56 protein-coding genes and 1 riboswitch (2 of these 57 cut by a window edge) are annotated in these 57,671 nt (G+C 42.3%); of the genes, 30 read left to right on the top strand and 26 right to left on the bottom strand.

Annotation, left to right across the window (positions count from 1 at the left end):
- Both FSB76_RS30985 and FSB76_RS30980 read right to left on the bottom strand, forming a co-directional pair.
- Positions 1–34 carry the start of a PspC domain-containing protein gene (locus FSB76_RS30985; protein ID WP_147060461.1) on the bottom strand. Its footprint begins 188 nt before the window's first position, so the window shows 34 of its 222 coding nt (coding positions 1–34); it begins with the start codon at positions 32–34; the stop codon falls past the left edge of the window.
- Position 35: 1 nt separating this feature from the next.
- A complete protein-coding gene (locus FSB76_RS30980) occupies positions 36–1,322 on the bottom strand; it encodes a DUF2851 family protein (RefSeq protein ID WP_147060459.1) in 1,287 nt (428 codons plus the stop codon).
- 107 nt (positions 1,323–1,429) lie between these two features.
- On the opposite strand from FSB76_RS30980, the gene FSB76_RS30975 reads away from it, so the two are divergent.
- Positions 1,430–2,734, top strand: a complete 1,305-nt coding sequence (locus FSB76_RS30975) for an MFS transporter (RefSeq protein WP_147060457.1) — start codon at positions 1,430–1,432, stop codon at positions 2,732–2,734.
- Positions 2,735–2,901: 167 nt separating this feature from the next.
- Here FSB76_RS30975 and FSB76_RS30970 read toward each other — a convergent pair whose 3' ends face one another.
- Positions 2,902–3,570 carry a basic secretory protein-like protein gene (locus FSB76_RS30970; RefSeq protein ID WP_147060455.1) on the bottom strand — a complete coding sequence of 223 codons (669 nt, stop codon included), beginning with the start codon at positions 3,568–3,570 and terminating at the stop codon, positions 2,902–2,904.
- Between the two features lie 140 nt (positions 3,571–3,710).
- Between FSB76_RS30970 and FSB76_RS30965 the strand changes: the two genes are divergently transcribed.
- The gene (locus FSB76_RS30965; RefSeq protein WP_147060453.1) at positions 3,711–4,775 is read left to right on the top strand and encodes a M20 family metallo-hydrolase; all 1,065 of its coding nucleotides are present in this window, start codon (positions 3,711–3,713) and stop codon (positions 4,773–4,775) included.
- 99 nt (positions 4,776–4,874) lie between these two features.
- Here FSB76_RS30965 and FSB76_RS30960 read toward each other — a convergent pair whose 3' ends face one another.
- Complete coding sequence (locus FSB76_RS30960; protein ID WP_147060451.1) at positions 4,875–5,591, bottom strand: ZIP family metal transporter; 717 nt, start codon at positions 5,589–5,591, stop codon at positions 4,875–4,877.
- Entirely contained in the window at positions 5,591–6,154 is a 564-nt protein-coding gene (locus FSB76_RS30955) for a phosphatase PAP2 family protein (protein WP_147060449.1), read from the bottom strand. Before FSB76_RS30955 ends, FSB76_RS30960 begins: the two co-directional genes overlap by 1 nt.
- Positions 6,155–6,433: 279 nt before the next feature.
- Between FSB76_RS30955 and glmM the strand changes: the two genes are divergently transcribed.
- From glmM to FSB76_RS30935, 4 genes are all read left to right on the top strand, one after another.
- Positions 6,434–7,816, top strand: coding sequence for a phosphoglucosamine mutase (gene glmM / locus FSB76_RS30950; RefSeq protein ID WP_147060447.1), 1,383 nt, complete (start codon positions 6,434–6,436; stop codon positions 7,814–7,816).
- A 183-nt stretch (positions 7,817–7,999) separates the two neighbouring features.
- On the top strand, positions 8,000–9,136 hold the full coding sequence (locus FSB76_RS30945) for a cysteine desulfurase family protein (protein ID WP_147060445.1): 1,137 nt from the start codon (positions 8,000–8,002) through the stop codon (positions 9,134–9,136).
- Positions 9,137–9,504: 368 nt separating this feature from the next.
- Positions 9,505–9,900 (top strand): hypothetical protein, encoded by a 396-nt coding sequence (locus FSB76_RS30940; protein ID WP_147060443.1) that lies wholly within the window; start codon positions 9,505–9,507, stop codon positions 9,898–9,900.
- A gap of 295 nt (positions 9,901–10,195) precedes the next feature.
- Positions 10,196–10,414 carry a hypothetical protein gene (locus FSB76_RS30935; RefSeq protein WP_147060441.1) on the top strand — a complete coding sequence of 73 codons (219 nt, stop codon included), beginning with the start codon at positions 10,196–10,198 and terminating at the stop codon, positions 10,412–10,414.
- 98 nt (positions 10,415–10,512) lie between these two features.
- On the opposite strand, the gene FSB76_RS30930 is transcribed toward FSB76_RS30935, so the two are convergent.
- From FSB76_RS30930 to FSB76_RS30915, 4 genes are all read right to left on the bottom strand, one after another.
- Positions 10,513–11,724: a homoserine dehydrogenase gene (locus FSB76_RS30930; RefSeq protein WP_147060439.1), complete on the bottom strand. Its 1,212-nt coding sequence runs from the start codon at positions 11,722–11,724 to the stop codon at positions 10,513–10,515.
- Entirely contained in the window at positions 11,724–12,779 is a 1,056-nt protein-coding gene (locus FSB76_RS30925) for a homoserine O-acetyltransferase family protein (RefSeq protein WP_147060437.1), read from the bottom strand. Before FSB76_RS30925 ends, FSB76_RS30930 begins: the two co-directional genes overlap by 1 nt.
- An 86-nt stretch (positions 12,780–12,865) precedes the next feature.
- Positions 12,866–14,185, bottom strand: a complete 1,320-nt coding sequence (locus tag FSB76_RS30920) for an O-acetylhomoserine aminocarboxypropyltransferase/cysteine synthase family protein (RefSeq protein WP_147060435.1) — start codon at positions 14,183–14,185, stop codon at positions 12,866–12,868.
- Positions 14,186–14,432: 247 nt separating this feature from the next.
- Positions 14,433–14,543, bottom strand: a riboswitch (SAM riboswitch).
- A gap of 244 nt (positions 14,544–14,787) precedes the next feature.
- Positions 14,788–15,903, bottom strand: coding sequence for a trans-sulfuration enzyme family protein (locus FSB76_RS30915; RefSeq protein WP_147060433.1), 1,116 nt, complete (start codon positions 15,901–15,903; stop codon positions 14,788–14,790).
- 97 nt (positions 15,904–16,000) lie between these two features.
- Between FSB76_RS30915 and FSB76_RS30910 the strand changes: the two genes are divergently transcribed.
- From FSB76_RS30910 to FSB76_RS30850, 13 genes are all read left to right on the top strand, one after another.
- Positions 16,001–16,552 (top strand): hypothetical protein, encoded by a 552-nt coding sequence (locus FSB76_RS30910; protein WP_147060431.1) that lies wholly within the window; start codon positions 16,001–16,003, stop codon positions 16,550–16,552.
- 113 nt (positions 16,553–16,665) lie between these two features.
- The gene (mqnE, locus tag FSB76_RS30905) at positions 16,666–17,862 is read left to right on the top strand and encodes an aminofutalosine synthase MqnE (RefSeq protein ID WP_147060429.1); all 1,197 of its coding nucleotides are present in this window, start codon (positions 16,666–16,668) and stop codon (positions 17,860–17,862) included.
- A 100-nt stretch (positions 17,863–17,962) separates the two neighbouring features.
- Complete coding sequence (locus tag FSB76_RS30900) at positions 17,963–18,580, top strand: histidine phosphatase family protein (RefSeq protein ID WP_147060427.1); 618 nt, start codon at positions 17,963–17,965, stop codon at positions 18,578–18,580.
- A gap of 15 nt (positions 18,581–18,595) precedes the next feature.
- A complete protein-coding gene (locus FSB76_RS30895) occupies positions 18,596–19,345 on the top strand; it encodes a menaquinone biosynthetic enzyme MqnA/MqnD family protein (protein WP_147060425.1) in 750 nt (249 codons plus the stop codon).
- Positions 19,346–19,654: 309 nt separating this feature from the next.
- Complete coding sequence (locus FSB76_RS30890; RefSeq protein ID WP_147060423.1) at positions 19,655–20,518, top strand: SDR family oxidoreductase; 864 nt, start codon at positions 19,655–19,657, stop codon at positions 20,516–20,518.
- A 352-nt stretch (positions 20,519–20,870) separates the two neighbouring features.
- Positions 20,871–21,308, top strand: a complete 438-nt coding sequence (locus tag FSB76_RS30885) for a DUF5990 family protein (protein ID WP_147060421.1) — start codon at positions 20,871–20,873, stop codon at positions 21,306–21,308.
- A 129-nt stretch (positions 21,309–21,437) separates the two neighbouring features.
- A complete protein-coding gene (locus FSB76_RS30880; protein ID WP_147060419.1) occupies positions 21,438–21,938 on the top strand; it encodes a DinB family protein in 501 nt (166 codons plus the stop codon).
- Between the two features lie 315 nt (positions 21,939–22,253).
- Positions 22,254–22,859 (top strand): TetR/AcrR family transcriptional regulator, encoded by a 606-nt coding sequence (locus FSB76_RS30875; protein WP_147060417.1) that lies wholly within the window; start codon positions 22,254–22,256, stop codon positions 22,857–22,859.
- Between the two features lie 428 nt (positions 22,860–23,287).
- Positions 23,288–24,418, top strand: coding sequence for an efflux RND transporter periplasmic adaptor subunit (locus tag FSB76_RS30870; protein WP_147060415.1), 1,131 nt, complete (start codon positions 23,288–23,290; stop codon positions 24,416–24,418).
- Positions 24,419–24,600: 182 nt separating this feature from the next.
- Entirely contained in the window at positions 24,601–27,816 is a 3,216-nt protein-coding gene (locus tag FSB76_RS30865) for an efflux RND transporter permease subunit (RefSeq protein ID WP_225976361.1), read from the top strand.
- Positions 27,817–27,946: 130 nt separating this feature from the next.
- Positions 27,947–29,371, top strand: a complete 1,425-nt coding sequence (locus tag FSB76_RS30860) for an efflux transporter outer membrane subunit (protein ID WP_147060413.1) — start codon at positions 27,947–27,949, stop codon at positions 29,369–29,371.
- 289 nt (positions 29,372–29,660) lie between these two features.
- A complete protein-coding gene (locus tag FSB76_RS30855) occupies positions 29,661–30,533 on the top strand; it encodes a cupin-like domain-containing protein (RefSeq protein WP_147060411.1) in 873 nt (290 codons plus the stop codon).
- Positions 30,534–30,732: 199 nt separating this feature from the next.
- On the top strand, positions 30,733–32,520 hold the full coding sequence (locus FSB76_RS30850; protein ID WP_147060409.1) for a beta-N-acetylhexosaminidase: 1,788 nt from the start codon (positions 30,733–30,735) through the stop codon (positions 32,518–32,520).
- Between the two features lie 81 nt (positions 32,521–32,601).
- Here FSB76_RS30850 and FSB76_RS30845 read toward each other — a convergent pair whose 3' ends face one another.
- The 3 genes from FSB76_RS30845 to FSB76_RS30835 form a co-directional block, all read right to left on the bottom strand.
- Positions 32,602–32,943 carry a hypothetical protein gene (locus FSB76_RS30845; RefSeq protein ID WP_090647651.1) on the bottom strand — a complete coding sequence of 114 codons (342 nt, stop codon included), beginning with the start codon at positions 32,941–32,943 and terminating at the stop codon, positions 32,602–32,604.
- A 107-nt stretch (positions 32,944–33,050) separates the two neighbouring features.
- Entirely contained in the window at positions 33,051–34,664 is a 1,614-nt protein-coding gene (locus tag FSB76_RS30840) for an IS1634 family transposase (RefSeq protein ID WP_147060407.1), read from the bottom strand.
- 312 nt (positions 34,665–34,976) lie between these two features.
- Positions 34,977–35,318, bottom strand: coding sequence for a hypothetical protein (locus FSB76_RS30835; protein WP_090647651.1), 342 nt, complete (start codon positions 35,316–35,318; stop codon positions 34,977–34,979).
- Between the two features lie 577 nt (positions 35,319–35,895).
- Here FSB76_RS30835 and FSB76_RS32305 point away from each other — a divergent pair.
- The 3 genes from FSB76_RS32305 to FSB76_RS30825 all read left to right on the top strand — a co-directional run bounded on the left by FSB76_RS32305 (position 35,896) and on the right by FSB76_RS30825 (position 37,353).
- Complete coding sequence (locus FSB76_RS32305; RefSeq protein ID WP_158643020.1) at positions 35,896–36,072, top strand: hypothetical protein; 177 nt, start codon at positions 35,896–35,898, stop codon at positions 36,070–36,072.
- A 44-nt stretch (positions 36,073–36,116) separates the two neighbouring features.
- Complete coding sequence (locus FSB76_RS30830) at positions 36,117–36,689, top strand: Crp/Fnr family transcriptional regulator (RefSeq protein WP_147060405.1); 573 nt, start codon at positions 36,117–36,119, stop codon at positions 36,687–36,689.
- Between the two features lie 85 nt (positions 36,690–36,774).
- The gene (locus tag FSB76_RS30825) at positions 36,775–37,353 is read left to right on the top strand and encodes a GNAT family N-acetyltransferase (RefSeq protein WP_147060403.1); all 579 of its coding nucleotides are present in this window, start codon (positions 36,775–36,777) and stop codon (positions 37,351–37,353) included.
- A gap of 54 nt (positions 37,354–37,407) precedes the next feature.
- Here the strand turns inward: FSB76_RS30825 and FSB76_RS30820 are convergent, their stop codons facing one another.
- From FSB76_RS30820 to FSB76_RS30785, 8 genes are all read right to left on the bottom strand, one after another.
- Positions 37,408–38,316, bottom strand: coding sequence for an RpnC/YadD family protein (locus tag FSB76_RS30820; protein ID WP_147060401.1), 909 nt, complete (start codon positions 38,314–38,316; stop codon positions 37,408–37,410).
- Between the two features lie 137 nt (positions 38,317–38,453).
- Positions 38,454–39,164, bottom strand: coding sequence for a phosphoadenylyl-sulfate reductase (locus FSB76_RS30815; protein ID WP_147060400.1), 711 nt, complete (start codon positions 39,162–39,164; stop codon positions 38,454–38,456).
- A 1-nt stretch (position 39,165) separates the two neighbouring features.
- Positions 39,166–40,674, bottom strand: a complete 1,509-nt coding sequence (locus FSB76_RS30810; protein WP_147060398.1) for a TSUP family transporter — start codon at positions 40,672–40,674, stop codon at positions 39,166–39,168.
- Positions 40,652–41,428, bottom strand: coding sequence for a uroporphyrinogen-III C-methyltransferase (gene cobA / locus FSB76_RS30805; RefSeq protein ID WP_147060396.1), 777 nt, complete (start codon positions 41,426–41,428; stop codon positions 40,652–40,654). The genes FSB76_RS30810 and cobA overlap by 23 nt, the downstream gene beginning before the upstream one ends.
- Positions 41,428–43,518, bottom strand: coding sequence for a HEPN domain-containing protein (locus FSB76_RS30800; RefSeq protein ID WP_147060394.1), 2,091 nt, complete (start codon positions 43,516–43,518; stop codon positions 41,428–41,430). Before FSB76_RS30800 ends, cobA begins: the two co-directional genes overlap by 1 nt.
- Before the next feature lie 233 nt (positions 43,519–43,751).
- Positions 43,752–44,186: an RrF2 family transcriptional regulator gene (locus FSB76_RS30795; protein ID WP_090647684.1), complete on the bottom strand. Its 435-nt coding sequence runs from the start codon at positions 44,184–44,186 to the stop codon at positions 43,752–43,754.
- A 256-nt stretch (positions 44,187–44,442) separates the two neighbouring features.
- Positions 44,443–44,721 carry a SelT/SelW/SelH family protein gene (locus tag FSB76_RS30790; protein ID WP_147060392.1) on the bottom strand — a complete coding sequence of 93 codons (279 nt, stop codon included), beginning with the start codon at positions 44,719–44,721 and terminating at the stop codon, positions 44,443–44,445.
- Positions 44,699–45,556, bottom strand: a complete 858-nt coding sequence (locus FSB76_RS30785; RefSeq protein WP_147060390.1) for an MOSC domain-containing protein — start codon at positions 45,554–45,556, stop codon at positions 44,699–44,701. The genes FSB76_RS30790 and FSB76_RS30785 overlap by 23 nt, the downstream gene beginning before the upstream one ends.
- Positions 45,557–45,746: 190 nt before the next feature.
- Between FSB76_RS30785 and FSB76_RS30780 the strand changes: the two genes are divergently transcribed.
- The 7 genes from FSB76_RS30780 (at position 45,747) to FSB76_RS30750 (ending at position 52,411) form a co-directional block, all read left to right on the top strand.
- On the top strand, positions 45,747–47,456 hold the full coding sequence (locus FSB76_RS30780) for a GMC oxidoreductase (protein WP_147060388.1): 1,710 nt from the start codon (positions 45,747–45,749) through the stop codon (positions 47,454–47,456).
- Positions 47,457–47,590: 134 nt separating this feature from the next.
- Positions 47,591–48,067 carry a GAF domain-containing protein gene (locus FSB76_RS30775; RefSeq protein WP_147060386.1) on the top strand — a complete coding sequence of 159 codons (477 nt, stop codon included), beginning with the start codon at positions 47,591–47,593 and terminating at the stop codon, positions 48,065–48,067.
- Complete coding sequence (locus tag FSB76_RS30770; protein ID WP_147060384.1) at positions 48,067–48,717, top strand: alpha/beta hydrolase; 651 nt, start codon at positions 48,067–48,069, stop codon at positions 48,715–48,717. The genes FSB76_RS30775 and FSB76_RS30770 overlap by 1 nt, the downstream gene beginning before the upstream one ends.
- Entirely contained in the window at positions 48,714–49,316 is a 603-nt protein-coding gene (locus tag FSB76_RS30765; RefSeq protein ID WP_147060382.1) for a DNA-3-methyladenine glycosylase, read from the top strand. Before FSB76_RS30770 ends, FSB76_RS30765 begins: the two co-directional genes overlap by 4 nt.
- 35 nt (positions 49,317–49,351) lie before the next feature.
- Complete coding sequence (kynU, locus tag FSB76_RS30760) at positions 49,352–50,638, top strand: kynureninase (protein WP_147060380.1); 1,287 nt, start codon at positions 49,352–49,354, stop codon at positions 50,636–50,638.
- A gap of 9 nt (positions 50,639–50,647) precedes the next feature.
- Positions 50,648–51,502 (top strand): bestrophin family protein, encoded by an 855-nt coding sequence (locus FSB76_RS30755; protein WP_147060378.1) that lies wholly within the window; start codon positions 50,648–50,650, stop codon positions 51,500–51,502.
- A gap of 6 nt (positions 51,503–51,508) precedes the next feature.
- Complete coding sequence (locus FSB76_RS30750; RefSeq protein WP_147060376.1) at positions 51,509–52,411, top strand: histone deacetylase family protein; 903 nt, start codon at positions 51,509–51,511, stop codon at positions 52,409–52,411.
- Here FSB76_RS30750 and FSB76_RS30745 read toward each other — a convergent pair.
- Genes FSB76_RS30745 through FSB76_RS30730 form a run of 4 tightly spaced genes read right to left on the bottom strand, consistent with a single transcriptional unit; the run spans position 52,408 to position 55,432 of the window.
- Entirely contained in the window at positions 52,408–53,787 is a 1,380-nt protein-coding gene (locus FSB76_RS30745) for an MATE family efflux transporter (protein WP_147060374.1), read from the bottom strand. The genes FSB76_RS30750 and FSB76_RS30745 overlap by 4 nt on opposite strands.
- Positions 53,788–53,838: 51 nt before the next feature.
- Complete coding sequence (locus FSB76_RS30740; protein WP_147060372.1) at positions 53,839–54,462, bottom strand: AlbA family DNA-binding domain-containing protein; 624 nt, start codon at positions 54,460–54,462, stop codon at positions 53,839–53,841.
- Positions 54,463–54,487: 25 nt separating this feature from the next.
- Positions 54,488–54,946, bottom strand: coding sequence for a GNAT family N-acetyltransferase (locus tag FSB76_RS30735; RefSeq protein ID WP_147060370.1), 459 nt, complete (start codon positions 54,944–54,946; stop codon positions 54,488–54,490).
- 9 nt (positions 54,947–54,955) lie between these two features.
- The gene (locus tag FSB76_RS30730; RefSeq protein ID WP_147060368.1) at positions 54,956–55,432 is read right to left on the bottom strand and encodes a DUF4442 domain-containing protein; all 477 of its coding nucleotides are present in this window, start codon (positions 55,430–55,432) and stop codon (positions 54,956–54,958) included.
- A 206-nt stretch (positions 55,433–55,638) separates the two neighbouring features.
- On the opposite strand from FSB76_RS30730, the gene FSB76_RS30725 reads away from it, so the two are divergent.
- Positions 55,639–55,836 (top strand): hypothetical protein, encoded by a 198-nt coding sequence (locus tag FSB76_RS30725; RefSeq protein ID WP_147060366.1) that lies wholly within the window; start codon positions 55,639–55,641, stop codon positions 55,834–55,836.
- A 280-nt stretch (positions 55,837–56,116) separates the two neighbouring features.
- Here FSB76_RS30725 and FSB76_RS30720 read toward each other — a convergent pair whose 3' ends face one another.
- A complete protein-coding gene (locus FSB76_RS30720; RefSeq protein ID WP_147060364.1) occupies positions 56,117–57,358 on the bottom strand; it encodes a tetratricopeptide repeat protein in 1,242 nt (413 codons plus the stop codon).
- A gap of 6 nt (positions 57,359–57,364) precedes the next feature.
- Positions 57,365–57,671: the final stretch of a tetratricopeptide repeat protein gene (locus FSB76_RS30715; RefSeq protein WP_147060363.1), read on the bottom strand. Its footprint extends 770 nt past the window's final position; the window shows 307 of its 1,077 coding nt (coding positions 771–1,077); its start codon lies off the right edge, out of view; it ends in the stop codon at positions 57,365–57,367.

The following is a 57,671-nucleotide window of genomic DNA, read 5'->3' as shown; positions in this document are numbered from 1 at the left end:
AGCGTTCAAAAAAAGTTAATATTCTTTGTAGCATTTCAGCTGAGCTTTAATATTTTATTACCAACGCCGCACTGCAGGCATTTCTTGTAATTACAATAGTTGTTTTTTAGTTCGATTAGCGCCTGCGATTCAAATGCATTAGTAATTTTCACCCCTAAGTTAACAAAATCTGCGGTAATATTGTTCTTTTCGGCCGGCAAATTTTCTAAAAGTTTTAGCGCGCGGCTAATATAATATTGCTGCTGATGATGTTTGCCATAGCTAAACAAGAACAGGGCAAGGGTATTAATAAGCAATACATCAACCGAAGCCGCTCCCATAACTTTAGGCAATGGTTTTGAAGGAACATCAAACCGATAGTGATTGTCCCAATACTCATTTGTTTTAATAGATGCAAACAGGTTGCGTAAGGCATCTATATCTTTTATCTCCAATATTTTCGAGAATAGGTGATTGGCGCTAACAATAAGCGCTGCAAATTGGGCAAGCCTGATGGTTGGGAAATTGGGCGGCCTTAAGCGCATAAATTTCCATAAATGGTTTTCTATCGGGTTTAGGCTGTATTTCTTTCGCAGGTAATCATATTCCTTTTTTAGTTTAACAGGATAGTCATCCTTCAGGTCGCCCTCTAAAAAACCTGCCTGGCCAAATATGAGCGCTTCAATTTGCATCGGGTTATTTTTGTTTTTGGCCAATGTAAGCTGCGGCAACGATTTTGCCAGCAGTTCAAAAGGCAGGGCATTTGTTTTAAACCCAAAATTGGCGGCTAAAAACTGGTAAAACGTTTCCTCCCAATCGCCACGGTTAATGGCAAGGGCAGCTATTACTGCAGCCGATTTTTTTTCCAGCCGTTCCACCAAAACACGGGTAAGCCAGTTGTGCATAATTAAACCGTCCACTGTACCGATGCTGGCTTCGCACGGTATAATAGTTTGGTTGCCGAATATCATCTGGTGATAACGGCCATATAATTCGGCCGGAACCCTGTTGTTTAGTTGCAGGGTAGGTACTGTTCGCCCGTTGTTTAGTTTTAATGGCAAATCGTTGTTGTAAACAACATGCAAAATCACATTATTGTAAGCCTCATCGGTGGTATGTCCGTGCTTTTGCCAATCGGAAGCCGAAAGGTGCACTTCCACATTGCCAGCCCAAAGCGTTTCTCCAATTTTAATCCTGGCATTATGAAAATCGGGGCCCGAATCGCTGTTATGAATACCAGTTGAAAATATCTCCAGCGTTTCGCCATCTTCCGTTCGCAGATCTGAACGGTCAAACAAGCGGAATTTCCATACATAATGCAAAAAATCTTCAGTAAAAAGCATGCTTTAAATATAGTGAGTAGTTGATTTAGTTAGATTAGGCTGATTAAGTTTTTTGTGCGCTAATTTGATTATAGTACATTTATGCGTTTATCTTTTTTAAGCAAAATATGACTAATACATCCCAAGTTACCGTCAAAACAACAGGCGGCCGTATCAAATCAATAATTGGCGGCTCGTTAGGCAATTTGGTTGAATGGTATGATTGGTATGTGTACTCGGCATTTTCACTTTATTTTTCAAGCTCTTTTTTCCCAAAAGGCGACCAGACAGCCCAACTATTAAATACTGCGGGTGTATTTGCGCTCGGCTTTTTGATGAGGCCGATAGGCGGGTGGCTAATGGGTACCTATGCCGATAAACATGGCCGCAAAAAGGCGCTTACAGTATCCGTTCTGCTCATGAGCCTTGGCTCGCTTATTATTACCATAACGCCAGGTTATAAAACTATTGGCGTTGCAGCGCCGCTGCTGCTGGTATTGGCCAGGGTTATACAGGGCTTAAGCGTGGGCGGCGAATATGGCACAAGCGCGACTTATTTAAGCGAGATGGCTGGCCGCAAGCACCGGGGTTTTTATTCCAGCTTTCAATATGTAACCCTCATTATGGGGCAGTTGCTTGCCCTGGGCTTATTGGTTTTACTGCAAAGGATATTTTTAACTGAGCAACAGTTACATGACTGGGGTTGGCGCATTGCCTTCGGCATTGGAGCTTTTTTGGCTGTGATTACCATGTACCTGCGCCGTAGTTTACAGGAGTCAGCTTCCTTTTCCAAAGAAAAAGAAAAAACCAGCACAACAAACGGCACTATTGCCGAACTTGCCAAACACCCGAAGGCTGTGCTTACAGTGATAGGCCTTACAGCAGGCGGTACATTGGCATTTTACACTTTTACAACCTATATGCAAAAATTCCTGGTAGATACATCGGGTTTCAGCAAGGCCGAAGCCACCTTAATTTCGAGCCTTACGTTGCTGGTGTTTATGCTTATACAGCCGCTATTTGGTTTGCTGTCTGACAATATAGGGCGCAAACCTTTGCTAATAGGTTTTGGCATTTTAGGTACAATAACAACTATCCCGATACTCACATTGCTGGGAGACACAAAAGACGGCTGGATTGCCTTCGGCCTTATTTTGGCCGCGCTTATTATCGTAAGCGGGTATACATCAATTAACGCTGTGGTAAAAGCCGAACTTTTCCCAGCAAATATCCGTGCGCTTGGTGTTGGTTTTCCGTATGCCATAGCGGTATCTATATTTGGCGGCTCGGCCGAATACATTGCTTTAGGCTTTAAAACAGCGCATCACGCCCAATGGTTTTACTGGTACGTAACCGTGTGTATCGCTTTATCGCTGGTGCTTTACGTTACCATGAGGGATACCCGCAAACACTCGAAGATGGAGGAGGATTGATTGATTTGAAAATTTGAGAATTTGAAGATTTGAAAATTATTTGTCTGAAACCGGAATTTATCGAATTGCGGAATTATTTGAATTCTCAAAATTCTGGAAATTCAAATAATTCGATAAATTCCGGTTCAGACTAATTCTGTTAATTCTAAAATTCTGAAAATTCTGATTCAGACAACTGGGTTAGCTGAATAATCTTTCCACAACTCATCCAATGTTTTACCGGTTTGTTGTTTCCAGGTATCGTCGGTAAAGGTATGGTCGCGCATTTTGCTATCGAAAGTTTTCACAATTCCGGGCTTGCTTTTTTCAAGCCAGGCCAGGAAACGCGCTGTAACCCGGTAGCTGTTGTCATAGTTTTGAGTGGCCTTATAGGCCGGTAACGACCAGTTGGCTGCCGGGTTATTAACGCCAAATTTAAACCGTGCATAATCGGCAATACCTTCTGTTAACCAGCCCGGGCCGGTGCTTTGGCCATAATCCTGCACAATGTGCATTACCTCGTGCGTTACCACATCAATATCCTCCGGGCGTTGGTGCATCCAGCGCGAGCTTATGGTTACAATGCCGTTTGCGGTTTCGGCAACGCCTTTGTAACTGGTATCTATAATCATGGTAACTGCCTTCAGTGTTTTTTTGTTGTAGGCATTTGCCAGTTCAGGATATACTTTATAAAATGTGTTTATCAGTCTGGTTTTCAGCGCAGTATCAAGCGTATTGTCATAGTTGATAAAAGTAAGCTTGTAACCGTTTTTGTTGTAGTTGCTGGTTTGCTGGGCGTAGGAAGTGCCTGCCATCAGCATTAAAAATAAGATAGATAAGATTGATGTTTTTTTCATTGTTTTGGATAAATAGATTGAATTTCAAAACTACAATTTTAATTTAAACCCGAATATTAATACCATTCGTTTATCAGTATCGTTACATAAAAAGTTATTAATTTTGCCCGCATAACATTCATGGGATTATCCCGATATCTATGACCGATAGCAACAATTTATACCAGTTGGCAGTTACATTACTGCAGCAGCTGATATCTATACCATCATTCAGTAAAGAAGAAGACCGTACAGCCGATCTGATTAACGAGTTTTTACAACAACATGGCGTAACCACCCATCGCAAGCTTAACAATATCTGGGCATGGAACAGGCATTTTGATCCGGCAAAGCCAACCATACTGCTCAACTCACATCATGATACCGTGAAACCCAATTCAGGTTACACACGCGATCCATATGATGCCAAAATTGAAGACGGCAAACTATTTGGCCTTGGCAGTAATGATGCAGGCGGTTGTCTGGTATCGTTAATAGCTGTATTTCTTTATTTTCACGACAGGGAAAACCTGAAATATAATTTTTGCCTGGCTACCACTGCCGAAGAAGAAATCTCGGGCGTAAACGGACTTGAACTCATTATCCCCGACCTGGGTAAACTTGATTTCGGTATAGTAGGAGAGCCTACCCTGATGCAGCTGGCCATTGCCGAACGTGGCTTAATGGTGTTGGATTGCACCGCTCATGGCCGCGCCGGGCATGCTGCCCGAGAAGAAGGCGAAAATGCCATCTATAAAGCATTAACAGATATTGAATGGTTCCGCAGTTTTAAGTTCCCCAAAGAATCGGAAGTTTTTGGGCCCATAAAAATGTCGGTTACCATTATCAACGCAGGTTCGCAGCATAATGTGGTACCGGCAAGTTGTGTGTTTACGGTTGATGTTCGGGTTACAGATGCCTACCGCAATGAGGAGGTTCTGGAAATCATCCGCCAGCACGTAAGCTGCGAGGTAAAGCCAAGATCTATCCGCCTTAAACCATCATCAATCCCCAAAGAGCATGCTATTGTGCAAGCCGGTATAGCTTTAGGCCGCACAACGTATGGCTCTCCAACCACCTCAGATCAATCGTTGCTGGATATCCCATCAATCAAAGTTGGCCCCGGCGATTCGGCAAGGTCACATACTGCTGACGAGTTTGTATATGTAGATGAAATAAGAGAAGGTATTGAGCTGTATATTAAAATGTTAGAGAGTATTAATTAGCGCATAGCGCCTAAGCCCCCTACCCCCCTGAAGGGGGAACAATAGTTGCAAATTCAAATTAACAATTCAAAAAGTTCCCCCTTCAGGGGGTTAGGGGGCTTAATGGGTTAGGGGGCTTCCCGCCAACGCAATGGCAACTCCCAAAAGAACAGCCGCCATTTTTCGTAAGTTAAATTTGTGATCGGCGCTTGATTCAAATAATATGGTGGTGGATATGTGCAGGAAGACACCAATTACCACGCCCATTATCCTGTTAAAGTAATGCTGCAGGTTACCAATATTACTGGTGCTTAAGGCATTACTAAAAAAGTAGCCCGCCGGCGCCATTACGGCGAATAACAAAATAAAAAAAACGGTTTTATTACGGCCTTGCTTGTTGGTGAGCAGCACAGTACCTAAAGCAAACGCTGCCGGTATATGGTGCAGTGCTATGCCATAAACCAACTGATCCTGGTTGCCCTGCGCCAATGGCATCCCCTCCAAAAAAGCGTGCAGGCAAAGGCTCACCATAATACCCACCGGGAAAGTTACCAGGTCGTGCTGGTGTTTGTGCATGTGGCCGTGCTCAATGCCGTCAGAAAACAGCTCTAAAACAATCTGGAAAAGAAAACCAATCAGGATAAACACCCCCACATAATTATCATTGCCGTGGTAAGCATCGGGTATTAAATGCAAAACCGTTATGCCAAATAGGTATGCCCCGCTAAACGATAGCACAAGTTTGAGCATTTTATGATTATCGCCCCTGAATAAAAAAACAGATAGGCCACCAAAGGAGGCGCTTAAAAATAACAGTAAAACTTTCCAGATCTCCATTAAAAGGCAGGTTGTATTTTTTTGAAAATATAGGCAAACAGCATCCCCACAAGCGAGCCGTAAATAGCCCCGCAAATTACATCGACAGGGAAATGAACTCCCACATACACCTGGGCAAATGATACCAGCGCGGCCCAGAAAATTGCAGCAAACCATACCCAGCGCCACTTTTTGCCAAAAACAAGGCATAAAAATATGGCCATGGCAAAATGATCGGTCGCATGGGTTGAAGGGAAGCTGTAACCCGTTCCGCATGGAATGCGGTTAATATCAGTTAAGCCAACAACCGGATCGCGGCAGGGGCGAAGCCTTTGTACCTGGTGCTTAATGAGGGTAGCGCTTGTAAAATCGGCAAAGCCTGCTGTTGTTGCCAACAGGATGATGATAACAGCGCCCACTTTTTTATACCGCCATAATGAAAAAACAATAATGAAAATATAAAGCGGAATCCAGAATTTAGGATTGCGGAACCAGGGCATAACCAGGTCAAAGAACGGGTTGGCCAAATCGTGGTTGATGAAATAAAATAAATGCCGGTCGAGTTGTAAGATGTAATCTGGCATTGATGCAAATTGAATTTTATATTTTCGTTCAAAGTTATTAAATACTTTAAAACAAGTTTTATAACAAGCGCTTAATAAAAACTAAAACATAGGTTAGTTTACATGTCACATGCAGATTGGCCTGTTTAAACGTTAAACTTTAAAAAGGGTAACAACTATAAAGCAGTTTTTAAAGCCGTATAAGGTGTTTTTCGCTGAGCAAACGTTTGCAGAAAAATATAATTTGTACAAGGCAATCGCTTAAATATTTTACTTTTGTGCAACAAAAACATTACAATTTTGACACTTATAAAATCAATTTCGGGAATACGCGGTACCATTGGTGGTACTGCCGGCGATGGTTTAACACCGCTTGATATTGTAAAATTCACATCGGCTTACGGTGCCTGGGCAGTTAAAAAATCAGGGATCAAAAAAATTGTGATAGGCCGCGATGCCCGCATATCTGGCACTATGGTTAATAACCTGGTAGTAGGTACTTTACAAGGCCTCGGCATAGATGTAATAGACCTTGGCCTTTCAACTACGCCTACTGTTGAAGTTGCAGTTACAGGCGAGCAGGCGGCAGGTGGCATTATACTAACGGCAAGCCATAACCCAAAACAATGGAACGCGCTTAAGCTACTGAATGCCGATGGCGAATTTATAAGTGATGCAGATGGTAAAGAAGTACTGGAAATTGCCGAAAACAGCGATTTTAAATATGCCGATGTAAACGACCTTGGTAAGGTTACCCTTGATGATAGCTGGCTGCAAAAACATATCGATCTTGTACTGGCATTGCCGCTGGTTGATGTGGAAGCTATAAAAAAGGCCGATTTTAATATTGTAATTGATTGTGTAAATTCTACCGGCGGTATTTTTGTACCGGCCTTGCTAAAGGCACTGGGTGTAAAAACCATTCACGAATTATATTGCGAGCCCGATGGCAATTTTCCGCATAACCCGGAACCGTTGCCGGAGAACCTCACAGCCTTGTCAAAAGAAGTTTTAAATAAGCGTGCTCATTTAGGTATAGCCGTTGACCCGGATGTTGACCGCCTGTGCTTTGTTTGCGAGGATGGCAATATGTTTGGCGAGGAATATACGCTGGTTGCCGTAGCCGATTACGTGCTGCAGAATAATTTGGGTAATACGGTATCCAACCTGTCGTCGACCCGTGCGTTGCGCGATGTTACCGAAAAGGCCGGCGGCGAATATCACGCGTCGGCAGTAGGCGAAGTGAACGTGGTTAACCAAATGAAAGCAGTTAACGCCGTAATTGGTGGCGAAGGTAATGGTGGTATTATTTATCCCGAAATACACTACGGCCGCGATGCTTTAGTTGGTATTGCCTTATTTTTAACCCACCTTGCTAAATATGGCAAGTCGGTTTCAAACCTGCGTCAGTCATATCCTGGTTATTTTATTTCCAAAAATAAGATCACTTTAACCCCCGAAATGGACATTGACGCCCTTTTGACCAAGGTTGAAGAAAAATACATGAAACAACCGCACTCAACAATTGACGGTTTGAAAATAGAATTTGATAAAGAATGGGTACATTTGCGTCGTTCAAATACTGAACCGATTATCCGTATTTACTCCGAGGGCAATTCAGAAACGGTTGCCAACGGACTGGCAAATAAGATAATCGCGGATATTAAAGAGATTTTGAATTAATTATTGAATTACTGATTTAATGAATTATTGCGTTAGACTTAACCAAATCATTAAGTTGTGATTTAATAAAGAGTTTTTATAAGTTAACTGACCCATTTGTTGAAGGATTGAATTGATGAATTGTTGAGTTTACTCTTCAAATCACTAATTCAGTAATTCAATAAATCAATAATTACTATAACGATGCGTGTTTATTTTGATAATGCTGCTACTACGCCGCTTGACCCTGAAGTTTTAAAAGAAATGTATAAAGTGATGGAAAACCATTATGGTAATCCATCTTCAATTCATTCACATGGGAGGGAGGCGCGTACGCTAATCGAAAGGTCGCGCAAAACCATAGCCGGGCTGCTGCATACTTCGCCTGCTGAAATATTTTTTACCTCGAGCGGCACCGAAGCCGATAACACAGCCATCCGTTGCGGCATTATTGATCATAACATTACCCATGCCATAACCAGCCATATTGAGCACCATGCCGTATTGCATACATTGGAGGCTATGGAAAAATCGGGTGTCATCAAATTAAGCTTTGTTAATATTGACAGTAAAGGCAATGTAGATTACGACCACCTGGAGACTTTATTGAAGGATAATGCCAGGAGTTTTGTATCTATCATGCACGCCAATAACGAGATTGGTACCCTATCGGATATGAACCGCATTGGCGACCTTTGCGAGGCTTATAATGCCATCTATCATTGCGATACGGTACAAACCATGGGGCACTATCAGCATGACCTGAGTAAGCTTAAAACTCATTTTTTGGTTTGCGCCGGTCATAAACTGCATGGGCCTAAAGGCGTTGGTTTTTTACACATTAACCACCGCATTAAAATAAAACCTTTAATATACGGCGGATCGCAGGAGCGTAATATGCGCGGCGGTACCGAAAATATTTACGGCATTGTTGGCCTGGCCAAAGCTTTAGAGTTGGCCTATGCCGAAATGGAGCAACACCAGGCACATATCCAGGGCTTAAAATCATACATGCTGGGCAAACTGGCCAGCGAAATCCCCGGCGTAAACTTTAACGGCGAAACCGACCCTGAAAAGAGTTTATATACTGTACTTAACGTAGCTTTTCCTGAGATGGAAATGGCAGATATGTTATTATTTAATTTAGATATCAGCGGCATATCGGCATCAGGCGGCAGCGCCTGCAGCTCGGGCACCGATATTGGCTCGCATGTACTTACCTCGATAGGAGCAAGCTCGTCAAGGCCTTCGGTGAGGTTTTCCTTTTCCAAATACAACACAAAAGACGAAGTTGATTTCACCGTAGCTAAAGTAAAAGAGCTTTGTTTGGTGAACGCGTAAATTACTCAATGTCAAGTCATAGGGGTAGTAAAATCCGCTGATTCTGAATGGGAATGACATATAAAAAACTGTCATCCTGAGTAACCATCAGGTAAGCTGGAAAAAACAGTGATGACGTTTGTGAAATAACATTTATAAAACCCGTCATTGCGAGGTACGAAGCAATCCCAAACTATGTGGGACTTAGCATGTAGGGGATTGCTTCGTACCTCGCAATGACGGTAGTTTGAAACATTCGTTTAACTAATCGTCGCACTGCACATCTGAAATCTCCATATCTGCCCATTTGTTCTGAAAGTTATTTTCTTAATTAGAAAACAATATGATATTTTAATAGGTTTATTAATTAACAACTAAAATTAAAACCTATGAATATGCATAATGAAACCTGGGAAAACCAGGACAGCGACTACCAAAATACCGGTTCGGATTCTGTAAACAATAACGCCTATAACGCCAACCGCGATTTAGAAGACGATGGCGACGATTTAGACGAAGAGTTTGATGTAACCGATGAGTATCCAAACGAAACACCCGAGGAACGTAAAACCAGAACAGAAGGTGTAGGCAGCCATAGCCAGGCCGAAGTTGATCAGCCAACCAAAAGCGCAGATACATCTTACAGCGAGCAAACCGATGTAACACCGCCAAATAGAAAGGAGTTTCCTTCGGTAGGTCCAGCTAAAACAGATTTTGCCAGCCGCCCTCAGGGCCGCACAACAGGCCGCATGGTAGGGCATGAGCCGGGTACAGAAGGTATATAGGGTTACGAGCTTGAATTATTATTAGCGATAATTATAACATCGTGCCGGCGACCAGCCGGCTTTACTAAACAAACAGAACTCGCTGCTTGAAAATAAGGAGGGGCTATCCATACCGGCCGGCCTCTTCTTTATTACGCTTTCAGGATAATATATAGATCAATAATAAGTTTATATTTTATACAAAGAGGCTAACACCCCAGCTACAAAACAGGGTACCCAGACTTATCACCGACTGAATTCATAGCTATGAATAGTTTTAGAATTAATAACCTAAAATATAAAGGAGGATAAGATCATGAGAAAGTATGGAGAACTAAACCAAAACCAGGCTAACAACACGTGGATGAGGGAGGCTATTATTAATGCAGATATGACGGAGGGTAATCATACGCTTGAAAGGAATGGCCCCAACAGAAAAAACCTAAAAGTTTTACATGAGGACGGTAGCTTTGCCGATCTGCCTGATAATGATATACCAGGAGCAGGTGCACTATCGGGCTGTATAACAAAATAAATTTTTATAACACAAAGACAGGGTACCCAAAACGGATACCCTGTCTTTTGTTATAAACTAACAAAGCAAAATTTGCTTTAAACTATTCAAGCTTTTACTTATATCGATGCCAGGCTAACCCCGGTAAGCTGGCCGGCAAAGGCAACAAACGCCTTTCCTTCGGCTATTTGCAATTGGTTATCAATAAGGCTTTGTAAATTAACTTTTCCGATAACAAATTTATAATTGCCCGAATAGTAGCGTTCTTTTATCGAGATAAATTTCAAATCTTCTACCAACCGCTCATCATCGTATCTTAAATAGATGTCAAACTCCACATCGTTGGTAAATTGAAGTCCTGTTTTTTCTTTGGCTTTTTTGTACTCGTATTGGTAGCTATAGCGCAAAGCAGCTATATCAGATAACACCGCCGAACCGGTAGGGTGGCCACCGGCGCCTTTTCCGAAAAAGAATTGCTGATCGGCAAAGGCGGCTTGTACTGTTACCCCATTGTACTCGTACTCTACGTTATATAAAAACTCGGTGCTGTTAACAAATTTTGGCAATACAAACATGGCCACGTTGCTATCGTCCAATTCTTTAGCTACCGGAACCAGTTTAATTTTCAGGTTCTTTTCGCGGGCGTATTGTAAATCCTGGGCAGCAAGGTTCTGGATGCCCAAATTGAAAACTTCATCTGGCTGAACGATTACGCCATAGGCATGTGCCGCAGCAATAACCAGCTTATATTTGGCATCGTAACCGCCTACGTCGCTGGTAGGGTCGGTTTCGGCAAAACCAAGGTCTTGCGCTTGTTTCAGGGCGCTATCATAATCAAGGCCTTCAATAAAGCCTTTAGATAAAATATAATTTGATGATCCGTTAAAAATTCCGCTTATGGAGTGTAGTAGTTCATTATCATAATACTCTTCCAGGTTACGGATAATAGGGATGCTACCGCAAACCGCACCTTCGTATAATAATGAAGTACCATGTTTGTGCTGTAGCTCAATCAACTCTTCTAAATGAAGCGCTATCATTTTTTTACTGGCCGATACAACGTTTTTGCCACTGCTTAATGCTCTTGATACAATTTCAAAAGCCGCCTCGGTATCGTTAATCAATTCTACAATGGTATTAATCTCCGGGTTGTTTAGCAACTCGTCTCTATCTGTGGTAAATAAATCTGCCGGCAGGGAGCGCTCTTTGTGCGGATCCTTAATAGCAAATTTTACAATTTCGATGTTTAAATTTTTTGTCTTGATGATATCATATAATCCCTGTCCAACTACGCCAAATCCAAATAATCCTATACTTAACTTTTTACTCATTACGCTGTACGTTGCAATTCTATAATTTTTCCTTTTACATCAGTTTTAAAAAACGATGTTATAATATTTGTTAATGCTTCTGTTTCAATTAAAAAGCCATCGTGGCCATAAAACGAATCCAATTCGGCAAAGGCCGATTTGGGAATGTGCCTAAACAGGTATTCCTGCTCTTCGATGGGAAATAACACGTCCGACTTGATGCCGATAACCAAAGTACGGGCCTTGATAAGGCTTAATGCTTTCTCAACACCGTTGCGGCCGCGGCCTACATTGTGCGAGTCCATCACCTTGGTTAAATACCAGTAGCTGTAGGCATTAAACCGGTTCACCAGTTTTTGGCCCTGGTATTCCTGGTAGGTTGATGCCTTAAAATTGTCGGTTTTGCTGTCAATCTCCTCCTGCTGTGTAATACCATAAGTTTTATAAGTACGGTAGGAGAGCAGCGCTATACTCCTGGCAGCCTTTAATCCATTCTGGCCGCCTTCAATAGTGTGGTTGTTAAAAGTCACGTCGGCAGTTAAAGCCAAACGCTGCGACTCATTAAATGCTATGCCCCATGGCGAATGACGCGCGTTGGTAGCTATCAAAATAAGGTTTTTGATACGGTTTGGTTCAATAATACCCCATTCGATAGCCTGCTGACCACCCAATGACCCCCCAATAAGGATATGGATATTGCCGATGCCCAAATGGGCAGCTAATAACTGGTGGGCCTTAACAATGTCCCTGATGGTAAATTGGGGGAATGTTAAAAAATATGGCAAACCAGTTTCAGGATTTGTACTTAACGGATTAGTTGTACCATACGGCGAACCTAAAATATTGGCACAAACTATAAAATGTTCTTCGGGGTTAAATTTATTTGCGGTGCCCACAAAACCTTTCCACCAATCAAAAACATCGGCATTGGCTGTCAGGGCGTGGCATACCCACACCACGTTGTCCCGCTCTTTGTTTAAGCGGCCATACGTATGAAAGCCTATCTCCAGTTGCTGTAGTTGTTCGCCAGATTCCAGCTCAAAAGTTTGTGTGTACTTAAATATTTCTGTATTCATTCTTCTATCATGTTGATAGAAGTGAGTTGTCAGTAGTGAATGGTGAGTTTTTTATTCACTCACCATTCACTGCTCACCACTCACCACTACGCTAATTCGGCTTGCGCCTCTTTTATTTTGGCAAATGCCTGTTCAAAATCTGCTTTTATATCGTCAATATGCTCAATACCAACCGCTACTCTTAACGATGTTGGGGTAACGCCTGCCGATAGCTGTTCTTCATCAGATAGCTGCTGATGTGTTGTTGCCGATGGCTGAATGATCAATGTTTTGGCATCGCCCACATTGGCCAAATGGCTCACCAGTTTCAAGCTATCTATTAATTTACCTGCTGCTTCTTTATCACCATCAATCTCGAAAGACAATACTGCTCCAAAGCCATTTTTCAGATATTTTTTTGCTAATTCGTGGTATGGCGACGATGTTAATCCGGGATAATTTACTGATGCTACCTGCGGATGCTGATCAAGCCATTTGGCCAGTTCCAATGTATTATCTACATGGCGCTGCACCCGTAATGATAGTGTTTCCAGTCCCTGGATGTTGAGCCATGAATTAAATGGGGATTGCGAAGGACCAAAATCGCGCAATCCTTCTACACGGGCGCGAATAATAAATTGAATATTACCAAACGGACCGCCAATGCCAAACACATCTGCAAAAACTAAGCCGTGGTAACCTTCAGATGGCTCAGTAAACTGCGGGAATTTGCCGTTGCCCCAGTTATAAGTGCCGCCGTCAACAATAACGCCGCCAATACTGGTACCGTGGCCGCCAATCCACTTAGTGGTTGATTGTACCACCACGCTTGCGCCATGCTCCAACGGGCGGAATAAATAGCCGCCTGCTCCAAAAGTGTTATCAACTATTAAAGGCAGGTCGTGCTTTTTGGCCAATGCGCCAACTTTATCAAAATCGGCAATTGTAAAGCCCGGGTTACCAATAGTTTCCAGGTAAATGGCCTTGGTTTTATCATCTATTAAAGCTTCAAGGCTTTCGGCGGTATCATCTTTGGCAAAACGCACATCAATACCTAAGCGTTTAAAGGCTACTTTAAACTGGTTGTAAGTGCCGCCATATAAAAAGGGCGAGGTCACAAAATTATCGCCCACCTGTAAAATGTTATTTAACGCTATAAACTGCGCTGCCTGGCCCGATGCAGTGGCTAAAGCCGCAACACCGCCCTCTAAAGCGGCAATGCGTTTTTCAAACACATCGGTAGTGGGGTTCATTAAGCGGGTATAAATATTGCCAAACTCTTTTAGCGCGAAAAGGTTGGCGCCATGCTCGGCGTTTTTAAATACGTACGATGTAGTTTGATAAAGTGGCACCGCGCGTGAACCTGTAGTAGGTTCAACTTCCTGGCCGGCATGTAATTGTAAGGTTTCGAATTTTAAGGCTGACATAGTTGTAGATTTTTAAAAGTTTATAATTAAATTTTGATGTTTAGATGGATTTTTGACAAGCTGGTAAAATGTTTACCAGTTTAACAACACGTATGTTTTCAGGGATTGAAAAAGGAACGTATTAAAGCATCAACAGCAGCAACACATACAAATGCAGCCAATAATTGGACTAATGCGTTGTATATTACCGTTTTGGGTGTTAAAAATGTTGCTTGTAGTAATTGTAATTAAACTTTTCATGGTTATAAATTTATATCCCCCGGTGTTATTTGCCGGGACAGGAATTGGCACCTTCTTCAAAACTGAAGGGTTGCCAGCGGGTCATTGAGCCTGATCTCTCGCCGCTTCTTTATAAATCAATACCCGAACTATGCGGAGAATTGATTGACTATGGTATTGCTACCAAATAATGTTGCGAATATAAGGGGTTATTTATTTAAATACAAAATTTTATTTTTATTAAGAGGCGAAGGGTTAAAGGCGAAAGGTAAAAGGTGAAAGGTAAAAGCCGGACGGCTTGCCTATTGGATCGAGATTATAATCCAAATCCACTCACCTACCTCTTACCTTTAACCTTTCGCCTTTAACCTTTCGCCTTTAACCTAAAAAAGGGCCTGCTCCAAATCATCCACCAAATCATCAATATGCTCTAATCCAACCGAAACCCGCAATAAATTCCGTGGTGTTTTGGTGTCGGGGCCTTCTACGGTTGCGCGGTGCTCAATTAGGCTTTCCACACCGCCTAAGCTGGTAGCTTTGGTAAATATTTTTAATTTATTGATGATGTTGTGCGTATCATTTTCATCTCCTTTAATAATAAACGAAAGCATGCCGCCGAAGGCCAGCATCTGCTCTTTAGCAATTTGATGTTGTGGATGCGATGGCAGGCCGGGATATAATACTTGCTCTACTTTGGGATGCTGTTCTAAAAACTCAGCTAATAGTTGCGTATTGTGTACATGGCCCTTAATCCGGTAGGGCAGGGTTTTAATACTGCGCACCAGCCAATAGCAGTCGGTTGGGGATGGGATAGCGCCACCCATTTCCTGAACCTGTCGTATTTTTGCCCACCAATCGTTTTTTTCGGCGGTTATTAATGCGCCCCCCATCAGGTCACTGTGGCCGCCAAAATATTTGGTGGCCGAGTGCATTACTATATCGGCACCTAAAGCTAATGGTTGCTGGCATATGGGCGTGGCAAAAGTATTGTCAACCACTACTTTAATGTTGTTTGCCCTGGCAAAAGCAACTACTTTTTTTATGTCGGTGATCTTGAGCAATGGGTTTGAGGGCGTTTCCACCCAGATCACCCCGGTTTCGGGCCTGATGTGTTGTATTAAAACTTCGATATCATTAACATCAACAAAATCAAAAGTTAAAATACCCGCAAAGAGGTTTTTAAGCTGATTACGCAAACCGTGGTACATATCATCCGGGCAAATAATATGTGTACCGGGAGCCAGCGACTGGAATACCGACATGCCCGCCGCATTACCCGATGAAAATGAAGCTGCATCGGCGCCACCCTCTAATTTGGCTATAACGTTTTCAAGCAGGGCGCGGTTGGGATTTGATGCCCTGCTATAAATATGCCCGCCGGGAAAGCCGCCATCTTCGCCACGTTCAAAAGTAGTGGACATAACAATGGGGTGTATTACGGCTTTTGATGATCCGTCTACATGGTTTCCTGTGTGTATAGCTATAGTTTCAGTTTTCATTATTGCTGATGTTGTTGTGCCTTCAAAGTAAATAAGATTATTTGTAATGTGTTGTAGCAGGGCGTGTAAATTTTGCGTAATCGTTAAAAAATACAATATGAAAAACCTGCACCTGCTTACAATCGCCCTGCTATTATTAGTCACTGCCTGTAAAAAAGAAAACATCGCCAAACAAAGCGAATACGACACCAGCTATAAAGCCTGGATAAGCTTCAAAAACAGCAGCAAAAATTCTTATTCTTATACAACAACATTTGGTTCGTGGACGGGATATGGCGTAACTATTAACATAGGTGTAAATAATGGTAAAATTGTATCGCGCGATTTTGTGTCCTATAGATATCACCAGGATGGAACCAACGTCAAAGACACTATTAAACAATGGCATGAAGATGCTGCTACCATCAATACACATCCCAATGATGCCGTCGATGCACTGACATTGGATGGTATCTACCTCAAAGCCCGCACCGAATGGCTTAAGGTTGATGCCAAAAACAACAATATTATATTTGAAGCGAAAAACAATGGTTTAATATCAAGTTGTGGCTATGTGCCCAGTGGCTGCCAGGATGATTGCTTTAACGGGGTTACCATTACAACAATAACAGCTTTGTTGGCTAAAAGCCGAAAGCTTTTTGAAATATAGCCTTCTGCTTTAAGCTTTCCCCACTCATAATCTTATTGTAAAGATGCCTCTTGCTTTAGGCCTTTGGCTTTAAGCTTTCCGCTTTTTTAGTACATTTGTTCAAAGTTTTTTGAATGGAAGCTGAGCATAATTTACAGTTATTATTACAAAATCCCGATCTGCCTGCTGATTTAAAGCATATTGCCGAAAAGGTACAGCACAGCGAAAGGATCACCTTTGATGAAGGTGTTACGTTATATGAGCAGGGCGACCTGGGTTACCTTGGTGTTTTAGCCAACTACATCCGCGAGAAGCGCCATGGCGATAAAACTTATTTCAACCGTAATTTCCATATCGAGCCTACCAATCTTTGTGTTTACGATTGCAAATTTTGTTCGTACTCGCGCCTGCTTAAGCAAAAAGCCGAAGGCTGGGAGTATACCATGGACGAAATGTTTAACATGGTAACCAAATACGATGACGAACCGGTAACCGAAGTACATATTGTAGGCGGCGTGCTGCCGCAATACGATGTGCCTTTTTACCAGGAGCTTTTCAGCCGCATACGTGCCCATCGCCCCGAATTGCATATCAAGGCGTTAACACCTGTTGAATACCACTACATTTTCAAAAAGGCAAAAATTGACTACGCCACAGGCATGCGCCTGATGATGGAGGCTGGTTTAGGCTCGATACCGGGAGGCGGCGCCGAGATTTTCCATCCCGAGGTTCGTGACCTGATTTCAAAAGATAAATGTACCGGCGACCAATGGCTGGCCATACACGAGGAATGGCATAAATTGGGCGGCCGATCAAACGCCACTATGCTTTACGGCCATATCGAAAAATTCCATCACCGGGTTGATCATATGGAACGCTTGCGCCAGCTACAGGATAAAACAGGTGGTTTTCAAACATTTATCCCGCTTAAATTCCGCAACCAGGATAACCAGATGTCGCACGTGCCCGAATCAACTGTTGTTGAAGATTTGCGTAACTATGCCGTCGCGAGGATCTATTTGGATAATTTCGATCATATTAAGGCCTATTGGGCCATGATCAGCCGCACCACGGCGCAGCTTTCGCTTAATTTTGGGGTAGATGATATTGACGGTACGCTTGATGATACCACTAAAATTTACTCGATGGCAGGTGCCGAAGAGCAGCACCCCGGCATGAGCACCAAACAACTGGTTGAACTGATAAAGCATGTAGGCAGGTACCCTATTGAGCGCGATACGCTTTATAACGTAGTTACCGATTACAATGATTTTGAATTTCCTGAAACCCAGCCCAAGCCACAATATTACAAGCTGCCGGTAATAAATTAGCTGAAGGCTCAAAGCAAAAAGCTTTTTAATAAAAGTTAAAATATGAAACCAGCGAAAAGCTTTAAGCCTTCTGCTTTAAGCTTTTCGCTTCAACAAAAAAATGCAAAAAACCTTATACATAGTTCGTCACGGCCAAACTGAGTACAACAAATTGGGAATTATCCAGGGCAGGGGCGTTGATACCGACCTGAACGATGAAGGCCGCAAACAGGCACAACAGTTTTATGCGGCTTATAAAGATGTACCTTTTGATAAAGCATATATATCGGCACTAAAACGTACAATGCAAAGCATTCAGCCTTTTTTGGATGGCGGATTGCCTTTTGAAAAGCTTTCCGGTCTTGATGAGCTGGCCTGGGGTATTCACGAGGGGCAACTACCCACACCGGAAAACAAAGCTGCTTTTTTGCAAATTATGCGCGATTGGCTGGATGGAAACCTGGATAGCAAATTTGAAGGCGGCGAAAGCCCCAACGAAGTAGAGATCCGTCAGCGTGAAGCTTTGAAGGTGATCATGAGCCATCCCGAAGAAAAAACCGTACTGGTTTGCATGCATGGCCGCGCCATGCGTTTATTGCTTTGTATTTTAACAGGCAAGCCACTAAGCGAAATGGATAACTTCCCGCATCAAAATTTGGTTTTATACAAAGTTGTTTATGATGGCCAGCAATTTGCCATTGTAGATTTTAACAATGCCGAACATTTAAAACAATCCTGAAAGAGAACGTTTCTTGTGAAAAAGATCAGAATATCAGCAGTAAGCTACACCAATACCAAACCTTTTATATACGGCCTTCAGCATACCGGTTTTGTAGATAAAATAGAACTAAGCCTGGACACCCCGACTGATTGTGCCCAAAAACTTATTGACGATGTAGCAGACATCGGCCTTATCCCTGTGGCGGCCACATTAAGCCTGCCCAACTGGGAAATAGTATCCGATTACTGCATTGGTGCCGTTGGTGCAGTAAACTCAGTATTTATATTCAGTAATTGCCCGGTACATGATATTAAATACCTGCAGCTTGATCCCGAATCGCGCTCATCTAATAACCTGGCACGTGTGCTGCTCAAAAACTATTGGAAAATCAGTCCGGAATTAATTGAGCGTGCGCCAAACTACAGTCTGTCGACCGAGCCAGACACGGCTTTTGTTCAAATAGGCGACCGTACATTTGGTAAAAAAGACCAGTATAAATATGTATATGATTTGGCCGAAGAATGGCAAAAGTTTACAGGCCTGCCGTTTGTGTTTGCAGGTTGGATAGCCAATAAACCAATCCCGCATGATTTTATGCTGGAATTTAACGCCGCCCTTAAATACGGCCTCGACCATCGGCAGGAGCTATTTAAAGAGCTGCCCATGCGCGATGACTTTGATATTGTTGATTACCTGATGGTAAAAATTGATTTTGATTTAACCGAAGGGAAGAAGAAGGCGCTGTATATGTTTTTAGACTACATTAAGCAATTAAACGATTAATACAGATTTTCAATTTTATGTAAAGACGCGTTACATGCGTCTTTTTTTTTGCGCAGAATTTTGGCTTAACCGCGATGTATCAGGTTATGGGATGGGGCAAGATTTATTGAAAAACGTATACCTGTTTCATTAACCAGTAATAAGACAAAACCTAAAAAAACGAATCTACCCAATCCCAGCTCAGACAATTTCATCTACATCCCCTGATTTTCTTGACAAATGTCAATGCTCTTTTTTGCCATTTGTCATTTGGCGGCATTTTGCATTGGCTCACCTTTGTTGTGTAAATAACACATAACAATAAACAAAATGAATAAGATAATTTTAATAACCGGAACAAGCACAGGCTTTGGTAAACTAATGGTGCAAACCTTATCAAAAGAAGGCCACACAATTATTGCTGCCATGCGCGGCACTACCGGTAAAAACCAAACCGTAGCCAATGAACTGGCCGCGTTGCCTAATGTAGATGTAGTAGAACTGGATTTAACCAGCGACGAATCGGTAAAAAATGCATTTGCCCAATCATTGGCCAGGTATGGTAAAATAGATGTACTGGTAAACAACGCCGGCGTAGCCGGGTTCGGCCTGGCCGAAGCTTACACCATTGAACAGGTGCGGAATTTATTCGAGGTGAACTTTTATGGAGTATTGCGTACATATGATGCTGTGCTGCCATCAATGCGGGCAAACAAAAGCGGGCTTATCATCAATCTATCTACCGGTGCAAGTGGCTTTACATTGCCTTTTATGGTGCCCTATATGGCGTCAAAATTTGCAATGGAATCGCTGGTTGAAGGTTTTAGTCATGAATTAAAATCCTACGGTATCGAAAATGTTTCTGTTCAAAGCGGCGTTTACCCAACTGAAATGACCAATGGTACAAAAGCCGGTTTTAATGCCGACAAAGAAGATATCATTGCAGCTTACGGCGAAGAAGCTGTCAACGCCTTCAATACCATGGGTAGCGCGATGTTTGGAAAAATGGCCGAATTTAATATGAACCCGCAAACCATTGCCAACGGCATACTTGATTTAATTAATCTGCCCGAAGGCGAACGCCCTTTACGTTACCCCTTAGATGCCATTGCCCAGGGTACAGATCATGAGTTTGTAAAATCGCGTGCCGGGATTAAAGATAAGTGGGCAAAAAATTACGGGTTTAGTTTATAAGTAATATCTTCGGATATGCAGATTCGGATATGCAGATTACAGATTTCAAATGTGCAGATGAATTAGAAAAAGATGTGCAGATGTGCAAATTTCAAATGTGCAAATGAAATAAAAAATGAGCTTCACCCTCCTTGAGGCTTTGGCAGGAGAGAGAGTGGACCGGCGAAGCCTGGTCGGCGTGAGTCGACGCCAGCGTTCAAAGCCGATGATTATGTGAAACGGAAATCGTCATCGTCAATAGGGCAAAATCGCGGGTTATGCAGGTACATCTTGCATAGCTCACGATTTTGCTATTATATTGCCAACTAAAACCGCAATCAAAAACATTACAGCAACCAAATCAAATAACACCATGGAACTATCGCTTCATATTATCCTCGAAAAGCCTACTGCCGGCGTGGCTTTTGGTTTACAAAAGGGATCGGGCAATAAATATGAAACTGTACAAATCCAACAAACGGATTCAGGTAATCTGGATTTTTATTTAACGGTAACCACAAAAGGGGATAGGCTTAAAGATGCTTTGCCAAGGTTTGGCGGGCCATTTATACAAGGCCCCTATATGGGCAACTTTATCTACCTTGATATAGGCACGCTGGCCGGGCAAGTTAGTCCCTGGAACAGGAGGCTCAAAATTCCAATGGCCGGAATAACCTGGGAGATCATCGATCAACTAAGTGCAGATGTGGCCTTAATGCTCAAAACAAACGTAGCCGGGACCGCCAAAGACGGCAGCCCCAATTGCGCTACAGTAAAGCCATTTAATGGCTGGCGGGTAGTTTCAAAATAAGTCAACATCACTAAGTCGGAAGTCATAAAGCAATCTTATTTCTTTACTTACAACTTGTGACATTGGGCTGAAGAATAAGAGTCAATTTATCGAGGACACAACCTTATATTTATCAAAATAAATCCTATCATGGAAATTCAACAGGAAACAACCACCGCTTTATTCATTAAAATAGCCATATCAAACTGGGAGTTGCAAAACACCCGCCTTAACGCGTTGCTGGAGAAGCTAACCGACGAGCAAATTGCCGGCTTTACCGCGCCCGACCGCAACAGCGGCACCTATCTTTTAGGACATTTAACCGCAGTAAGCGACGCCCTATTCACCTATTTAGAACTTGGCGACCGGCTTTACCCGCAGCTGGATGAGATATTCCTGAAAAATCCCGACACCTCTGGCCTGGAAAAGCCGCCTATAGCCGATATCAAAGCGGCCTGGCACCACGTAAACACTACTCTTAAACAAAAATTTGATGCCATGCAGCCCGAAGATTGGTTTACCAAGCACAGCGCAATATCTGCCGAAGATTTTGCAAAAGAACCACATCGCAACAAACTAAATATCCTCATCAACAGAACAGTTCACCAGGGCTACCACATGGGGCAACTGGCCTATTTGGTGAAAAAATAGAGGTAAGAATCAGAGTCAAGAATCAAGAGTCAAGAGTCAAGAATCAAGACGATCGAAGTTTTAATCATAAACGAAGTATTTTGTTCTAAAAGAGCAAATGTTTTCATTTTTTCAGATATAGGTGTGAGCTGATGCCGTGTCTTCAATGAGATGGTTATTTGCAGCTGTCTTAATTTTTGATTCTTAACTCTTGACTCTTTTTCCCCCTCCTCCTGACAATTCCATGATCTCAATTTGACAAACAGATGGTACTATGCCTAAATAAACAGCTGTATATTTGCTTAACGCTGTTAAATAATTTAAGGCGTAAATAAAATGGCCAGTAAAGAACGTATTCAACGCTTAAAAGACGAAACCAGGGTCAATATCCTGGATGCCGCTCTCCAGATTGTTAAAGAGGAGGGATGGCAGGCTTTAAGTATGCGTAAAATTGCCGATGTAATTGAATACACCGCACCTATTATATATGAATATTACGCTAATAAAGAAGCTATTTTGCTGGAACTTGCCCGCAAAGGTTACCTGTTATTAGCCAAAGACCTTAGGGCAGCTCACGAACAACACGCACTGCCAGAAAAACAATTGGAGGCCATGTGGCTTGCTTACTGGAATTTTGCCTTCGCCAATAAAGAACTTTACCAGATTATGTTTGGCGTAACTACCAATTGTTGTTGCGAAGAAATAAACAAACTGGAGGAATCTGTGATGCCCTGGGACTTGTTTACCGATGTAATAGGCAAAGTAATGCATATAGACAATCCGGAGTCGGATGTTATCTGCACCAAATATTACACTTTTTGGTCGGTAGTTCACGGGTTGGTATCCATCAACTTATTAAGTCGTGGTTCATCAGACGATATTAACCGCCAGGTACTAATGGATGCCATAACAGGTATCATCAGGTCGATAAAACCTGAGTAATTTTTGCTCAAATAATAACGGTGTTAAATTATTTAACGCTGTTAAATGAAAATTAAGTCAATATAAAATAATTAACAACACAACCATGGATATCAACTTCTACATAGCATTAGTTAACAGTGTTAAATTATCTAACAATCAAACTAATGCTGGTTTAACAACTAAACGTTAGCTCCGTTAACCAATACGCTTATAACAGCAGGTTAGCATCATCTAATCCCGCCAAGGAGAGGACTTTAAAAAACATGCAAATCAAAAACCCTCTCCTTTAAAGAGGGCAGGGTGAGGCAAAAATTTAACGGTTATCATTTCAATAAAAATAGCACATATATAGTATTTCAATAATGAAAACAATTAACTCCACATATATCTACCCGCCGCAAGGCATCAAATCACTACACTATCTATCACCTTTAAAATTAAGTATTATGAAAATTATCCCATTAGCGCTTTTAGCACTTACATTATATGGCTGTTCGCCCAAGCCGCAAACGCAGCAGGCGCCGCCACCACCGGCACTACCCGTTGCCGCAATAGCATCAGGCACACAAACTACTTACCAGGAATATCCGGCATCAATAGAGGGTACTGTTAACGTAGAAGTTCGCCCACAGGTAAGCGGCGCTTTAGACAAAGTATTTGTTGACGAAGGTGCCTTTGTAAGCGCCGGCCAGCCTATATTTAAAATAAACGAGCAGCCTTATCGCGCCGCCTTAAACAACGCCCTGGCAAGCTTACACGCGGCCGAAGCTGCTGCAGGCAACGCGCAACTTGAAGTTGACAAGCTTACACCGCTGGTTGAAAACAAGGTAGTATCTGATTACCAGTTAAAAACCGCAAAAGCCAGCCTACAGGTTGCTAAAGCCAATATCGAATCGGCTAAGGCAAATGTATCAACCGCACAAATTAATTTAGGCTATACCTTAATAAAAGCACCGGTTAGCGGCTACATCGGTCGTTTACTGAAAAAACAGGGAAGTCTGGTTACTCCGCAGGATGTAGACGCTTTAACACAGTTATCTGATGTGCATGATGTACATGTTTACTTTTCGTTAGGCGAAAAAGATTTCGTAGCCTTTAAAGAACAGTACCCCGGCACAACTTTAAAAGAAAAACTACAGCACTTACCTACGGTATCATTACTATTAGCCGATGGCAGCCAATATGCAAAACAAGGTAAAATAGATGTAATAGACGGCCAGTTTGATAAAAACACAGGCGCTATTACCATCAGGGCAAACTTTGCCAATCCCGATGGTTTATTACGTGCGGGTAACACAGGCAAGGTGCGTTTAAGCTTACAACATACAGATGCGTTAATAGTACCTGAGTCGGCCACCGTCGAAATGCAGGATAAGGTGTTTGTTTTTGCCCTTGCCGATAGCAACAAAGTGAAAAAAGTACCCATCAATATTGTAGGTAAAAGCGGCGAAAATTACCTGGTTAAAGATGGCCTTAAAGCCGGCGACCAGATTGTACTGAGCGGCATGGACCACTTAGCCGAAGGTATGGTAATAGCACCTCAAAAAGCTACCGATAAGGTTGCCGCTTTAAAATAAGAGTCAAGAGTTAAGAATCAAGAGTCAAGAAGCTGCAAAAGCAGGCTTATTACCCTTGGTTCTACACTCTGAGAGAATCAAAATCAGTTTAGAAACGGGTTAAGGCTGGAATATAGACGATAGACAGGTTTTCTGTCTTGATTCTTGACTCTTGATTCTTGACTCTATTAAAAAAAGAAATCATGTTTCAAAAATTCATAGAAAGACCGGTACTTTCAACCGTTATCTCCATACTATTGGTGATAGTTGGTGTACTTGGTTTAACAAAACTGCCCTTAGAGCGGTTCCCGAATATTGCCCCTCCGGCGGTATTGGTATCGGCTGTTTACCCGGGCGCTAATGCCGAGACTATTTTACGTTCTGTTACGCCTTCGTTAGAAGAAGCGATTAACGGTGTGGAAAATATGACCTATATGACCTCAACCGCCAGTAACGACGGTACATTGGGTATTACCGTTTATTTTAACCAAGGTACCAACCCCGATCAGGCTGCTGTAAACGTGCAAAACCGTGTTTCGCAGGCCACAAGCCAGTTACCGGCCGAGGTTGTGCAATATGGTATAACCACCACCAAACAGCAAAACAGCTTTATTGGTGCAATGGCCATCTACTCGGAGGATCCCAAAAAGTACGATCAAACCTTTGTAGCCAACTATGCACAGATTAACATTGTGCCCGAAATTAAGCGTATTACGGGGGTAGGTTCTGCCAGTATATTTGGTGGTATTAAGGATTACTCGATGCGTGTTTGGCTTAACCCAGCACAAATGGCAGCCTATAAAGTTACACCCGCTGAGGTGACTGCCGCTATTCAAGACAAAAACCTGGAAGCCGCGCCTGGTAAATTTGGCGAGCGCAGTAACGAGGCATTTGAATATGTAATTAAATATAAAGGTAAGCTTACCAAACCAGAGGAGTACCAGAACATAGCTATCCGCGCAAATGCAGATGGTTCGGTGTTACACTTAAAAGATGTGGCCCGTGTTGAACTGGGCGCCTATTCTTATAATAGTGTAAGTAACCTTAACGGGCACGACGGTATTATTATCGGTATTATACAGTTGTCGGGCTCAAACGCCAACCAAATTCAGATTGAGATTGACAAGCTGATGGTGAAGCTATCAAAGGATTTCCCGGCAGGCATCAAATACAACCAGTTCTATCGTACCAAAACCGATCTTGATGAATCAATTAACCAGGTTGAACATACACTGGTAGAGGCTTTTATATTGGTGTTCATCGTAGTATTTATATTCCTGCAGGATTTCAGGTCGACATTGATTCCGGCTATAGCCGTTCCGGTGGCTATTATCGGTACGTTCTTCTTCATGAACCTGTTTGGCTTCTCGGTTAACCTTTTAACCCTGTTTGCCCTGGTGCTGGCCATAGGTATTGTGGTAGATGATGCCATTGTGGTAGTTGAGGCTGTGCATGCCAAAATGGAGCACGACCCCAGCCTAAGCCCTAAGGCGGCGACTACAGAGGCTATGCACGAAATTACAGGTGCTATTATATCTATTACGCTGGTTATGGCTGCTGTGTTTTTACCGGTTAGCTTCATGGTAGGCTCAACAGGTATATTTTACCGCCAGTTTGCGTTAACTATGGCCATAGCTATTATTATATCGGCTGTTAACGCGTTAACCTTAAGCCCGGCCCTGGCAGCATTGTTCCTAAAGAACAAGCATAGTGCAGATGGCCATACCGCACCTAAACAAGGTTTTGTAGATAAATTTTATGCAGGCTTTAATGGTGGTTTTAATTATTTAACCAACAGGTACGTAGGTGGCTTAAAATTCCTGATCAATAAAAAATGGTTGAGCATAGGCGGGTTGGTGCTGGTAATAGCAGCCACGGTTTACCTGGTAAACAGAACAAAAACGGGCTTTATCCCAACTGAAGACCAGGGCTTTGTGGCCATTGCTGTTAGCACGCCGTCTGGTACATCATTAAGCGGTACCAACAAAATCTTTAAACAAGCCGAAGATCAGCTGAAAACTTTACCATCGGCAAGGTTTGTTACCGCGTTGTCTGGTTTTAACTTTTTGACCCAATCCAGCAGCCCATCTGCAGGTGTGATCTTCCTGTTATTAAAACCGAACGAAGAACGGGGAGCAGTTAAAAATATTGACGAGATACAGAATATTGTTAGAGGAAGATTAGGCGGCATACCTGGCGGTACTTTCTTCGTGTTTAGTTTTCCAACGGTGCCAGGTTTTAGTAATGTGGAAGCACTTGATGTGGTGCTACAGGATAAAACCAACGGCAAGTTGGATAAATTTAGCGGTGTTGCCAATAACTTTATAGGCAAGCTGATGCAGAAACCGGCGATAGCCTACGCCTTTACATCGTACAAAGCAGATTACCCACAGCTACAATTAGAGGTTGACGATGAAAAGGCCGGCCAGTTAGGCGTAAATGTTAGAGACATTTTGCAAACTATGCAGGCATACTTTGGTACTGCCCAGGCATCAGATTTTAACCGCTTTGGTAAATACTACCGCGTGGTAGTGCAGGCTGATACTGCCGACAGAACAGATCCTTCGGCAATTGACAGGGTATTTGTTAAAAACAAAGCAGGCGAAAATGTACCTATCAATACACTGGTTAAATTAACCCGCGTATATGGTTCAGAAACCGCTTCACGTTATAACCTGTTCAACTCTATTGAGATTAACGCTATCCCAAAACCGGGTTATAGTTCTGGTGATGCCATTAAAGCTATACAGGAAACAGCACAGGAACAATTGCCTACCGGCTTTGCCTATGAGTTTGCCGGTCAAACCCGTGAGGAGATTGCTTCGGGCGGTCAGTCGGCTATAATCTTTATGCTTTGTTTGGTGTTTGTATATTTCTTATTATCAGCACAGTATGAAAGCTATATTTTGCCATTGGCAGTTATCCTTTCCATCCCTACAGGTATTTTAGGTGTGTTTGTGGTATTGGGTTTAACCGGTATCGAAAACAACATCTACGTACAGGTGGCTTTAATCATGCTCATCGGCTTACTGGCCAAAAACGCCATCCTTATTGTGGAATTTGCTGTGCAGCGCCGAAAAGCGGGGCATGGTTTAATTGAATCGGCAATTGAAGCTGCAAGGCTGAGGATACGCCCTATTATCATGACGTCGCTGGCTTTCGTATTCGGTTTATTCCCAATGAGTATTGCCACAGGGCCGTCAGCACAAGGTAACCACTCAATAAGTATAGGTGCAGCCGGCGGGATGGTTTCAGGTGTAATTTTAGGATTGTTCATTATCCCGGTATTGTTCGTGATATTCCAGGGATTACAGGAACGACTTAGCGGTGTGCCATTGGCTGTGCTGAACGGCGACGGATCGGGCCATAAAAAAGGACACGCAATTGACCCTAAAAAATTGGAACTACAGAATAATTGAGAATAGAATCAAGAGTTAAGAATCAAGAGTCAAGATAGAAAAAGAAAAGTTACAGAATAGCAGGATTGAAGTTTGCCTTCCGTCTTGATTCTTGACTCTTGATTCTTGACTCTTTCAAAGCAACAAAAAAATGAAACGTTATATAACTCCATTAGCTTTTGTATTACTTACGGCTTTTTTAAGCGCCTGTAAAGTATCAAAAGATGTGGAAACACCCAAACCAGAGTTGCCGGTTGCTTTCAGGAGCGCCGCAGCCATAACCACTGCCGATACCAGCAGCATAGCCGATATACAGTGGAAAAACTTTTTTACCGATGCAACCTTGCAAAAACTGATAGACAGTGCCATAGCCAAAAACTATGATATGCAAATAGCGGTTAAAAATATCGACGCAGCGCAGTTGCTGTTTAAACAGGTTAAATGGAATTATGTGCCCGAAGTTGCACTTAATGTTACGGCCAATACCAGTCGCCCAAGTGATAACAGCCTTACAGGTTTAAGCATCAGTCAATACAATATAGGCACCAGGCACGTAGAAGATTATTCTGCCAACCTGGCCCTTTCATGGGAAGCCGATATCTGGGGCAAAATACGTAGCCAAAGCCGCCAGGCCCTTGCAGAATACCTGCAAACAGCCGAAGCAAAAAAGGCAATTCAAACCAACATCGTTGCAAACGTATCACAAGGTTACTATAACCTGCTGATGCTTGATGCGCAATTGGATATAGCCAAAAAGAATGTTAAATTGAATGACAGTACCATCAGGATCATCCGTTTACAATATGATGCCGGCCAGGTAACTTTACTGGCCGTACAACAGGCGGAGGCACAACAACAGGCTGCTGCCCAACTTGTGCCACAGTTTGAAAGGAACGTTGCCGTACAGGAAAATGCTTTAAGTATTTTGGCAGGCCGCTTGCCTGATGTTGTAGAGCGCAACGGCACATTAAATGATGTTAAATTCCCTGAAACACTAACTGCGGGGGTACCATCGGCTATCATCAGCCGCAGGCCCGACATCAGGACACAGGAACTGGCTTTAACTATTGCCAACGCTAAAGTTGGTATCACCAAATCTGAAATGTACCCGGCTTTAAGGATCACTGCAAGCGGTGGCGTTAACTCTTTTAAAGCCAGCAACTGGTTTAACATCCCGGCTTCATTGTTTGGTATAGTGGCAGGCAGCATTGCAACACCTTTGCTTGATCATAAGCAATTAAGCACCACCTACAAAGTTGCACAAATAGATCGCGAAAAAACGGTGCTACAGTTCAGGCAATCGGTACTAAACGCTGTTGGCGAGGTATCTGACGCCCTGGTTAAAATTGACAAGCTGAAACAGGAACAGGCTATTGCCGCAAACCGTGTAAAAACCCTGCAACAAGCAACAACAAACGCCAGCATGCTGTTTAAAAACGGCCTGGCCAACTACCTTGAGGTAATAACAGCCCAGGGCAATGTATTGCAAGGCGAATTGGCGCTTGCTACTATTAAAAGAGATGAACTAAGCGCTACCGCCGAGCTTTACCGTTCATTAGGTGGCGGATGGAAATAATTGGTGAGAGGTTGATTAAGTTGATTGGAGCATGAGTTCCGTCAGCTTGCCAATAAACAATCGGAGGCCGGTCGTATTATAATACGACCGGCCTTTTTTGTAGAGATGCATAATTGCGTCTGCCGCGTTCAGGCCTACGCCATATATCCATGATACAGCAATCTTACACTACATGAATATTCTATGAAAATAATTTAAGTAATTAATTGATAGTAAGAAATTTGTTTAGATTTATCGACCGGATTTCACCTGGTAATTTTTCATCCTCAACCGCTTATATCATAACCCCATGCAACAAAATCAGGCACCTGCCAAACCGGCCGTTACTATTGATAAACGCACAAATATTTCAAGGGAAGAGTTTATCAGGGAGTATGTTGATAAATCGTTACCGGTTGTAGTTACCGATGCTGCCAGTGCATGGCCGGCCATGGGCAAACACTCACCTGAGTTTTACAAGCAAAACTACGGCCACATCACCAAAACCATTGATGGCGTAACCTATACCATGGCCGAGGCTATAGACCGGATCATGGTATCAACGGCTGAGAACCGTGCACCATACCCTTTTAACTTTGATATCAAAAAAGTATTTCCGGAATTGATGGCTGATTTTTCGCCGCAACTGGTATATGGCAAAAGCGATAGGGTACATAGCAGGCTGATGCCAAAACAGTTGCTTGCCGGCACCACGGTACATGAGCTGTTTTTAGGCGGTAATGGCTCAAGTTTTCCGTACCTGCACTATGATGCATTATTTATGCATACCCAAATTACCCAGGTATACGGCTCGAAGGTATTTTTCTTGTACCCGCCATCGCAAACACCTAACATGTATCCGTACCCGGATAACCCTAAATTTTCTCAAATCAACTTCCTGAATCCTGATTATGAAAAATTTCCGCTTTATAAGGAAGTTGAGCCGATAGTACTGCATTTGCTGGAAGGGGAGACCTTGTTTTTTCCATCGGGCTGGTGGCATACCACCAAAATTACCGAACCCAGTATCACCTATGGACGCGCCCAGCTCAACACCTACAACTGGAACAATTTCATCAATGACAGGTATGTTAACTGGAAGAAAAAAATCTCGTATATGGCCTCCCCGGTATTGGCGTATGGTGCAATAGTTGGCAGCATCATGAACGCTTTGGAGGGTTAATGAGCAAGTCGGAATTTTAAATATCGCCCAATCTGTAGGGGTTGTTACTTAGTTATCCAAAAGTTGTAATTTTTTTAAATTTATTACCAAAAACTTAACAGTTATTGCGCATTAGTATATATTTATTGCAAATAAATTACCTCTATTTGGCATAAAATCCCTATCATAGCACAGCCCCAATAATTTGACTTGTTTTTTAATGAAATTTAAATTCTTAATAGCGCTGCTCCTTTTATCCGGATATCTGAAAGCACAAAACTTAAACATCATCCCGCAGCCGCGGTTGATTGTAAACGGCTCCGGGCAAATCAGTATCAATAATCATTCTGCCATTGGTATCAGCGATACGTCATTAACTGCTCTAGCTATTTACTTTCAAAAGGAATTATTTAAAGCAAAAGGATTATCGCCTGCCATAAACAACGGAGATTCAAAAAGCACTATAAAACTTGTATTAACTAACACAAACCAGGTTATTGGCGGATACTCGTTAAAGATTACACCAGAGCAGATCACCATATCATCTTCAAATAAGGAAGGTGTTTTTTATGGCTTAATATCTCTTTTACAACTTATTAAAGATCATCCCAAAGAGGCTGATAATCTTACCCTTGCATCAACAGATGCAACGGACGTCCGTGATTATCAAAACGTTGTGCTTGCATGCACAGAAATAATCGATGCACCCCGTTATCAATGGCGTGGTTTAATGCTCGACGAATCGCGGCATTTTTTTGGCAAGCAGAAGGTTAAGCAGATTTTGGATTGGATGGCTTATTATAAGCTTAACAAATTTCACTGGCACCTTACCGATGTACAGGGCTGGCGTATTGAAATAAAAAAATATCCAAGATTAGCATCAATTGGCGGGGTAGGTGATTATAGTGACACCTCGGCCGAGGCTATTCCTATGTTTTATACCCAAAATGATATAAAAGAGGTAGTTAATTACGCTGCTCAGCGTTTCATCACTGTAATTCCGGAGATTGATATGCCTGGCCATGCAACCGCTGCCAACAAAGCTTATCCCGAATATTCGGGTGGGAGCGTAGCAGGTTACCCCAACTTTACATTTAACCCGGCTAAAGAAGAAACCTACCAGTATTTAGCCAATGTTATTAAAGAAACAACCGCCCTTTTTCCATCAAAAATGATGCATTTGGGTGGAGATGAGGTGGTTTTGGGCATTAAAGCTTGGTCGTTAGATACGGCCATTGCCCGGATGATGCAGAACAAAGGATTCGAGGACGTTGGCATGCTGGAGCGCTATTTTTTTAAACGGATGACTGATACCGTAACCAGCCTTGGCAGCAAAATACTGGCTTGGGACGAGGCTACTCAAACCGACCTCCCGGCTGGCAAAACCATCATTTTTTGGTGGCGGCAAAACCTGCCAGGCCAGCTAAGCCTTGCTTTGCAAAAAAATTACCAGGTGGTGTTATGCCCACGTTTGCCGCTTTACCTTGATTTTTTGCAGGATGGAAGCCATATTTCCGGCCGTAACTGGAAAGGCGTATTTAACCGGTATACAGATATTTATAACTTTCCCGACAGGCAATTGGCAGCAGATCAGCTTACATCAAACCAAATCATTGGAGTGCAGGCCAACATATGGACGGAGAAAATAGCTTCAGAAAAGCGTCTGGATTTTATGCTTTTCCCACGGATTGCGGGCCTGGCCGAAGCTGGATGGACTGCACCGGAGGTAAAAAACGAGGCGGCATTTACTGAACGGGTACAGGCAGGTTTAAAAAACTGGGATGCGGCCGATATTTATTATTTTAACCCTTTCAACCCGCAAGCCCATCCGGAGGCAATTGATTTTGCACCTGTGATAAGGAAAGTGCCCATTGCCGAAAAACATAGCCGACACCATAAAGCACATTCAAAAGCAACCAAAAAGGGGAAGAAGGCATCGGCAAAATTTCATCGATCGACGTTAAAATCCAAATCGACCAAAAACAAAACGCATAAAAAAAGGAAATAGCCTGTTGGTTATTCCCTTTAGATGGCGGAGTTAGGTGCTGAAAATGCTTTAGGCCTTTTGCTTTCTGCTTTCAGCTTATTTTTACCTGTAAGTTGAAAGGTGGGTGGTTTTGATGCTTAGCACAAAAGACTTCCCAACGCTTATTTTTACGTTTTTATCCAGCAACATAGCCTTAACAGCATCGTCACCTTTTATGGCTTCAAACAAATCGCGTGCTACTGCCGATCCGCTGATGTTATTGGTAACCTTACCGTTTTCCATATTGATGTTGAATGTGTAACCCGATTTTCCCCGGTCGCCCGCAGATTCAAAATCGGTAATGTTCAGTTTGAATTGCTGATCTTCGGTCAGGCTTTTCTTCAAATGCAAACGGATAACCGGCATGTACCTTTTCCAGGTAGTTAAATACTTTCTTTCTTCCATGATATGCTTATCTATATAAAAAATAAAGCCCCCTGAGTTTGACACGATTTTTGGTTAAATATCTGATAGTCAATTAGTTTATGTTTAACTTTTCGCAATACATATTTTTATAAGTAATTGACTATCTGTCGATTATGAAACATATCTGGTAATGGCCGGGCGGCGATCACTTTGAGCAGGGCGGCAGTTTCGGTAGTTTGCTTCGAGCGGAGGTAATATTGTTGGCCTGCCTGTTCCACCAGGCTAAGCTGCATTTTGTCTAATGTCCGCCTGATCTCATTTTCTGAAAGCGGCGTATTGTTCTTTTTGAGTTGATTGCTTAAAAAGATTTGAAAGGTATAAGCCATATAACACAGGCAGATATGTCCCTCTATGCGCTGATCTGTCCAGTGGAACATGGGCTTGGTTTCCAAAAAGCTTTTAAAGGTGCGGAAAGCGTGTTCTACCTGGTAGAGGTGTTTGTAATGATCGAGTATGATACCGGTGTCCATATCTCTTACATTGGTTGCGATTGCAAGGAATCCATCATACTGCTGATGCCGCTCAATCTTTTGCTGGTCGAGCAGGTATTTCTCTTGCTGGTCATTTTTAAGAAAGTAATGTGATGCTTTCTTTTTAAGTAATGACGGGTTTTGCTGCATCAATTCTGCTTTGGTTACCCGCTCTTCCCTTTCCTTGCGGTCTTTTTCTGCTCTGCTGGCTGACCATGTACCGATTATCAGGCGGTCTTCATATTCAATAGCGGTATACTTTACAATCAGGCTGCGTTCCTCATTCATTATCCATTCCTTGTTGTAGTTTTTCAACTCGAGTAAAGGTTTCTGAATAGCATGGGGAAGCATTTTAAGTTTTTCACCCAGGATATACTGATAACCCTGATTTTCGGTTAGTTCCTGGATATTCTCTTTGGACAACATGCCGCGATCAGCCACTACGATAACCTGGTCCAGTTGGTATCGCTTTTTTAATGAAGAAATAGCCTCTTTAAATGTATGGCCCTCGAACAGGTCTCCTTTGTAGACCTGGTAGCCCACCGGCTGTTTGTCCTTATCGATAAGCAGACCCAGCAGTACTTGTGTGTTTCCGATCTTGCCATCTTTAGAAAACCCTTTCTGCCGCAGGTGACCTTCCGTTTCCTGTTCGCTTTCAAAGTAGAAGGTCGTTACATCGTAGAACACTACATCCAGCCGCTGGTTGAAAAGGTCGCGCCCGGTTTGATAGATCCGCTCCTGTATCTGCTCCTTCCAGTCCGCCAGTTTATCCAGCGTCCGGTACAGGTGGTGTAGCGGAACCTGTTCCAAACCAATGTACTCTGACTGGTTAAAGAAAGTCCGGCGCTTGCTTGCCGGCTCGTTCAGCCGTTCGCATAGCATCAGCAAAATGGTGTTGACTAAAGAAAACCGAAGCTTTGCTTTCTTACCGATGCGGTCAAGCAATTTGTCCAGTTTATACCATGAAAGTATGTGCTTGCAGGCCAGTACGTAACCGTAGTTATAACGTCCCTGCTCGGTAATGCCATTGCCGGTCAGCTCTTCGGGGGGGCCGCCCATCGCCTGGTAAAGCTTAGTACCGAGCCGTTTAAGGGATGCTATCTTCTTGTCATCGAGCTTGCCCAGGTTGGCCAATGTGCGCATTCGTGACACGCCGGACTCGTCCCGGTAAGATTCTACAATCCGAACGTATTTTTCGCCGTCTTTCTGATCGATTTTTAAGGTCGCCATTGTGCTTGGTTGCACAAATTACGCCGTTTTCGCACCACCAGTCAATAGTGGTTTTCGCAATACAAATTTTCAAAATTCACCTAAAAACCACTCCCATTTGCCCGATTCGCACTTTTTTGACCTTTAGGTGTCAAACTCAGGAAAAAGGGGAAGAAGGCATCGGCAAAATTTCATCGATCGACATTAAAATCCAAATCGACCAAAAACAAAACGCATAAAAAAAGGAAATAGCCTGTTGGTTATTCCCTTTAGATGGCGGAGTTAAGTGCTGAAAATGCTTTAGGCCTTTTGCTTTCTGCTTTCAGTTTATTTTTACCTGTAAGTTGAAAGGTGGGTGGTTTTGATGCTTAGCACAAAAGACTTCCCAACGCTTATTTTTACGTTTTTATCCAGCAACATAGCCTTAACAGCATCGTCACCTTTTATGGCTTCAAACAAATCGCGTGCTACTGCCGATCCGCTGATGTTATTGGTAACCTTACCGTTTTCCATATTGATGTTGAATGTGTAACCCGATTTTCCCCGGTCGCCCGCAGATTCAAAATCGGTAATGTTCAGTTTGAATTGCTGATCTTCGGTCAGGCTTTTCTTCAAATGCAAACGGATAACCGGCATGTACCTTTTCCAGGTAGTTAAATACTTTCTTTCTTCCATGATATGCTTATCTATATAAAAAATAAAGCCCCTGTAGGTATTCGTTTACAGGGGCTTTTAAAACTTTTCAAGAGCAGGAAAACCATATATCCTGATCTTATTTTATGTATGTAATTTGTTGTTTTGAAACCAGGGTAATAAGGGACAGCTACTCCCGCGAATAATATTACCGCATAACAATTCAAAGCTACTTAAATTATAGTGCACACGCGCAATTTATATTTTTATAGTCGGCATGGCGTAATAGGTTGTTAATCAATTGTTACTACATCATTACGTATACAGCCAAAGTATATCACCAGTATAATCCGAATCCCCAGGATCAGAAATATTCTTTTTTTGGTGCAGGCTGTTAACACTTTAAGCTATAAAAAAGTCATTTTTATTTGTAACAGTTAAAAATACGGACAGCTTTCCTTTTAATTTTTACTGCGTTTACCTATATTAGGGCATGAGATGCTTTAACCGCCGGGATTAATCACCCTGGCATTAAGCTTTAAAAGGTCTCAACCAATCATTATGTTTAATAATCAGGCTATTGCGATCTTACCGGTCGCTGCTAAAAAACTATTCTATAATGATTGCTGTAATAACTACTATTGTACTTCTTGCTGCGCTGATATTCGTTTTGCGCGGTCCCTCAACCCGGAACAATAAAACTATCATCAAGGCCCAACGGCCTAAAAGTTTTTCTAAATACCTTGTAAATAAGGATGGCTGGCTTGAAGTGGCCGACGAAGACCGGGCGAAATGATATTTTATTTTTGCTGATAGTTTATAAATGTTACAAATTTGAAGATGCCCAATAAACTCATTTCGTTTTTGCAGCTATTTGGATATATTTCGCCCCAGGATCAGGAAGTTATAAGCAGTGCATTTGAAGCCCGCACATTTGAAGAAGGTGATTACCTGTTTAAAGGTGGAAATGTTTGCCGCCAACGATTTTTCATTATAGAAGGTGTGCTGCGAATTGTAGCACATAATGAAAAGGGGAATGAGGTAACTCATTATTTTTTGAAAGAAAACCAGTTTTGCACCATATTAAACAGCTTTAATAACCAGGTTCCTGCACAGGAAAGCATCCAGGCGGCGTGCAAGGCAAATGTGTTGGAAATAAGCCATACTAAACTGATGGCTTTATATGAGCAGCTGCCTTATATAAAAAGTTTGATTGATGATATAACGCAGCAAGCACTGCTTGATAAAATACAGATCAGGAATGCCTACCTGGGGCAGGATTCAACAACACGCTACAGGCTTTTTATGATGCGGCAAGCCGACATAGCACTTCGTGTACCATTAAGTGATGTGGCCTCTTATTTGGGCATCACGCCTCAATCATTAAGCCGTATCAGGAAAAATATTCGCTGACAATCATTTTTTCGACGTGCTCCAAATAATTCAGTCTGATTTATGATTGTACAACTTCGGTTAAAATAAGGACATTTGCCAAACTATGAATAAGGATATCTCAGCGTTAATAACTTTCCAGGCGGCTACCACCATCGAACATTTTGAGCAAATTATAGCCCTTCAGAATCAAAACCTATACAAATCATTAACTGCCGAAGAGCAAGATCAGCAAGGTTTCGTTTTTGCCGAACATACTGTTGAACTATTGCAGCAAATGGCGTCGCAAATACCACAGGTTATTGCATTGCACCAAAATAAGGTGATTGGCTATAACCTGGCAATGACAGCTGCTATGGAAAAACAACTGCCCAGTCTTGAACCTATGTTCAGGGAATTTCATAAAAGCCAGTACCAGGGCAAAGTTTTAACCGCTTACAAATTTTTTGTAGGAGGACAGGTTTGTGTCGATAAAAATTTCAGAGGGCTGGGGCTGTTGAGTAAACTTTATAACGCTACGGCCAACCTGGTTGGTGATGATTACGAACTTTGTATTACCGAAATAGCAGTAAGAAACATCAATTCGTTAAAAGTGCATCAAAAAATGGGTTTCGAAATTGCCGGCACCCACCGCGATGAATTTGGCGATTGGTATGTAGTTGTTTGGGACATCAGAGGGCTTTAAAATCCCCTGAAGGCATCCATTACAACGAATTGCTCATTCTCAATTGAGAGTATATCACAGTTTTTCAATTTCCTCAACAGAAAGACCAGTGAATTTTTCGATCTGCGCAACCGGCAAACCATCCTTTTTCATTTCACGGGCAACATCTTTTTTACCCTTTTTCTCACCCTTCTTTTCGCCTTTTCTCTCACCTTTTTTCTCAGCCCTGTCTAATAAAAGTTCTTCGATACCCATGGTGTTGCTCCTTTCTGTTAAAATTTCTACCTGTTGCTCAAATTTAGTGTTTATATCCTGATTTTCAAAGCGTATGTAATACCTTAAAAAATTCATCAATACCCTTATTTTTTCTTTCGCTATCTGTTTGGCCAGTAATAGCCTGGTTAGGTTAAGCTTTAAATTCAGCAGCAATTCATCGCGTTCCCTGCTGCTTCTCAGGCCTTTGCCTGCAAGCGCCGCCTTTGCCGTAAGCACAACCAGGGCAAAAGGATTATCACTGGCTTGCAGTGCTTCATCACTTTGGCTGGCTATTTTGTAGGTGTTAAACGTATACCGTAAACTGGTACCCGTAAAGTCTATGGCGAAATGATCAGGTCTTTCTTTTGTATTGGCTTCGGTAAATATGGCGTAGGCAACTATAGGCTTTTGATACTTATCCAGTATCCGGTAAAAATAGGTGTACATGCGGCTGGCAAAATCTTTTTGATATTGGCCCTGTACTTCTACATGCACCAGGATCCATTCTTCTTTACCTGCTTTGGTAAATACTTTCACCAGCTTATCAATCACCTTTGGTGAATACTCGTCATTTTCGGGCGGGAAAACCTGCTCCAACTCTTTATCCAGGAATTCAAAGCCCTTATTAAAGTCGAAAATCTCGGCGGCATCCGGATTAAGAAAACATAAAAAATCGTCAAAAACATCTTCGAGGATCCCTTTCCAAAGGATGTCATCTTTTCTTCTCATTAAACAATAATAGAAAATTATACTCGATAAAAAATCTGATTTATTAAAGCCATAATACAGATGCAGGAAAAGAGCCGCAAATTTCAGCAGGGAATTTTTAAAAATCCTGTCAATCCTTTAAAATCCAGAAATCGTGTTTACTTCGCAGTTACCTCATGTAACCCACATTCTTTTTTGGATTGATCTTCCCACCACCAGCGGCCGGCGCGAAAATCTTCGCCTTCGGCTACGGCACGTGTGCAAGGCATGCAACCTATACTCGGGAAGCCTTTATCATGAAGTGAGTTGTAAGGGATATTGTATTGTTTGATGTAGGCTTTGACCTCATCCAAAGTCCAATGAAAAATAGGGTGGTATTTTACCAATTGGTTTTGTCCGTCCCATTCCACATCATGCATATCGTGGCGGTTGGCCGATTGATCGGCGCGGATCCCGGTAATCCAAACCTTATTACCTTTTAAGGCGCGTTTAAGCGGTTCAATTTTACGGATACCACAACATTCTTTGCGGTTTTCTACCGATTCGTAAAAGCTGTTTGGCCCTTTGGTACTCACCATTTGCTCTAATAGCTCCTGGTTAGGGTAGTAGGCGTGAATGGGTTGTTTATACCTGTCCATGGTACTTACCCAAACTGAATAGGTTTCGCGGAAAAGCCTCCCTGTTTCTAAAGTAAATACTTTAATGGGCAGCTTATTGGCAAAAATCATGTGGCTTATAACCTGGTCTTCCCAGCCAAAACTGGTGGAAAATACAATCTCGCCGGGATAAAGTTCAGCCAACTTCGTCAGTGCTTCAACAGGGCCAAGACCTGCTGTAATATTGTTTATATGTTCAAAAGCCCCGTTCATATCAGATAAACTTTGTAATAAAGGCAACAATTGATTTAATGCTTACTAAAATCACGATGATACCTACAGATACCATGATGGTTTTGGTAGAAATTTTATTAGAAATTTTTGCTGCGATGGGTGATGCCAAAGCGCTCCCGAGTACCAGGCCGGCTACAGCCTGCCAATGATCGCTGCTTACCATGGCAATGAAGGTGATTGACCCCGCTATGGCCACAAAAAAACGGGATAATTTTACAGTGCCTAAGCAAAATATAGGGCTGCGGCCACCGGCTATGAGTGTTGATAACACGATTGAACCCCAGCCGCCACCGCCAACAGCATCAATAAAACCGCCGCCTAAACCAAGCAATGATATGCGTTTTACTTTATCGGCCGATTTCTTTTTCTTGATATTGAATGCTTTGGAAAGTATTACAACGCCTAATATCAAAGTATATACCGATACGACGGGTTTGGTATACATGCTGTAATGTTCAAGGGACGATAGGATAGATGCCCCAATAACTGCCCCTGCAATGCCCGGTAACACCAATAACCAAAATAACTTCCAGTTGATATTGCCCATACGGTAATGCATCCATCCGGCAATACCACAACTCATTATTTCGGACAAGTGAACACCCATACTTGCAGACGCGGGAGGAATTCCCATAGAAAGGGAGAATGTGGTTGACGTAACACCATATGACATGCCAATGGCGCCATCAATCATAGCGAATACAAACCCTGCACCTAAAAAGTAATAAAACTGCGGACTTACACCTTCTACAAATGTTTTAAAAGCAGGCTCTTTGAAGTATAAAGCAGTAATAACAATGGCTAACGAAACAATAATGGTTGACCAGATAAGCCAGATGAAATTTTTGATCACCACCGATCTTGGCTTAACCAATACCGCTGTTACACTATTCAGTTGTTTAACTTTATCAGCAAAATCGCCGCTTAAAGTGTTCCGTAGCTCGCTCATTTGCTGCAGTGTGGTATCCAGTTCATCGGGCAGGCTTTCGTTTAACACTTCTTTCAAGCGTTTGGCTACCGTGGGCGATTTGCCATTGGTTGATATGGCCAGTTTCAAATCGCCTTTTTTTACTATCGAACCTAAATAAAAATCGCAAAGTTCGGGCTTATCGGCCACGTTAATGAGCAGCTTGCGGTCATGTGCCGATTGACGCACATATTTGTTAAGCTCGCCATCATTGGTAGCTGCAATTACCACCTCGGCAGTATCCAGGTCGTTATCGGTGAACGATTTCTGAACAATGCTTAACCCTTCATGCCGTGCGGCAAGTTCATGAATCTCTGGCAAAAACGTTTTTGATATCACAGTTACCCTCGCCAGCTGGCTGTTGTTAAGGATGGCCGTTAGCTTCTCAAGCCCCACGTTGCCGCCGCCCACCAATACCGTATGCAGGTTATTTAGCTTCAAAAACACCGGGAACAACTGGTTGCCGCCAATCTCCTCGTGCTCAATTTGCGTTAAACTATTATCCTTTGGCAACAACGTCATAAATTTCTTTAGTCAACTGGTATTTAGGGTGCAATGAAACCACCTCGCCCAACACTATAATAGCTGGCGAGCCGATACTATTTTCCGTTACTGCATCAACTATGGTCTCAACAGTAGCAACAACCACTTTTTCATCCGCAGTTGTGCCGGCTTGAATTACCGCCACGGGCAGCTTGCTTTTTCCTTCGCTTTTGAATATTTCGGCAATAACAGCCAACTTATTGATCCCCATAAGCACAACAATCGTTGCCCTGCTTTTGGCGGCATCATATAAATCGGGCGATACTTTTCCGTTCGATATAGTTCCGGTAATCACCCAAAAGCTCTCGCTTAAGCCACGGTGCGTTACCGGTATGTTTTGTAACTCCGCTACTGCTATCGAACTGGAGATGCCAGGGATAACCGAAGCCTGGATATTGTGCGAGGAGGCGAAATCCAATTCTTCAAAGCCACGGCCAAATACAAAGGGGTCGCCACCTTTCAATCTTACCACGTGCCCGTAATTGGTAGCATAATCAACCATTAGCTGGTTCACAGCTTCCTGCGAGTAGGTATGATCGCCGGAACGTTTACCTACATATACTTTTACGGCAGCCTCAGGCGCATAGCACAACAATTCTTCGTTTACTAAAGCATCGTATAAAACAACATCAGCTGTTTTTAATGCTTTAATAGCTTTAACGGTAATCAGGTCGGCATCGCCGGGGCCTGCACCTACTAAAGTTATTTGTGGTTGTTTAGGGTTAGCCGTCATTATTGCACCAGTGCCTCTCTTTGTGCTTTGCTTTTTCCTAAAAATTCTTCGGCCTGGGCTAAATATGCAGCAGCAAATTCGGCCGAAGGCTCGTTTTGGTTTATTTGCAATACCAGGTCGTTAAACGATCCCTGCAAATCAAATTCACCGGTTGCAACATATTGTGCATCAAATTCTTTAATAATGCCAGCCTGTGTACTGCTGTTGGTACCTTTATCAAGCAATAAAGCTTTTGCCGAACTGATAAACACGTTGTATGAATGATAAATAGCATCAGACCAGTCACCCTGGGTAAATGAACCATTTGCCCAGCCCATTTTTTCTTCCGATTCAAACAAGAGGGTAGCAACCAGGTCAATTACCACACCGGCACACTCGCCCACGCCAATAGCAGATACATAGGTTTTCTGGTGGCCCCAGTCTACAAATTCATCGTCGGTAAGGGTGGTTAAATCGGCAAGCGGTTTCAGCATGCGGTAAAAATAATCTTTACCCTGGCGGTCATAATATTCAAGAAAAATTTCTCCTTCGGGCGAAAACTCTTTGTAATCGTCAAGGATCTTTCTCAATACGTCGGTCGCACGTTTTGATGGTACTTTAACTATTCTTTCTGCAACCCGGCCTACGCCGTCACCAACAGTACCGCCGCCAAGCATCACCTGTACCGATGGTAATACTTTTGTACCAGCTTTAAGTGAACTGCCGTGGAACCCGATGTGCGCCAAACCATGCTGGCCACAGGAGTTCATACAACCACTTATCTTTATTTTAATCTCGCGGTTAAAAATAAACTCTTCATATTCGTTAAAAATTAAATCTTCCAGCACACGCGCCATAGTCATGCTGTTACTGATGCCCAGGTTACAGGTATCAGTACCAGGGCAGGTAGTTACATCGGCTACGGTGTCAAAACCGGGCGCGGCAAGTTCCAGTTTAGCCAAACCTTCATATAAAGCAGGCAACGCTTCTTTACTAACAAATTTTAACAGTAAACCCTGGTTTTGTGTAATCCGGATTTCATTGGCTACTAAGGGCTCTAAAACTTTTACCAGCGCACGGGCAGTATCAGACGGAATATCACCTACCGGTACTTTAATATATACGCCGTAAAAACCTTTTTGCTTTTGCTCAAAAACGTTGGTAACCAGCCACTGCTCATAACGGAATGGGTTGCTTATTTCTACAGCAGGGTATTCGGCTGTTGCTGGCAGCGCTGGCAATGCAATGGAATCGCGGTTAACAGGGTAGCTTTTTACTTTGATAGCAGTTCTTTCAATTTTGGCCAGGCGCAAAACTTCTTCCAATCCAATCTTCTGGATCAGGTACTTCATCCGGGCTTTATTACGGTTGTTACGCTCGCCATAGCGGTCAAACACGCGAATAATTGCTTCGATATAAGGGATTAGCTGATCTTCGGGTAAAAACTCTTCAACTATACTGGCCAATATAGGCTGTGCGCCTAAGCCACCGCCCAAAAGTATTTTGAAGCCACGTTCGCCGTTGGCATTTATTTTAGGTATGGCGCCAATATCATGAATGTATGAAAAAGCGGTGTCGGCTTCACTTGATGAAAACGAGATTTTAAATTTACGGCCCATCTCCTGGCAAATAGGGTTACGCAAAAAGTACTCGAAAGTAGCATGCGCATAAGGCGAAACGTCAAATGGCTCCAACGGATCGATGCCGGCAGTAGGAGAGGCGGTAACATTCCGTACAGTATTGCCGCAGGCTTCACGCAGGGTAATATCATCCTGTTCCAGTTTGGCCCAAAGTTCGGGCGTACGATCCAGGCTTACATAGTGAATCTGGATGTCCTGGCGGGTGGTAAGGTGCAAATTACGGCTTCCGTACTCGTCAGAGATATCGGCAATTTTAAGCAGTTGCTTAAAGGTTACCTTACCAAATGGCAGCTTAATACGCACCATTTGTACACCTGGCTGGCGCTGGCCATATACACCACGGGCAAGGCGCAGGCTCCTGAATTTTTCGTCGTGTATTTTACCTTCACGAAAAGCCCTGATCTTTTTTTCCAGGTCAATAATATCCTGCTCTACTATTGGGTTCTCCAGTTCTGTTCTGAAGCTTTGCATAAGCTATTTTTTTAATCAATTATAAAAAAGCCCCTTTGGCTTTGGCTAAAGAGGCGTATGTGGGTAATACAAATTATAGCCGTGTTCTGTCGCCTGTTAAACAGCAGTACATATGGATATAAGTGTGTATATTAATAGGGCTCATTATGTTTTATATCACAAATATATACATAGTATAGGGAAATGGTAGAATTTAATTGAAAAAACTGTTATTTGACAGTTTTATGATAACGTTAAACGTTGATAAGCGTCTGCTCCCGGGTAATAATATCTGCGATGCTGGTCTCGCTCAGGATTTTTAGTGTGGCATCCCGCACATCAACAAACACATCGCGGATACCACAGGTAGTTTCCTGGTGGCACTCGTCGCATTTGTGGTAAAAGTTCAGGCTGGCGCAGGGTACCATAGCTATAGGGCCATCGGTAATACGCATAATGCTAACCAGGAAAATCTCTTTCGGATCGCGGTTTAAGCTGTAACCGCCGCCAGCTCCTTTTTTACTATAAAGGAAACCGGCATTACGCAGATCGAGCAGGATTTGCTCCAGGAATTTTTTGGGAATTCGTTCTGCCTCGGCGATTCTCGAAATTTGCATAGGCGGCTGATCCATGTTTTTACCCAGGATCACCAATGCCTTAATAGCGTACTTAGTTTTTTTAGAAAGCATTTTTTTAAATAAAAACTCACAAAGTTAAACAATATTAAATAAAATAATCCACTAAAACTATAGAGTACAACGATACTATATTATTTACCTTTTAAATTATAATAAAATTGACTTTCCCTTGAAAACTTACAAAATCAATGTGCCTGACGATAATAAAAACAGGGGGGGAGAAGGCGAACTATTTGCTTTCTGATGAACAAAAGCAATTGATTTAACTACATAATTTCAATAAAATCTTTTATCTATTGACCGATTTTTATTTTTTATCGGAATGGCCAAGATTTTTTTCGGGATTAACACGGTCGCGTACCAATTGCTTAAGTTCCTTAATTTCCGGGAAACGTGACTCTTTTTTTCTATCAAAGATTATATCTTCATCAATAAAAACCGAATATCTTCCGCTAATTTCACTTGGATGCAGTGTTACGCCATAAATATCATCGGTAAATGTGGTAAGCAATTCCTGCGCCATATAGGCTGCCCGCATCATCCAGCCGCATTTGGGGCAATATTCAATAGTAACGGTTGGTTTCATTATTAATTCTTTTTTCTACAATAAATCTGTCTTCATTGTGCGTACTTAACACATCAAGGGTATCACCAACAGTAAGAAATCCTTCGCCCTGGTGTACCAGGTTTTGTCCAAAAAGTATCTTTTTATCTTTGGATCGATACCTGGCAAGCGTTTTTAGCGGCTCCTTAGCTTTTGCACCGGTTTGCTGATCGATAGTTGTCATCACACAGCGGGCGCAAAGTTTAGCGCCGTAAAAACTGATGCCGGCAATAGTAATGTGGTTCATCAAGTCCTCTTCAAATGCCTCGCCGCCCGTAAAAACGATATTAGGACGGAACCTATTCATTGGCAAAGCGTCACCCAGCCGGCTATTCAGGTCATCAAGTGACGCCTGGCCTATCAGTAAAAAAGGGTACGCGTCTGCAAAAGAGGTGATCATGCCGGGTTGTGCATAACGCTGATCAACCTTGCGCTCGGTGTCATCGGGCATAAAAATTAACCGGCATCTTGTGCCTAAAACATTGCTAAACCAATCATCAATGCTATGGCTAACATACACACCGGCGGTAATATCGTCCCAGATTGCTACCTCGTGTAAAGTAGCGGCATCAAATTCAAAAGGCACTTTTATCGAACCATATGAATGATGGCTGACCAATAAACCGTCGGTTTCAACAGCTACTTTAATTAAAGCCATCTGGGAGTGTTCGCGCTGCGTAAGGAAATGGTTTTGTTCGTCAACCAGCATCCAGCGCCTGTCATATTTAAACCCACGGGAAGTAACCTCGGCCGAAGTTAACGGAATGCCGCCGAGCGATTTTATAGGATATATGTAAAGCTGGCTGATTTGAAGCATATAAGATTATAGTGATATGGTAAAAGTAGAAAATTTTGATCTGAATGCGAAGGGGCATTAAAGCACGGATACCCAATTGTGCCGGTATAAAAAATATTTCAATCGATTGCTTTAGTTAATATTAATTGATAATATTGTTTTATCCAATTGAGAAACCATTACCTAATTTACTCATAACCAATTCGAGATTATGCCATTAAACAATGTAAGCGGCAGCGCCAAAGCCGGAAATACTTATGACGCTATTGTTGTAGGATCGGGCATCAGCGGTGGCTGGGCGGCTAAAGAACTAACAGGCAGGGGCTTAAAAACCATTATGCTTGAACGCGGCAGGAACTTTGAGCACATTAAAGATTATAAAACAGCGGCCAAAGATCCGTGGGACTTTGAGCACCGCGGTTCTGTAACCCAGGAGCAGCGCAAGGCACGGCCGGTAATTTCACGTAACTGGGGCGCCCAGGAACCTATTATGGATTATTGGGTAAATGAGCAGGAAGCGCCTTATCATGAGGTTAAACCATTTAACTGGTGGCGATCATACCAATTGGGCGGTCGCTCTATTTTATGGGGGCGCCAAAGCTATCGCTGGAGCGATTTTGATTTTGAAGCTAACGCAAAAGATGGTTGGGCAATTGACTGGCCCATCCGTTATAAAGACCTGGCACCCTGGTATGATCATGTTGAAAAATTTGCCGGTATAAGTGGGTCATTAGAAGGATTGCCTCACTTACCTGACGGACATTTTTTACCACCAATGGATATGAATTGGGTAGAAAAGGATGTAGCTGCGCGAATTAAAAAGAATTACAACAATACAAGGCATATGATCATAGGCCGTGTTGCCAACCTTACGGCCGCTATACCCGGCCGTACACAATGCCAGTTCAGAAACAGGTGTTGGGAGGGGTGTCCGTTTGGAGGATATTTCAGTACGCAGTCGTCTACCTTACCGGCCGCTTTGGCTACCGGTAATTTAACGGTAAGGCCGTACAGCATTGTTACCCGGATTTTATACGATAAAGACACGCAGAAAGCAAAAGGGGTAGAAGTTTTGGATGCCGAAACCAACAAAACTTATGAATATTACGCCAAGGTTGTATTTGTTAACGCTTCTGCCTTAAACAGTGCATGGGTATTAATGAATTCGGCAACAGATATCTGGCCGGGCGGTCTGGGCAGCAGTAGCGGCGAACTTGGCCACAATATTATGGATCATCATTATAATTTAGGTGCATCGGGCACGGTTGAAGGGTTTGAGGATAAATATTATTACGGCAGGCGTGCCAATGGTATTTATGTTGTGCGATTTGCCAATTTATTTGGCGATAAGCGCGATTACCTGCGCGGCTTTGGCTACCAGGGCGCAGCCAGCCGTACCGGCTGGAGCCGTGAGATTGCCGAGATGAATATTGGCGCGCAATACAAAGATGCCATAACCGAACCTGGTGACTGGCAAATAGGTATAAACGGGTTTGGCGAACTGCTGCCTTACCACGACAACAAAATTACGCTTGATAAAACCCGCAAAGACAAATGGGGGCTGCCAATATTATCTATGGACGCCGTGATCAGGGAAAATGAAATGAAGATGCGCGTAGATATAGTTAAAGAAGCTAAAGCAATGCTGGAAAGTGCCGGAGTAAAAAACGTCCAAACGCATGACCGGGGCCACAATATAGGCGATGGCATTCACGAAATGGGCACCGCCCGGATGGGGCGCGATCCTAAAACATCGGTACTGAACGAGCACAACCAGGTTTGGGATGCCAAAAACGTTTTTGTTACCGATGGTGCCGCCATGACATCGTCGGCGTGCCAAAATCCGTCCTTAACTTATATGGCGCTAACTGCCAGGGCCGCAAATTTTGCGGCGGATGAGTTGAAGAAAGGGAATATTTAATTAATTTGAGGATTTGAAAATTTGAAGATGGGTGTTTAGTATCAGTATTGCCGGTGCTTTTTTGCATTTTAAATAATATGCAAAATTGACTTTTGGACTAAAATACTTGCTGCCAAATTATCCATCTTTGTGTTATGGCAGAGGACTTAAACATAACCACATCAACCGATAAAACCGAACAATATACTACACTTGTTCCCCAGATAGCGGCTTTGCTTGATGGCGAAACCGATTTAGTGGCCAACCTGGCCAACATTAGCGCTGCCTTAAAAGAGCAGTTTAAATGGTTTTGGGTAGGTTTTTACATGGTAAAAAACGAGGAACTTGTTTTAGGCCCTTTCCAGGGGCCTGTGGCGTGCACCCGCATAAAGCTGGGCAAAGGTGTTTGCGGCGCGGCTTGGGAGCAGGCCAAAACTTTAGTGGTGCCGGATGTTGAGGAATTTCCTGGTCATATTGCATGTAGTTCGCTTTCCCGGTCGGAGATTGTAGTACCTGTATTTCAAAATAATATAGTAGTTGGTGTATTGGATGTTGATAGCGAATTACTTGATCAGTTTGATGAAACCGACGCTTTGTTCCTGGAGCAAATAGTTAAGCTGATTAAATTTTAATGGGCAGGATATACATTATCCCGGGCCTTGGTGCCGATACCCGGATTTATAAGAATATCGACCTACACGACCATGAGGTTATACACATAAACTGGATAGAGCCAAGTAAAAATGATACTTTAGCTATATACGCTCAAAAGCTTATTTATCAATACAATATCAAGCCTGGCTCGGTAGTAATAGGCAATTCACTGGGAGGGATGCTCGCTGTAGAAATTGCGAAGATAGTGCCCATGGAAAAGGTGATCCTGATATCCAGTATCAAAACCAGCGGCGAGGCTCCGGGTTATTTTAGCTTTTTCAGAAATGTGCCGGTTCAAAAACTCATTTCGGGTAAATTGATGACTTCGATGGGCTCTATGATCAGACCGTTGTTCGGAAGGATGGCTAAGGCCGACGCCACGGTATTCATGGAGATGTTGAAAGGTACTTCACCGGTGTTTATCGAGTGGGCGATGAGTGCTATTTTAGCATGGAAAAATGATATTATCCCAGCAAACATTTACCACATTACCGGCGATAAAGATTTGATTTTTGATTACAAAAAAATAAAAGATGCCACCATTGTAAAAGGTGGTACGCACATTATGATTTTTGACAAAGCAACAGAAATAAACAAATTATTAGAACCAATCCTCCATCAGCAATGAAATTAAACGAGGATTATTATTTAGGAAATGATGTAGTTTCCATCAGTAAAAGCCTGCTTGGCAAGTACTTATTTACCTGTATTGATGGTGTAACAACCGGAGGTTATATTGTTGAAACAGAAGCTTATAATGGAATTATTGATAAGGCATCTCACTCGTATGGTAACCGGGTAACCCCTCGTACCAAAACCATGTTTATGCAAGGTGGTATAGCATACGTTTATCTGTGCTATGGCATTCATGAAATGTTTAATATAGTTACTTCTGTTGAAGGTACACCCCATGCTATACTTATCCGTGCAGTAAACCCTACGGATGGCATTGAGGCTATGCAGGTTAGGCGCAATATGCCCATGTTTAAGCCCACTATTACAGCGGGGCCGGGTTCGGTGGCTAAGGCATTAGGTATCTCCCGCAATATCAACGCGATAAGCTTGCAAAGCGATACCATTTGGATAGAGGACCGCGGTCTTAATTTAACAGATGAGCAAATTGCAATTGGCCCCCGGATTGGTGTAAGTTATGCCGGCGAAGATGCTTTTTTACCTTATCGGTTTTATGTAAAAGGCAATAAATACGTGAGTAAACCCAATAAATAACCCGGTTTAAAATGCCTTTTTTGTAATATTGGGCGATGAATTACCAGAATAGCTTAGCATTTGCAATTGAACAAGACGAACTTGATTCGCTGAAAAGGTTCAGAGATCGTTTTTTGATCCCGAAACATAAGGGAGAGGATGCCATTTATCTTTGTGGTAATTCTCTTGGCCTGCAGCCAAAATCTGCTGCTCAATATATCGCCGATCAAATGGCAAACTGGCAAAATCTCGCGGTTGAAGGATGGTTCCAGGGAAGTGATTCCTGGCTGGAGTATCACAAACCCCTTACCAGGTCGATAGCAAACATAGTAGGTGCCAGTGAGAATGAAGTTGCTGTTATGAATTCGCTTACAGTGAATCTTCATTTATTAATGATAAGTTTCTATAAACCAGATAGTAAAAGATTTAAAATCATTATGGAAGGCGGCGCTTTCCCGTCAGATCAGTACGCCATGGAAAGCCAGGTTAAGTTTCATGGCCTTGATCCGAAAGATGCCATCATCGAGATTTTTCCGCGTGAAGGCGAAGTAACATTACGTACCGAAGATATCTTAAATTGCATCAATGAGCACGGTGATGAATTAGCTTTAGTAATGTTTAGTGGAATAAACTATTACACCGGCCAGTTTTTCGATTTACCGGCAATAGCTAAAGCCGCACACGATGCAGGGGCCTATGCCGGTTTCGATTTGGCGCACGCTGCCGGTAATGTACCTTTGAAATTACACGAGTGGGGCGCCGATTTCGCCTGCTGGTGCTCTTACAAGTATATGAACTCGGGCCCTGGTGGAATCAGTGGAATATTCGTACACGAAAAACACTTTACAGATAAGGCAATGAACCGCCTTGCGGGCTGGTGGGGCTATCGCGCCGATAGACGTTTTTTAATGACTCCGGGGTTTGATCCTGCTGTTGGTGCCGAAGGCTGGCAGGTGAGCACAAGCCCGATAATTCTCCTGGCTTTATTTAAGGCCTCTATGGCGATTTTTGATACCGTAGGCGATATTGATATCCTTCGCAAAAAAAGCGTTGCGCTAACGGGTTATTTGGAGTTTTTGACCGGCGAGATTAATAAAGATCGGGGTGACAATGTTTTTAACATTATCACCCCGGCAAACGAAGCTGATCGCGGTTGCCAGTTATCGATAGTTTGCAGCCGGAACGCTAAAAAGATTTTCAATTACCTGGCCGAAAATGGTGTAATTGGCGATTGGCGCGAACCTGATGTGATTCGCTTAAGCCCTGTTCCATTATACAATTCTTTCCAGGACGTTTATCATACAGCAAAACACCTGGCAAATGCCATAGAAGCTGTAAAGTAAATTATCAATATGGTTTATTACAATCCCAAAGAGTGGTTCTCTTTTATTTTTAAACTCAATAAAGCCGACACCCTGCGCGAGCTTCTGCCGTTGATTATTGCCGTTAGTGCCTATGCGGGTGCAGTAATTTATTTACTGATAGACTTTTGGCATTTACCAGACAGCAGCCTGCTCAAAAAAGTAAGTTTTGTACACCAAACCGTAGGGTTTGTATTGTCGTTACTGCTGGCCTTCCGGATAAATTCGGCGTATGACCGTTGGTGGGAAGGCAGGAAAGTATGGGGTAGCTTAACCAATAGCAGCCGTAACCTGGCTATAAAACTAAAATTCCTGATTGGCGAAGAGGAATGGGCATTTTTCAACTACCTAATCCCGTTATATGCAAGAGTGTTACGAAATCACCTGCGGGATATTTATATACCAGAAGAACAGGCCTTTGTTGTTATCGATGCAGAAAAACATGTGCCCAACCAGGTGGCATCAGCTATTATCGGCCGTGTTTACGGGCTTAACAAACAAGGAATTATAAACCCGGAGCAATTGTTTAGTGTAACTGCCGAAATAACTTCATTTACAGATATTTGTGGTGCTTGTGAAAGGATCAGGAAAACCCCGATACCGTTTTCATATAACGTTTTCATCAAGAAGTTTATCTTTACTTACATCATGACGCTTCCATTTACATGGGCGTTTGAGATGAAATATCTTGCGATCCCAATTATTGGTTTTGTACTATTTGTTTTTGCCAGCATCGAGCTACTGGCCGAGGAAATTGAAGATCCGTTTGGATACGATGCCAACGATCTACCCCTGGATAATATATGCGAGAATATCCAGAAACACGTAGGGGAGATCCTGGGTTAAAATAATATGTTTAAGGTAGCCTACGACCCGATATACGCCCATCCGCTGCCCGAAGGGCATCGTTTCCCAATGCTGAAGTATGAACTTATTCCTGCGCAGTTATTACATGAAGGGCTTGTTAAGCCCGACGATATTTTCTCGCCCGGAGTGCTGGCCGAAGATATTGTACTTACAACCCACGATAAAGACTACTGGCGGCAACTTCGCGATTTAACGCTTCCATTAAAAGAGCAGCGGCGAATAGGTTTTCCTTTATCAGCACGGTTGGTGGAACGGGAATTACGAATCGCTAAAGGAACTATTGACGGTTGTCTGTCAGCATTAACTAACCGGATTGCATTTAACGTAGCTGGCGGTACACATCATGCCGGTACAAACTGGGGTGAAGGCTTTTGCATGTTGAATGATCAGGCTATTGCTGCTAATTATTTGTTACATAGTAATTTATCTAAATCTATCTTAATTATTGATTTAGATGTTCACCAGGGAAATGGCACGGCTCAAATATTTGAAAATGAACCGCGTATATTTACATTTTCGATGCATGGTGATAAAAACTTCCCGTTCAGAAAAGAAACTTCTGATCTTGATATTCCGTTAGCCGACGGAGTTGGAGATGAAGAGTACCTGGACATTTTATGTAAAACATTGCCAAAGTTAATCAGCCAACAAAAACCAGATTTTGTGTTTTACCTATCGGGCGTGGACGTTTTGAGTACCGATAAACTGGGTAAACTATCCCTTAGTAAAGAAGCCTGCAGAGAACGCGACAGATTTGTATTTGAGCAATGTATCAACAATAACGTGCCGGTACAGGTAAGCATGGGAGGGGGGTACTCACCACAAATCAGGGATATTGTAGATGCACATTGCAATACTTTTAAAGCAGCTATTGACTTGTATTTTTAATCTTTTGCAAATATCGGTACCGTTGTATCTCTATGACGTTTGCTAATCAGGTTGAACCTCCAGAAAAGCAGCACAGAGGCAATAGCCAAACCCAACACAAGGCCATACCAAACACCATAAACGCCCATTTTTAATTTGATGCCAAGCAAGTAACCAATTGGCAAACCACCCACCCAATAAGCCAGAAAGGTGATAAATGTTGGGATATTTACATCGCCCATTCCGCGCAATACACCCAAACCAACAACCTGCGTTCCATCAAAAAGTTGAAAAAAAGCAGCTATGATAAGCAGTTGTGAGGCGATAATGATAACGTCTTTGTCGGAGGTTATGATCCATGGTAAATAATTTCGACCAACAGCGAAAATAACTGCCGTTATTCCCATCAATATCAATACGATATGATAATTAGATATAGCTGCAAGTCGCAGGTTTTTGTGATCACTGACACCAAAATAGTTGCCCGATTTTATCGCGGCAGCGGCCGATACGCCTGTGGCCATCATATATGTAGCCGAGGCCAGGTTAAGCGCAACCAAATGTGCAGCTTGCTGGTTTACACCGATGGTACCTATTAAAATAGATGCGCCGCCAAATGCGCTAACCTCAAAAATATACTGCAGGGCAACCGGAGCACCAATTTTCAAGATTTGCAGTCCACGCAATCGGTCGATGTTTTTGATGGCAAAACTCTTTAAATAACCTTTAAATATGGGGGATTTGAATACATAAAAGGACATTACAACTGCCATAACACAACGATCAATCAGTGTGCTGTAACCAACTCCTTTTATCCCCATAGGATGAATACCGAACAGGCCTTTAACAAATATAATCCCAAGGCAGATATTGATCACATTGCCCCAAATAGATATTTTCATAGCCTGTTTGGTAAAGCCCAAACCCTCGGCAAACTGTTTAAAGGTGTTAAAAATAAGCAGCGGAATAATTGACAGACTTAACAGGAAGAGATAAGGCGTGGCCGCTTTTACAACTGATGGTGCCTGCCCGAGATGCCCAATTAACGGCAACGTACCGAAATATATAGCCGAAAACAAGGCAATGCCGGTCAGGAGGTTTAACATTAAACTATTTGAAAGCAATAAACCACATTCCTTGAAATCCTTGCGCGCATTATTTTGAGCGATGAGCGGGGTTAAGCCATACGATATGCCCATGCCCACAACAAGAGGTATCATAAACAGGCTGTTTACCAACGAAACTGCGGCCAATGATACTTTATTTGTAAAATGACCAATGATGATTGAGTCTGATATCTGAACCATAATATGGCCAAGCTGCGATATCATTACCGGAATAGCCAGCTTTAAACTCTCGCTATAAAATGGACGGTATTTATGGTATATGGCTTTCATTACTTATTTGCAGGGGTGCAAAAGTAGTGATTGAAGCCGACAAAGAACGAACTAACAAGCTGTATAATATTCCTCTTTTTCGGTTGTATTAATCCGGATGAGTCCAGAAAGTATCAGATCAACCAAAATACGTTGGGTGCGTCGTCGCCCCATTTTTAGTAGTTCACTGCACTCTTTTATTGTGATCCGGTTAGATTTTTCCAGGTGATTGAGAAGCGTTTTTTCATTCTCCGAATATTCTATTAATACTCCCTGCTCGCTTGATGACCTTTTAAGCACTTCCAGTACAATTTTACTGGCTAATACACTTTTATCTTTTACTCTTACATAAGCCCACCATTTTCCATCGTCGGCAAGAGCGTAGTGGGGTTTAAGGTCACTGGGTGGAGTATCTACTACCAATACCAGTTTGTCGTCAACATACACTTCTTCAAAAGTAGGCTCCAACGCTGGTCTGATAAACATGTGGGCAGCCCTGGTAATCATGTAGCGCTCTTCGTCCTCAGATTTTACCCCTTTAATACTTCCGTCATCGGCAACGCCAATTAATAGCTTACCACCTTTATTATTGGCGAATGACACCATTGTTCTGGCTATCTTTTCGCAGCTGGTAATTGTCTTTTTAAAATCGAGTTTAACTCCCTCGCCCTCAAAAATCAGTTTTTTAATATTCATTATGCGTCCCGCTTCCTTAAACTAATTACTGAGGCTTTATATATGGTGCAAATATTTCCATCCATCTTTCCGGCTTGCTTATTTTCGAAAAGCCAAACTGCTCGTATAGGCCATGAGCATCGGCTGTAGCCAACGACCAGCGACGCAATCCTTGCAAATCAGGATCGTTAACTATAGTTTGCATCAGCCATTTTGAGAGGTTCAATCTTCTGAACTCGGGTAAAATAAACACATCACACAGATATGCGAAAGTTGCTTTATCCGTAACCACCCTTGCAAAACCAGCGAAAGTACCTTTTTTATAGACGCCAAAGCACATGGAGTTTTCTATCGCTTTTTCAACCGTTGTTCGTGAAATGCCCTGGGCCCAGTAAGAATCATCGTTTAAATAGTTGTATATAACATCAATAGGCAATAAATGCTTATCTGTTGATATAATAAAACCATTGTCAGTAAAACGAGAATCATCAATAAAAGTAGTCATCGGTTAAAATTATAAATTCTGATCGATAAAATCCAGGTTACGTACATAAACCTCATTCATTAATGAAACACATATTTCACCGTCTTTATCATATATGTCAATAGGATGATGCCCCGTATATTTCCCAACTTTCTTCAATATATCCTCTGCTTCGGCGATTTCAGCATCGCCCAACATGACTTTAAAATGCAGATCGGTTGAAGCTGGTTTCAAATATTTTACAGTTGCTGATTTTGACCAAACCTTTAAACGGTATCCTTTTTTTGTAAACAATTGATAAAATAACAATGGGTAAAACGGATCGGCAGCGGCAAAAAGCGTCCCCCCAAAAATTGAATTGTTGTAATTATTGTTTAAAAAGCTTTTTTTGATTTTTACTTCAACTCCTTTATAACCCTCATAAAAACTTACCACCCAAATACGTTGCAAAAGGAGGGGAGGGTACAAACGCATTGCCCACTTTAGTACTCGTTCCGATACAACCATAGAAGTTAAATATCAGGATTTTTTATTCAAAAAACAACGTTAGCCGGTACTCCAATTGTAAACTTTATGATAAAAAACATTGTACTGTGCGAGTTTATTAAACGGATTTGATGTTTAACACAATATTCAAATTAACAGAAACAATTTATCAGCAAGCTGGTTAGTACTGTAATAATTTAACGGTAAACAATCTAAAACGCATAACTATGAAAAAGCAAATTTTAAGTTTCGTACTTGTCGCGGCAATGGCTGGTACTATTGTAACCGGCTGTAGCTCTGAAAAAAAAGCAGGCGGTTCTGATACAACTAAAATGGATTCTGCCTCGACAACAACACCACCACCAGCAGCAACTGATACTGCAAAAAAGGATACTGTGAAAAAAGATACCGCCAAAAAGATGTAATTTTCTATTGGCTAAAATGCAAAATGCCCGGGTTTAGAAACTACGGGCATTTTGCATTTTAGGTTTTTTTTTAATTTCCTCAATGAATCGCGACAATCGCTGCTATCAGACCAATTTTAATCTCAAGTACAACATTTGTTAATCAAATGTTGTTGATAATTTGGAATATGTTAAACAATCAGAATTGGGCAATCTGGATTATTTACAAACTATTACATAATTAACATTATGTTAAATTGAAATATCAAAAAGAAAGGCTTTTTAAGCCTTCCCTTCTTAGTTATTTAATTGCGTCTAATTGAGCTTTGATTTTTGTCGCGTTAGCATCATCTTTTACGCCCAGGTAATAAGTGCGTAAGTTTGTTAATGCATCAACAGATTTTGGATTCAAATCTGCAGCTTTTAGCAAATACGGTTTTGCTGCTTCAAATTGCGCTTTTGCTTTTGCAATAGCGGCATCGTATTCTTTTTGTTTGTTAGCTGGCAGTTTATTAGCGGCGTTGTAATCATCAATAGCCGGGTTGATTATAACGTAACCTAAATTTAAGTTAGCTTCAAAATAGTTTGGATCTATTTCTAACGCCTTTTTGTACATTTCCGCGGCTTTGTTATAATTCTCAACTTTGCTTGCCTGTAATTTAGCTTTTGTGGCAGCGTCTTTTGCTTTGGCTTGATCTCTGCCCAATGCCTCGGCTGTTTGCGAATATGTTAAACCAGCATAGTAATACAGCGTTTTGTTTTTAGGATCGGCAGCTAAAGCAGTTTGGATTTTTTCCAATACTTCTTTTTCTTTACCGGTTTGCAGGCTTATTTCTATTTCTCTCTTGCGTAACTCTGCGTTGTTGGGAAATTTTGCAACACCTTCTGTAACTGCCTTAAGTGCGTTTGCGGTATCTGCATTTAACAAATAAACAGACGACAGATCAAGATATACGCCTTGAACTTTTGAAAACTTAGTAGTCACCAGTTTTGTATAATTTGATATCGCCGCAGGATAGTTTTTTGAATTTGCCGCAGATAACCCGGTGTAATAAATTGCATTGGTATCTTCAGGTAATATGGTGCGGTAATAATCAAATGATTTATAAGCCAAGTCATATTTACCGCTTCCGTATTCGGCAACACCTTTTGTAAGTTGATATTGGGCTAAATTCAGGTTGCCGGTTTCTATCAATTGCTTATTCTCGCCTTTAGTATCCAGTTCCTTAGCTTTTTTCAACGCTTCTTCTGCAGCTGTAAATAACGGTAATGAGGTAGCAGCCACCGTATCCTGGTTAGCATAGGTTGAATAAATTGCACCTTTTAATGCGTAGGTAAGCGGCAACGTTGCTGTTTTTTCATTGGCAGCAGCCTTGTCAATTGATGTGCGGGCAGTAGTTAAACTTGCTTTGGCTAAAGGTGTGCCCCTTAAACCTTCATACTTTTCATATTCTGATTTGGCAGTGTTCAATTCGCCTTTTTGTGCAAACGTTGTTGCTGAAACTAAGCCCAAAAGGCCAGCCATCAAAAGTTTGATTTTCATGTTTTATTAATTAGTTAGCTGTTTTAATTTATTGTTTATCTTATCAAGTTGATCTTTGTTATTGGTTTTTGCATATGCAATTTGCAGTGCTTGCAAACCCTTTACGTTATTTGGCGATATTTCGTTGGCTTTTTCGAGCCATTGAATAGCCATACCGATATTTCTATCGCTCTCCCCCTCCTGCTTCGTTAAAGCGCTTTGCTTTAGATATAACAAACCCAAATTAAATGCCGGATCATAAGCCGATCCATTTAATTCAATAGTGTGTAAATAAAGCGATTCGGCCTGGTCATATTTGTTCAGATGGTCGTAG

Origin of the sequence: Mucilaginibacter ginsenosidivorax, from assembly GCF_007971525.1 — a bacterium.
GTDB classification, from domain to species: Bacteria; Bacteroidota; Bacteroidia; order Sphingobacteriales; family Sphingobacteriaceae; genus Mucilaginibacter; species Mucilaginibacter ginsenosidivorax.
This window is presented reverse-complemented; position numbering and strand designations above follow the sequence as displayed.

Bases quoted from the DNA above. Each gene is read 5' to 3' on its own strand.
- FSB76_RS30945 (WP_147060445.1), top strand. From the start codon at position 8,000: ATGCGTGTTTATTTTGATAATGCTGCTACTACGCCGCTTGACCCTGAA.
- FSB76_RS30875 (WP_147060417.1), top strand. From the start codon at position 22,254: ATGGCCAGTAAAGAACGTATTCAACGCTTAAAAGACGAAACCAGGGTC.
- FSB76_RS30750 (WP_147060376.1), top strand. From the start codon at position 51,509: ATGTTTAAGGTAGCCTACGACCCGATATACGCCCATCCGCTGCCCGAA.
- FSB76_RS30920 (WP_147060435.1), bottom strand. From the start codon at position 14,185: ATGTCAGCCTTAAAATTCGAAACCTTACAATTACATGCCGGCCAGGAA.
- FSB76_RS30780 (WP_147060388.1), top strand. From the start codon at position 45,747: ATGCCATTAAACAATGTAAGCGGCAGCGCCAAAGCCGGAAATACTTAT.
- FSB76_RS30740 (WP_147060372.1), bottom strand. From the start codon at position 54,462: ATGAATATTAAAAAACTGATTTTTGAGGGCGAGGGAGTTAAACTCGAT.
- FSB76_RS30795 (WP_090647684.1), bottom strand. From the start codon at position 44,186: ATGCTTTCTAAAAAAACTAAGTACGCTATTAAGGCATTGGTGATCCTG.
- FSB76_RS30980 (WP_147060459.1), bottom strand. From the start codon at position 1,322: ATGCTTTTTACTGAAGATTTTTTGCATTATGTATGGAAATTCCGCTTG.
- FSB76_RS30800 (WP_147060394.1), bottom strand. From the start codon at position 43,518: ATGCAAAGCTTCAGAACAGAACTGGAGAACCCAATAGTAGAGCAGGAT.
- FSB76_RS30820 (WP_147060401.1), bottom strand. From the start codon at position 38,316: ATGAGAAGAAAAGATGACATCCTTTGGAAAGGGATCCTCGAAGATGTT.
- FSB76_RS30815 (WP_147060400.1), bottom strand. From the start codon at position 39,164: ATGAACGGGGCTTTTGAACATATAAACAATATTACAGCAGGTCTTGGC.
- FSB76_RS30785 (WP_147060390.1), bottom strand. From the start codon at position 45,556: ATGCTTCAAATCAGCCAGCTTTACATATATCCTATAAAATCGCTCGGC.
- FSB76_RS30930 (WP_147060439.1), bottom strand. From the start codon at position 11,724: ATGAGTAAAAAGTTAAGTATAGGATTATTTGGATTTGGCGTAGTTGGA.
- FSB76_RS30835 (WP_090647651.1), bottom strand. From the start codon at position 35,318: ATGGAAGAAAGAAAGTATTTAACTACCTGGAAAAGGTACATGCCGGTT.
- FSB76_RS30850 (WP_147060409.1), top strand. From the start codon at position 30,733: ATGAAATTTAAATTCTTAATAGCGCTGCTCCTTTTATCCGGATATCTG.
- FSB76_RS32305 (WP_158643020.1), top strand. From the start codon at position 35,896: ATGATTGCTGTAATAACTACTATTGTACTTCTTGCTGCGCTGATATTC.
- FSB76_RS30885 (WP_147060421.1), top strand. From the start codon at position 20,871: ATGGAACTATCGCTTCATATTATCCTCGAAAAGCCTACTGCCGGCGTG.
- FSB76_RS30925 (WP_147060437.1), bottom strand. From the start codon at position 12,779: ATGAATACAGAAATATTTAAGTACACACAAACTTTTGAGCTGGAATCT.
- FSB76_RS30960 (WP_147060451.1), bottom strand. From the start codon at position 5,591: ATGGAGATCTGGAAAGTTTTACTGTTATTTTTAAGCGCCTCCTTTGGT.
- FSB76_RS30730 (WP_147060368.1), bottom strand. From the start codon at position 55,432: ATGGTTGTATCGGAACGAGTACTAAAGTGGGCAATGCGTTTGTACCCT.
- FSB76_RS30755 (WP_147060378.1), top strand. From the start codon at position 50,648: ATGGTTTATTACAATCCCAAAGAGTGGTTCTCTTTTATTTTTAAACTC.
- FSB76_RS30940 (WP_147060443.1), top strand. From the start codon at position 9,505: ATGAATATGCATAATGAAACCTGGGAAAACCAGGACAGCGACTACCAA.
- FSB76_RS30975 (WP_147060457.1), top strand. From the start codon at position 1,430: ATGACTAATACATCCCAAGTTACCGTCAAAACAACAGGCGGCCGTATC.
- FSB76_RS30770 (WP_147060384.1), top strand. From the start codon at position 48,067: ATGGGCAGGATATACATTATCCCGGGCCTTGGTGCCGATACCCGGATT.
- FSB76_RS30790 (WP_147060392.1), bottom strand. From the start codon at position 44,721: ATGAAACCAACCGTTACTATTGAATATTGCCCCAAATGCGGCTGGATG.
- FSB76_RS30830 (WP_147060405.1), top strand. From the start codon at position 36,117: ATGCCCAATAAACTCATTTCGTTTTTGCAGCTATTTGGATATATTTCG.
- FSB76_RS30890 (WP_147060423.1), top strand. From the start codon at position 19,655: ATGAATAAGATAATTTTAATAACCGGAACAAGCACAGGCTTTGGTAAA.
- kynU (WP_147060380.1), top strand. From the start codon at position 49,352: ATGAATTACCAGAATAGCTTAGCATTTGCAATTGAACAAGACGAACTT.
- cobA (WP_147060396.1), bottom strand. From the start codon at position 41,428: ATGACGGCTAACCCTAAACAACCACAAATAACTTTAGTAGGTGCAGGC.
- FSB76_RS30765 (WP_147060382.1), top strand. From the start codon at position 48,714: ATGAAATTAAACGAGGATTATTATTTAGGAAATGATGTAGTTTCCATC.
- FSB76_RS30860 (WP_147060413.1), top strand. From the start codon at position 27,947: ATGAAACGTTATATAACTCCATTAGCTTTTGTATTACTTACGGCTTTT.
- FSB76_RS30970 (WP_147060455.1), bottom strand. From the start codon at position 3,570: ATGAAAAAAACATCAATCTTATCTATCTTATTTTTAATGCTGATGGCA.
- FSB76_RS30915 (WP_147060433.1), bottom strand. From the start codon at position 15,903: ATGAAAACTGAAACTATAGCTATACACACAGGAAACCATGTAGACGGA.
- FSB76_RS30745 (WP_147060374.1), bottom strand. From the start codon at position 53,787: ATGAAAGCCATATACCATAAATACCGTCCATTTTATAGCGAGAGTTTA.
- FSB76_RS30735 (WP_147060370.1), bottom strand. From the start codon at position 54,946: ATGACTACTTTTATTGATGATTCTCGTTTTACTGACAATGGTTTTATT.
- FSB76_RS30775 (WP_147060386.1), top strand. From the start codon at position 47,591: ATGGCAGAGGACTTAAACATAACCACATCAACCGATAAAACCGAACAA.
- FSB76_RS30720 (WP_147060364.1), bottom strand. From the start codon at position 57,358: ATGAAAATCAAACTTTTGATGGCTGGCCTTTTGGGCTTAGTTTCAGCA.
- FSB76_RS30880 (WP_147060419.1), top strand. From the start codon at position 21,438: ATGGAAATTCAACAGGAAACAACCACCGCTTTATTCATTAAAATAGCC.
- FSB76_RS30955 (WP_147060449.1), bottom strand. From the start codon at position 6,154: ATGCCAGATTACATCTTACAACTCGACCGGCATTTATTTTATTTCATC.
- mqnE (WP_147060429.1), top strand. From the start codon at position 16,666: ATGGAAGCTGAGCATAATTTACAGTTATTATTACAAAATCCCGATCTG.
- FSB76_RS30965 (WP_147060453.1), top strand. From the start codon at position 3,711: ATGACCGATAGCAACAATTTATACCAGTTGGCAGTTACATTACTGCAG.
- FSB76_RS30810 (WP_147060398.1), bottom strand. From the start codon at position 40,674: ATGACGTTGTTGCCAAAGGATAATAGTTTAACGCAAATTGAGCACGAG.
- FSB76_RS30845 (WP_090647651.1), bottom strand. From the start codon at position 32,943: ATGGAAGAAAGAAAGTATTTAACTACCTGGAAAAGGTACATGCCGGTT.
- FSB76_RS30900 (WP_147060427.1), top strand. From the start codon at position 17,963: ATGCAAAAAACCTTATACATAGTTCGTCACGGCCAAACTGAGTACAAC.
- FSB76_RS30870 (WP_147060415.1), top strand. From the start codon at position 23,288: ATGAAAATTATCCCATTAGCGCTTTTAGCACTTACATTATATGGCTGT.
- FSB76_RS30935 (WP_147060441.1), top strand. From the start codon at position 10,196: ATGAGAAAGTATGGAGAACTAAACCAAAACCAGGCTAACAACACGTGG.
- FSB76_RS30855 (WP_147060411.1), top strand. From the start codon at position 29,661: ATGCAACAAAATCAGGCACCTGCCAAACCGGCCGTTACTATTGATAAA.
- FSB76_RS30910 (WP_147060431.1), top strand. From the start codon at position 16,001: ATGAAAAACCTGCACCTGCTTACAATCGCCCTGCTATTATTAGTCACT.
- FSB76_RS30825 (WP_147060403.1), top strand. From the start codon at position 36,775: ATGAATAAGGATATCTCAGCGTTAATAACTTTCCAGGCGGCTACCACC.
- FSB76_RS30865 (WP_225976361.1), top strand. From the start codon at position 24,601: ATGTTTCAAAAATTCATAGAAAGACCGGTACTTTCAACCGTTATCTCC.
- FSB76_RS30840 (WP_147060407.1), bottom strand. From the start codon at position 34,664: ATGGCGACCTTAAAAATCGATCAGAAAGACGGCGAAAAATACGTTCGG.
- FSB76_RS30725 (WP_147060366.1), top strand. From the start codon at position 55,639: ATGAAAAAGCAAATTTTAAGTTTCGTACTTGTCGCGGCAATGGCTGGT.